The organism is Kribbella rubisoli (assembly GCF_004217145.1).
In the GTDB taxonomy this organism is placed as follows: domain Bacteria; phylum Actinomycetota; class Actinomycetes; order Propionibacteriales; family Kribbellaceae; genus Kribbella; species Kribbella rubisoli.
In genome coordinates, this window is record NZ_SHKR01000011.1 from 1 (window position 1) to 57,275 (window position 57,275).

The 57,275-nt window shown below is 68.7% G+C and carries 53 protein-coding genes (1 of these 53 running past the window's edge); 16 read left to right on the forward strand and 37 right to left on the reverse strand.

What is annotated here, in order from left to right; genetic code table 11:
- Positions 1-217 (forward strand): hypothetical protein (locus EV645_RS42510; RefSeq protein ID WP_206751440.1); only part of this gene is annotated, 217 nt, incomplete at its 5' end.
- A 386-nt stretch (positions 218-603) separates the two neighbouring features.
- Here the strand turns inward: EV645_RS42510 and tyrS are convergent.
- Positions 604-1,896: a tyrosine--tRNA ligase gene (tyrS, locus tag EV645_RS02595; protein ID WP_130439355.1), complete on the reverse strand. Its 1,293-nt coding sequence runs from the start codon at positions 1,894-1,896 to the stop codon at positions 604-606.
- A gap of 58 nt (positions 1,897-1,954) precedes the next feature.
- A complete protein-coding gene (locus EV645_RS02600; RefSeq protein WP_130439357.1) occupies positions 1,955-2,992 on the reverse strand; it encodes an App1 family protein in 1,038 nt (345 codons plus the stop codon).
- Between the two features lie 109 nt (positions 2,993-3,101).
- Between EV645_RS02600 and EV645_RS02605 the strand changes: the two genes are divergently transcribed.
- On the forward strand, positions 3,102-4,049 hold the full coding sequence (locus tag EV645_RS02605) for an LLM class flavin-dependent oxidoreductase (RefSeq protein ID WP_242000166.1): 948 nt from the start codon (positions 3,102-3,104) through the stop codon (positions 4,047-4,049).
- On the opposite strand, the gene EV645_RS02610 is transcribed toward EV645_RS02605, so the two are convergent.
- The 8 genes from EV645_RS02610 to argC form a co-directional block, all read right to left on the reverse strand.
- Complete coding sequence (locus EV645_RS02610) at positions 4,046-4,747, reverse strand: DNA-3-methyladenine glycosylase (protein WP_130439359.1); 702 nt, start codon at positions 4,745-4,747, stop codon at positions 4,046-4,048. The genes EV645_RS02605 and EV645_RS02610 overlap by 4 nt on opposite strands.
- 10 nt (positions 4,748-4,757) lie before the next feature.
- Positions 4,758-6,203 (reverse strand): argininosuccinate lyase, encoded by a 1,446-nt coding sequence (gene argH / locus EV645_RS02615; RefSeq protein WP_130439361.1) that lies wholly within the window; start codon positions 6,201-6,203, stop codon positions 4,758-4,760.
- Positions 6,204-6,309: 106 nt separating this feature from the next.
- A complete protein-coding gene (locus tag EV645_RS02620) occupies positions 6,310-6,825 on the reverse strand; it encodes an arginine repressor (RefSeq protein WP_130439363.1) in 516 nt (171 codons plus the stop codon).
- The gene (argF, locus tag EV645_RS02625; protein WP_130439365.1) at positions 6,822-7,757 is read right to left on the reverse strand and encodes an ornithine carbamoyltransferase; all 936 of its coding nucleotides are present in this window, start codon (positions 7,755-7,757) and stop codon (positions 6,822-6,824) included. The genes EV645_RS02620 and argF overlap by 4 nt, the downstream gene beginning before the upstream one ends.
- On the reverse strand, positions 7,757-8,956 hold the full coding sequence (locus tag EV645_RS02630; RefSeq protein WP_130439367.1) for an acetylornithine transaminase: 1,200 nt from the start codon (positions 8,954-8,956) through the stop codon (positions 7,757-7,759). Before EV645_RS02630 ends, argF begins: the two co-directional genes overlap by 1 nt.
- Entirely contained in the window at positions 8,953-9,831 is an 879-nt protein-coding gene (gene argB, locus EV645_RS02635) for an acetylglutamate kinase (protein WP_130439369.1), read from the reverse strand. Before argB ends, EV645_RS02630 begins: the two co-directional genes overlap by 4 nt.
- Before the next feature lie 115 nt (positions 9,832-9,946).
- The gene (gene argJ / locus EV645_RS02640; protein ID WP_130439371.1) at positions 9,947-11,149 is read right to left on the reverse strand and encodes a bifunctional glutamate N-acetyltransferase/amino-acid acetyltransferase ArgJ; all 1,203 of its coding nucleotides are present in this window, start codon (positions 11,147-11,149) and stop codon (positions 9,947-9,949) included.
- Positions 11,146-12,177: an N-acetyl-gamma-glutamyl-phosphate reductase gene (argC, locus tag EV645_RS02645; RefSeq protein WP_130439373.1), complete on the reverse strand. Its 1,032-nt coding sequence runs from the start codon at positions 12,175-12,177 to the stop codon at positions 11,146-11,148. The genes argJ and argC overlap by 4 nt, the downstream gene beginning before the upstream one ends.
- A 279-nt stretch (positions 12,178-12,456) precedes the next feature.
- Here argC and EV645_RS02650 point away from each other — a divergent pair, with 279 nt between their 5' ends.
- From EV645_RS02650 to EV645_RS02660, 3 genes are read left to right on the forward strand one after another with little or no spacing between them, the layout of a single operon-like run.
- Entirely contained in the window at positions 12,457-12,966 is a 510-nt protein-coding gene (locus EV645_RS02650) for a carboxymuconolactone decarboxylase family protein (protein ID WP_242000168.1), read from the forward strand.
- Positions 12,963-13,823, forward strand: coding sequence for an RNA polymerase sigma-70 factor (locus EV645_RS02655; protein ID WP_130439377.1), 861 nt, complete (start codon positions 12,963-12,965; stop codon positions 13,821-13,823). The genes EV645_RS02650 and EV645_RS02655 overlap by 4 nt, the downstream gene beginning before the upstream one ends.
- Positions 13,824-13,863: 40 nt before the next feature.
- Positions 13,864-14,382, forward strand: coding sequence for a GNAT family N-acetyltransferase (locus tag EV645_RS02660; RefSeq protein ID WP_130439379.1), 519 nt, complete (start codon positions 13,864-13,866; stop codon positions 14,380-14,382).
- Between the two features lie 90 nt (positions 14,383-14,472).
- On the opposite strand, the gene EV645_RS02665 is transcribed toward EV645_RS02660, so the two are convergent.
- The 9 genes from EV645_RS02665 to EV645_RS02705 form a co-directional block, all read right to left on the reverse strand.
- Complete coding sequence (locus EV645_RS02665) at positions 14,473-20,115, reverse strand: Ig-like domain-containing protein (RefSeq protein WP_242000169.1); 5,643 nt, start codon at positions 20,113-20,115, stop codon at positions 14,473-14,475.
- Between the two features lie 194 nt (positions 20,116-20,309).
- A complete protein-coding gene (locus EV645_RS02670; RefSeq protein ID WP_130439383.1) occupies positions 20,310-22,520 on the reverse strand; it encodes a hypothetical protein in 2,211 nt (736 codons plus the stop codon).
- A complete protein-coding gene (locus tag EV645_RS02675) occupies positions 22,517-23,545 on the reverse strand; it encodes a glycosyltransferase family 2 protein (protein ID WP_130439385.1) in 1,029 nt (342 codons plus the stop codon). Before EV645_RS02675 ends, EV645_RS02670 begins: the two co-directional genes overlap by 4 nt.
- Positions 23,546-23,591: 46 nt before the next feature.
- Positions 23,592-25,133: a gamma-glutamyltransferase gene (locus EV645_RS02680; RefSeq protein WP_130439387.1), complete on the reverse strand. Its 1,542-nt coding sequence runs from the start codon at positions 25,131-25,133 to the stop codon at positions 23,592-23,594.
- 4 nt (positions 25,134-25,137) lie between these two features.
- Positions 25,138-27,720 carry a phenylalanine--tRNA ligase subunit beta gene (locus EV645_RS02685; RefSeq protein ID WP_130439389.1) on the reverse strand — a complete coding sequence of 861 codons (2,583 nt, stop codon included), beginning with the start codon at positions 27,718-27,720 and terminating at the stop codon, positions 25,138-25,140.
- The gene (gene pheS, locus EV645_RS02690) at positions 27,720-28,829 is read right to left on the reverse strand and encodes a phenylalanine--tRNA ligase subunit alpha (RefSeq protein ID WP_130439391.1); all 1,110 of its coding nucleotides are present in this window, start codon (positions 28,827-28,829) and stop codon (positions 27,720-27,722) included. Before pheS ends, EV645_RS02685 begins: the two co-directional genes overlap by 1 nt.
- 527 nt (positions 28,830-29,356) lie before the next feature.
- Positions 29,357-29,950, reverse strand: a complete 594-nt coding sequence (locus tag EV645_RS02695) for a type IV toxin-antitoxin system AbiEi family antitoxin domain-containing protein (RefSeq protein ID WP_130439393.1) — start codon at positions 29,948-29,950, stop codon at positions 29,357-29,359.
- Between the two features lie 69 nt (positions 29,951-30,019).
- The gene (locus EV645_RS02700; protein WP_130439395.1) at positions 30,020-30,346 is read right to left on the reverse strand and encodes a hypothetical protein; all 327 of its coding nucleotides are present in this window, start codon (positions 30,344-30,346) and stop codon (positions 30,020-30,022) included.
- A gap of 25 nt (positions 30,347-30,371) precedes the next feature.
- On the reverse strand, positions 30,372-31,910 hold the full coding sequence (locus EV645_RS02705) for an MFS transporter (RefSeq protein ID WP_242000170.1): 1,539 nt from the start codon (positions 31,908-31,910) through the stop codon (positions 30,372-30,374).
- A gap of 55 nt (positions 31,911-31,965) precedes the next feature.
- Between EV645_RS02705 and EV645_RS02710 the strand changes: the two genes are divergently transcribed.
- On the forward strand, positions 31,966-32,670 hold the full coding sequence (locus EV645_RS02710; protein ID WP_130439399.1) for a TetR/AcrR family transcriptional regulator C-terminal domain-containing protein: 705 nt from the start codon (positions 31,966-31,968) through the stop codon (positions 32,668-32,670).
- Here EV645_RS02710 and EV645_RS02715 read toward each other — a convergent pair.
- The 6 genes from EV645_RS02715 to infC all read right to left on the reverse strand — a co-directional run bounded on the left by EV645_RS02715 (position 32,660) and on the right by infC (position 36,711).
- Complete coding sequence (locus tag EV645_RS02715; RefSeq protein ID WP_130439401.1) at positions 32,660-33,367, reverse strand: hypothetical protein; 708 nt, start codon at positions 33,365-33,367, stop codon at positions 32,660-32,662. The genes EV645_RS02710 and EV645_RS02715 overlap by 11 nt on opposite strands.
- Positions 33,368-33,548: 181 nt before the next feature.
- Positions 33,549-34,448 carry a CehA/McbA family metallohydrolase gene (locus tag EV645_RS02720; RefSeq protein WP_130439403.1) on the reverse strand — a complete coding sequence of 300 codons (900 nt, stop codon included), beginning with the start codon at positions 34,446-34,448 and terminating at the stop codon, positions 33,549-33,551.
- Positions 34,445-35,245 (reverse strand): TrmH family RNA methyltransferase, encoded by an 801-nt coding sequence (locus EV645_RS02725; RefSeq protein ID WP_130439405.1) that lies wholly within the window; start codon positions 35,243-35,245, stop codon positions 34,445-34,447. Before EV645_RS02725 ends, EV645_RS02720 begins: the two co-directional genes overlap by 4 nt.
- Before the next feature lie 19 nt (positions 35,246-35,264).
- Complete coding sequence (rplT, locus tag EV645_RS02730) at positions 35,265-35,657, reverse strand: 50S ribosomal protein L20 (RefSeq protein ID WP_130439407.1); 393 nt, start codon at positions 35,655-35,657, stop codon at positions 35,265-35,267.
- Positions 35,658-35,734: 77 nt separating this feature from the next.
- Positions 35,735-35,929, reverse strand: a complete 195-nt coding sequence (rpmI, locus tag EV645_RS02735; protein ID WP_130439409.1) for a 50S ribosomal protein L35 — start codon at positions 35,927-35,929, stop codon at positions 35,735-35,737.
- A 92-nt stretch (positions 35,930-36,021) separates the two neighbouring features.
- A complete protein-coding gene (infC, locus tag EV645_RS02740; RefSeq protein WP_130439411.1) occupies positions 36,022-36,711 on the reverse strand; it encodes a translation initiation factor IF-3 in 690 nt (229 codons plus the stop codon).
- Positions 36,712-37,034: 323 nt separating this feature from the next.
- Between infC and EV645_RS02745 the strand changes: the two genes are divergently transcribed.
- Positions 37,035-37,415, forward strand: coding sequence for a DUF1844 domain-containing protein (locus EV645_RS02745; protein WP_130439413.1), 381 nt, complete (start codon positions 37,035-37,037; stop codon positions 37,413-37,415).
- 36 nt (positions 37,416-37,451) lie between these two features.
- On the opposite strand, the gene EV645_RS02750 is transcribed toward EV645_RS02745, so the two are convergent.
- Together EV645_RS02750 and EV645_RS02755 are read right to left on the reverse strand one after the other, a co-directional pair.
- Positions 37,452-38,549 carry an FAD-dependent oxidoreductase gene (locus tag EV645_RS02750; RefSeq protein ID WP_130439415.1) on the reverse strand — a complete coding sequence of 366 codons (1,098 nt, stop codon included), beginning with the start codon at positions 38,547-38,549 and terminating at the stop codon, positions 37,452-37,454.
- The gene (locus tag EV645_RS02755; protein WP_130439417.1) at positions 38,546-39,223 is read right to left on the reverse strand and encodes a TetR/AcrR family transcriptional regulator; all 678 of its coding nucleotides are present in this window, start codon (positions 39,221-39,223) and stop codon (positions 38,546-38,548) included. Before EV645_RS02755 ends, EV645_RS02750 begins: the two co-directional genes overlap by 4 nt.
- Before the next feature lie 87 nt (positions 39,224-39,310).
- Here EV645_RS02755 and EV645_RS02760 point away from each other — a divergent pair, with 87 nt between their 5' ends.
- Together EV645_RS02760 and EV645_RS02765 are read left to right on the forward strand one after the other, a co-directional pair.
- Complete coding sequence (locus EV645_RS02760) at positions 39,311-40,189, forward strand: phosphotransferase enzyme family protein (protein ID WP_242000172.1); 879 nt, start codon at positions 39,311-39,313, stop codon at positions 40,187-40,189.
- 119 nt (positions 40,190-40,308) lie between these two features.
- Positions 40,309-40,671: a hypothetical protein gene (locus EV645_RS02765; RefSeq protein WP_130439419.1), complete on the forward strand. Its 363-nt coding sequence runs from the start codon at positions 40,309-40,311 to the stop codon at positions 40,669-40,671.
- Between the two features lie 53 nt (positions 40,672-40,724).
- On the opposite strand, the gene EV645_RS02770 is transcribed toward EV645_RS02765, so the two are convergent.
- The 4 genes from EV645_RS02770 to EV645_RS02785 all read right to left on the reverse strand — a co-directional run bounded on the left by EV645_RS02770 (position 40,725) and on the right by EV645_RS02785 (position 45,203).
- Complete coding sequence (locus EV645_RS02770) at positions 40,725-42,059, reverse strand: discoidin domain-containing protein (RefSeq protein ID WP_130439421.1); 1,335 nt, start codon at positions 42,057-42,059, stop codon at positions 40,725-40,727.
- A gap of 62 nt (positions 42,060-42,121) precedes the next feature.
- Complete coding sequence (locus tag EV645_RS02775) at positions 42,122-43,036, reverse strand: carbohydrate ABC transporter permease (protein WP_130439423.1); 915 nt, start codon at positions 43,034-43,036, stop codon at positions 42,122-42,124.
- Entirely contained in the window at positions 43,033-43,911 is an 879-nt protein-coding gene (locus tag EV645_RS02780; protein ID WP_130439425.1) for a carbohydrate ABC transporter permease, read from the reverse strand. Before EV645_RS02780 ends, EV645_RS02775 begins: the two co-directional genes overlap by 4 nt.
- Positions 43,911-45,203, reverse strand: coding sequence for an ABC transporter substrate-binding protein (locus EV645_RS02785; RefSeq protein ID WP_130439427.1), 1,293 nt, complete (start codon positions 45,201-45,203; stop codon positions 43,911-43,913). Before EV645_RS02785 ends, EV645_RS02780 begins: the two co-directional genes overlap by 1 nt.
- Positions 45,204-45,288: 85 nt before the next feature.
- Between EV645_RS02785 and EV645_RS02790 the strand changes: the two genes are divergently transcribed.
- Positions 45,289-46,305, forward strand: coding sequence for a LacI family DNA-binding transcriptional regulator (locus EV645_RS02790; protein ID WP_130439429.1), 1,017 nt, complete (start codon positions 45,289-45,291; stop codon positions 46,303-46,305).
- A gap of 435 nt (positions 46,306-46,740) precedes the next feature.
- Entirely contained in the window at positions 46,741-47,904 is a 1,164-nt protein-coding gene (locus EV645_RS02795; protein WP_130439431.1) for a glycoside hydrolase 5 family protein, read from the forward strand.
- Here the strand turns inward: EV645_RS02795 and EV645_RS02800 are convergent.
- Both EV645_RS02800 and EV645_RS02805 read right to left on the reverse strand, forming a co-directional pair.
- Positions 47,897-49,057, reverse strand: coding sequence for a serine hydrolase domain-containing protein (locus EV645_RS02800; RefSeq protein WP_157996994.1), 1,161 nt, complete (start codon positions 49,055-49,057; stop codon positions 47,897-47,899). The genes EV645_RS02795 and EV645_RS02800 overlap by 8 nt on opposite strands.
- Before the next feature lie 63 nt (positions 49,058-49,120).
- On the reverse strand, positions 49,121-49,834 hold the full coding sequence (locus EV645_RS02805; RefSeq protein ID WP_130439435.1) for a TetR/AcrR family transcriptional regulator: 714 nt from the start codon (positions 49,832-49,834) through the stop codon (positions 49,121-49,123).
- A gap of 152 nt (positions 49,835-49,986) precedes the next feature.
- Here EV645_RS02805 and EV645_RS02810 point away from each other — a divergent pair, with 152 nt between their 5' ends.
- The 3 genes from EV645_RS02810 to EV645_RS02820 are packed head-to-tail and all read left to right on the forward strand — an operon-like array spanning position 49,987 to position 53,631.
- On the forward strand, positions 49,987-50,412 hold the full coding sequence (locus EV645_RS02810; RefSeq protein WP_130439437.1) for a DUF1707 domain-containing protein: 426 nt from the start codon (positions 49,987-49,989) through the stop codon (positions 50,410-50,412).
- Positions 50,409-51,143, forward strand: a complete 735-nt coding sequence (locus EV645_RS02815) for an ABC transporter ATP-binding protein (protein ID WP_130439439.1) — start codon at positions 50,409-50,411, stop codon at positions 51,141-51,143. The genes EV645_RS02810 and EV645_RS02815 overlap by 4 nt, the downstream gene beginning before the upstream one ends.
- A 1-nt stretch (position 51,144) precedes the next feature.
- On the forward strand, positions 51,145-53,631 hold the full coding sequence (locus EV645_RS02820) for an ABC transporter permease (RefSeq protein ID WP_130439441.1): 2,487 nt from the start codon (positions 51,145-51,147) through the stop codon (positions 53,629-53,631).
- Between the two features lie 53 nt (positions 53,632-53,684).
- On the opposite strand, the gene EV645_RS02825 is transcribed toward EV645_RS02820, so the two are convergent.
- Positions 53,685-54,176 carry an SseB family protein gene (locus tag EV645_RS02825; RefSeq protein WP_130439443.1) on the reverse strand — a complete coding sequence of 164 codons (492 nt, stop codon included), beginning with the start codon at positions 54,174-54,176 and terminating at the stop codon, positions 53,685-53,687.
- Positions 54,177-54,459: 283 nt separating this feature from the next.
- On the opposite strand from EV645_RS02825, the gene EV645_RS02830 reads away from it, so the two are divergent.
- Complete coding sequence (locus EV645_RS02830; RefSeq protein WP_130439445.1) at positions 54,460-54,957, forward strand: hypothetical protein; 498 nt, start codon at positions 54,460-54,462, stop codon at positions 54,955-54,957.
- Complete coding sequence (locus EV645_RS02835; RefSeq protein ID WP_130439447.1) at positions 54,944-55,615, forward strand: uridine kinase family protein; 672 nt, start codon at positions 54,944-54,946, stop codon at positions 55,613-55,615. The genes EV645_RS02830 and EV645_RS02835 overlap by 14 nt, the downstream gene beginning before the upstream one ends.
- On the opposite strand, the gene EV645_RS02840 is transcribed toward EV645_RS02835, so the two are convergent.
- The 3 genes in view from EV645_RS02840 to EV645_RS02850 are tightly spaced (at most 5 nt apart) and all read right to left on the reverse strand, a layout consistent with a single transcriptional unit that may run on beyond the window.
- The gene (locus EV645_RS02840; protein ID WP_198681437.1) at positions 55,569-56,393 is read right to left on the reverse strand and encodes a class I SAM-dependent methyltransferase; all 825 of its coding nucleotides are present in this window, start codon (positions 56,391-56,393) and stop codon (positions 55,569-55,571) included. The genes EV645_RS02835 and EV645_RS02840 overlap by 47 nt on opposite strands.
- Complete coding sequence (locus EV645_RS02845) at positions 56,390-56,830, reverse strand: globin domain-containing protein (RefSeq protein WP_130439451.1); 441 nt, start codon at positions 56,828-56,830, stop codon at positions 56,390-56,392. The genes EV645_RS02840 and EV645_RS02845 overlap by 4 nt, the downstream gene beginning before the upstream one ends.
- Before the next feature lie 5 nt (positions 56,831-56,835).
- Positions 56,836-57,275, reverse strand: partial view of an RNA polymerase sigma factor gene (locus tag EV645_RS02850; protein WP_130439453.1) — the 3' portion only. 781 nt of this gene lie beyond the right edge of the window; 440 of the gene's 1,221 nt are visible here — the last part of the coding sequence; the start codon falls outside the window, past its right edge; it ends in the stop codon at positions 56,836-56,838.

The window sequence follows — 57,275 nt, forward strand, 5'->3', positions numbered from 1 at the left end:
GCCAGGATCAAACTCTCCGTTGAAAAATATAGACAAACCGGAAAAACCGGTGAGCCGACAATCGGAAAAGCGATCCTTTGAATCAGAAACAACCAATAACTGGCTTGTCATCCGTATAAATTTCAAAGGAATCCGAACACAGACAACAAACAACCCCACCAAAAACCCACAAAAGGATCCCCAGCAGAAATCATCCGAAGCCCATGCACGGGGTTAATGCATCTTTCGGCATTGACTTTCGGCACGCTGTTGAGTTCTCAAGAATCGGACGCACACCGCAGCATGACCTTTCGGCCAGGCTCCCGGGGCAACCTGCGTTACTTTACCGGATCAGATCCACCGAGTCAAGACCCGATTTTTCTGACCTTCCACCCGCATCCAAGCTACCGCCCCGGATCAGACAACCCGGTTCGGCTCAGCTAGCCTTGGGGGGTTCGGAGCGACCGGCCGCTTTCGCGTCCCGCGCCTCGCTCCAACAAGAAGAACATTACGTGGCTCCCAGGTGGCCGGTCAAATCGGTTCCCGGTGTGCTGAATCACAGGCCTGTAATTTGCCTTCGGCATCCCGGATGTGGGAGTGGAGCCCACCCCCGCACTCGAGCTCTCAGCCTTGGGCCGGCGACGCCAGAACCCCTGCAAATGAACGCTTCCCGCGCCGCAGCACCAGTACGCCGCCCGGCAGCAGGTCGTCCGTGCCAGGCACGTACTCCGCGTCCTTCACCTTCTCGTTGTTCAGGTACCCGCCGCCCTCGGCCACCGTCCGCCGTGCAGCCGACTTGCTGGCGACCAGGCCGGACTTCACCAGGAGGTCGCCGTACGTTGGCATTGGTTCGCCGGCGCCCAGCTCCACATGGGGTGCTTCTCGTAGTGCTGCGACCAGCGTGGAGCCGTCGAGCGACCCCAACTCCCCCTGGCCGAACAGCGCCTTCGAAGCCTCCTGCACGCGCCGGGTCTCCTCAGCGCCATGCACAAGCGTGGTCACGTCCTCCGCGAGAACGCGCTGGGCTTCGCGAGCCTGTGGACGTTCCGCGGTCGCCTGCTCCAACGCGGCGGTCTCCTCCGGCGTACGGAAGGTGTAGTACCGCACGAGCTGCATGACGTCTCGGTCGTCGCTGTTGAACCAGAACTGGTAGAAGGCGTACGGCGAAGTCAGCTCGCGGTCGAGCCACACTGTGCCCGACTCGGTCTTGCCGAACTTGGTCCCGTCGGCCTTGGTCACCAGTGGGGTGGCCAACGCATGCGCCTTCCCGCCCTCACTGCGGCGGATGAGCTCCACGCCGGCAGTCAGGTTCCCCCATTGGTCGCTGCCGCCGGTCTGCAGTGTGCAGTTGTGCCGGCGGTAGAGCTCCAAGTAGTCCAGCGACTGCAGCAGCACGTAGCTGAACTCCGTGTAGCTGATCCCCTGCTCCAGCCGCGCCTTCACCACCTCGCGGCCAAGCATCCGGTTCACAGGGAAGTGCTTCCCGATGTCGCGCAGGAAGTCGAGGGTGTTGAGGTCCTTGGTCCAGTCGTAGTTGTTGACGATCCGGGCCGGGTTCGGCAGCGACTCGTCGAAGTCGACGAACTTCTCCACCTGGGCGCGGACCTTCTCGACCCACTCCTGGACGACGTCCTTCGGGTTCAGCACCCGCTCCGACGTCTCCTTCGGATCACCGATCAACCCGGTGGCTCCGCCAACGAGCCCGATCGGGTTGTGACCGGCCAGCTGGAGTCGCCGCAGCGTCAGCAGCTGCAGCAGGTTCCCCATGTGCAGACTGGGCGCGGTGGGGTCGAAGCCGACATAAGAGGTGATCGGTCCCGCTGCCATCGAGGCCCGAAGGGCGTCCGGGTCAGTGGAGTGGGCAATCAAGCCACGGCTCTCCAGGTCATCCAATACCTGGGTGCGGCGTTCGGTCACTTCGTCTCCTCGAGTACGTCGGTCACCTCTAGTGTCCTGTACGCGGGCTGGACGACGCTCAGGTGGGTTCCGGACGGGTCAGCACGTCACGGAGCTGCGGACGGAGCGCATGTCCGTCCGGCCCCTGCACGGTGACCGCGGTCGGGCGGTGCGGGTCGTGGGCGCCCGGGTCCTGGTTCGGCACGGGCAGACCGTGTGACAGGACCTGCTCGGCCGGAGTCAGCTGGCGGATGCCGATGGCCAGGACATGATCCGGGTGCGACTGCGCGAAGTCGCCGTACAGCTGGGGGTCGTGCTGGCCGTCGTCGCCGATCAGCACCCAGCGCACATTGGGGAACTCGCGTGCCAGCCGGCGCAGTGCGGTCCGCTTGTGCTCCTGGCCGCTGCGGAACCAGCCTGTGTTCGTCGGCCCCCAGTCCGTCATCAGCAGCGGCCCCGGCGGGTACCCGTGCCGCGCGAAGAAGCGGGTGAGCGTCGGTGCGGTGTTCCACGCTCCCGTGGACAGGTAGAACATCGGCGCACCCGGATGGTCGGCCAGCAGTTCGTCGTACAGCCCTGCCATCCCTGGTACGACGCGGCGCGCCTGCTCGTCGCGGACGAACGTGTTCCACGCGGCGATCATCGGACGCGGCAGCATCGTGAGGATGACCGTGTCGTCGATGTCGCTGACCAGTCCGAACGTGGCGTCCGGGTCCGGTACGAAGATGCGCGCACGGGCCTGGCCCTCGCCGTGGACGCCGAGCATGATCTCGTGCCACCCCGCCGGCAGCACCTCGGGCACGGTGAGGTCGATGAACCCGCCGCGGTCGGTGACGGCGTCGTACGTCCGCCCGTTGATGGTGACCGACACCAGCACCTTGGTCGCCGGCGCCGTGACGAAAACCCGCCAGCCGCGCATCACCTGGTCCTCGTCGTACCGCGGCTGGTTGCGCGGGTCCCGGCCGAGCACGACGCGCGCCAGCACCCGGACGAACTCCGTGTTGCCGTAACCGACCTGCGGGATGATCCGCTCCTGCCAGCCACGACGCCGCAACACGGCCTGCACCCCAAGGTTGAACCAGTCCTCGAGACGGGACGCGTAGTGCGGACGGGCCATACCAGAAACCTACCCGGAGCATGGTCCCCTAGTCGTCCTCACTCGCGCGCGGCGAGAAGCTTTGACCCGCAGTTCACGAACTGTCGGCGGCGTCTCCTAGGTTCTCCTCATGACCGCTATCGGAATGTGCTTCCCGCGGACCTTCCCGGCCGCCCTGGTCACCGACGTGGCCCGGCGTCTCGACCGCGGCGGGGCGGACGAGCTGTGGATCATCGAGGACTGCTTCTTCACAGCCGGTCCGTCGCTGGTGTCGGCCGCGCTGACGTCGACCGAGCGGCTGACCGTCGGGCTCGGCATCGCGCCCGCGGTCGCGCGTACGGCGGCGGTCACCGCGATGGAGTTCGCGACCCTCGAGGCGCTCGGGCCGGGGAGGTTCCTGCCCGGGATCGGCCACGGCGTGCAGTCGTGGATGGCGCAGATGGGTGTCCGGCCGAAGTCGCCGCTGACAACTCTCGAGGAAGTCACCACGACGGTCTCCCGGTTGCTCGCCGGCGAAGAGGTCAGCTTCGAGGGCAAGGCGGTGTACCTGAAGGACGTGAAGCTGGACGCGCCGCCGGTCACGCCGCCGCCGATCCTGCTCGGGGTGATGGGTCCGAAGTCGATGGCGCTGGCGGGGCGGGTCGCGGGCGGCGTCGTGCTCGCGGAGCCGGCGACTCCGGCGTACGTGCGTCAGTCGGTGGAGTACGCCGGATCGCCTGCTGGGTTCGTGGTCGCGGTGTTCGCCGCGATGTGCGTGCGGGAGGACCGCAAGACGGCGTACGAGTGGACTGCGCCGTGGCTGGGATGGCGGATCGGCGACAACCACCCGGGCGTGACTGCGTTGCCGTTCTTCGCCGATATGAAGAAGCTGTTCGACGAGTCCGGCGTCGAGGGGCTGGTGGGGATGCCGGCGGACTGGTGGACGCAGATCGGTGCGATCGGGACGCTCGACGACGCCGCTGCGCATGTTGATGCGCTGGAGGCGGCCGGGGTACATCACATCGGGCTGTTCCCGGATCCGGAGGTGGAGCACGGGCTTCCGCAGCTGGACTACGTGCTGGAGCTGGCGAAGCGTTAGGCCCGGCGCTTCGGGACGTGCGGGCGGTACGGCGAGACCGTCGGGTCGCCCGGGATCCAGAAACGCCATGCGCGGTCGGCCGCCTCGCGGAGGCCGACGCGCGGACCGGTGGACGGCTCACCGTCGAAGCCGGGGCCGCGCAGGAGTTGGATCGGTGAGTCCTTGGCGAGCAGGTCGGTGCCGTTGCCTTCGCCTCTGATGCCGAGGGCAACACACAGGCGGGCCGGGCCGCGGGCGAGATCGCGGTCCGGGTCGGCCTTCGGGCGCTTGACCACCGGGCCTTGTCTGACACCGGCCTGCCTGACACCGGCCTGCCTGACGCCGGCTTGGTTGAAAGCGACCTTCTCGACGGCCGGCTGGCCGCGGCGGGCGCGGGCCAGTTCGACGCCTTCGATGATCTCGCCGGCGCGTAGGAGGACGGCCGACGGTTTGCCGGGCGGGCCGACGACGACGTTCATGCAGAAGTGCATTCCGTAGGTGAAGTACACGTACAGGAAGCCGGGCGGGCCGAACATGATCGCGTTGCGCGGGGTCTCGCCGCGGTAGGCGTGCGAGCCCGGGTCGTTCGGCCCGTCGTACGCCTCGACCTCGGTGAGGCGCGCGACGACCGTGCCCTCGTCGGTGGTGCTGCTCACCAGCATGCCAAGCAACTTCGGCGCCACTTCCAGCACAGGACCATCAAGCAGAGAGCGGCGCATGCCCAGCACCCTAAGCGAGACGCGTGCTCTGCTCTGCCGCGCGGGTGCGGAGTTCGGTTAGTTGGGCCTCTACCTGGGGTTGGGCTGTGCCGCCTCGGGTGTTGCGGGAGGCTAGGGAGCCGTTGACGGTGAGGACGGTGCGGACCTCAGGGGTCAGGTGGGGTGAGATGGCGGCCAGGTCGTCGTCAGACAGGTCCCACAGTTCGATGCCGCGCTTCTCGCAGGCCTGGACGCAGGCGCCGGCCAGCTCGTGGGCAACCCGGAACGGGACCTGCTGGCGGACCAGCCACTCGGCGATGTCGGTGGCCAGCGAGAAGCCCTGGGGTGCGAGTTCTTCCAGCCGCGCCGTGTTGAAGCGGAGCGTGCGGATCATCCCGGTGAACGCGGGCAGCAGGACCTCGAGGGTGTCGATCGAGTCGAAGACCGGCTCCTTGTCCTCCTGGAGGTCCCGGTTGTACGCGAGCGGCTGCGCCTTCAGCGTCGCCAGCAGACCGCTCAGGTTGCCGATCATTCGGCCGGCCTTGCCGCGGGCGAGTTCGGCGATGTCCGGGTTCTTCTTCTGCGGCATGATGCTCGACCCGGTCGAGAACGCGTCGTCCAGCTCGACGAAGCCGAACTCCTTCGTCGCCCAGATGATCACCTCTTCGGCCTGCCGGGAAAGGTCGATGCCGATCTGCGCGGTGACGAACGCGAACTCCGCCACGAAGTCCCGCGACGAGGTCCCGTCGATCGAGTTCGCCGACGAGTTCGTGAAGCCCAGCTCGTGAGCGACGAACACCGGGTCCAGCCCGAGCGAGCTCCCTGCCAACGCACCCGAGCCGTACGGCGAGTCCGCCGCGACCCGGGCGTCCCAGTCGGCCAGCCGATCCAGGTCCCGGATCAGCGGCCACGCGTGGGCGAGCAGGTGGTGGGACAGCAGTACCGGCTGCGCGTGCTGCAGATGCGTCCGACCCGGCATCGCAACGCCGAGGTGCTGCGCAGCCTGATCAGCCAGCGCGTTCACCTGCTCCAGCACGAGCCGACCGATGATCCGGCCGTGCTCACGCAGGTAGCTCTTGAACAGCGTCGCGACCTGGTCGTTCCGCGAGCGTCCGGCGCGCAGCCGGCCACCCAGTTCGGCGCCGAGCCGATCGAGCAGGCCGTGTTCGAGCGCGGTGTGCACGTCCTCGTCGTCGAGAGCCGGCAGGAAGCGCCCGGCCAGCACATCGTCGAGCAGCGCGTCGAGCCCGGCCAGCATCGCCGCAAGGTCCTCGTCGGTCAGCAGACCCGCGCGGTGCAGCACCTTGGCGTGCGCCTTCGACCCAGCGATGTCGTACGGCGCCAACCGCCAGTCGAAGTCCGTCGACTTGCTCAGCGCCGCCAGCGCATCCGCTGGTCCACCCGAGAACCGGGCCCCCCACAACGCCGAATCCCGAGCCGCACCCTCACCTGAACCCACAACAACATCCTCTCTCATTCAAACTCACACCTGCCCGCTGGCCGGTTATGTGACCGCTGGCCGGTTGTAACGCACCAGCGGTGAAACAACCCGCCAGCGGTCCTGCGGGACAGCGGGACGGCGGTTATTGCCGGGGTTCGGATCGGGCGGCCAGGGACAGGAAGCGGGCGGCGAGGGCCTCGCCGCCTACCGGGTTGCGGGATACGACCATCACGGTGTCGTCGCCGGCGATGGTGCCGAGCACGTCGTCCAGTCCCACGTGGTCGATCGCCGACGCGAAGTACTGGGCCGCACCCGGCGGGGTACGCAGGATCACCAGGTTGGCGCTGCCCTCCGCCGACACCAGCAGCTCGGACGCGACCCTGGCCAGACGCGCCTCGAAAGCGGCCGCCTCGCCCGCGCGCGGCGTTCGGTCACCGCCTTCACCCGGTACGGCGTACACGAGCTGGCCGGACGAGTCGCGGACCTTCACCGCACCGATCTCGACCAGGTCGCGCGACAGCGTCGCCTGCCCGACGACCAGTCCGGACGCAGCGAGCAGATCAGCCAGCTCGGTCTGCGACCGCACCGGCTGCCGACCGAGCAGGTCCACGATCCGTTGCTGACGCGCGGTCTTAGTAGTCGGTACGGCGATGCTCATTCCCCGAAACTCCTTGCCAACAGCCACGACAGCAGCGCCTTCTGCGCGTGCAGCCGGTTCTCGGCCTCGTCCCAGACGACCGATTGCGGGCCGTCGATCACGGCCGCGTCGATCTCCTTGCCACGGTACGCGGGCAGGCAGTGCAGCACGATCGCATCCGGCTTCGCCTTCGACAGCAGTTGCTCGGTCACGGCGTACGGCACGAACGGCGCCTCACGCGACGCGGCCTCGTCCTCCTGGCCCATCGATACCCAGGTGTCGGTGGCGAGCACATCCGCTCCGTCGGCCGCCGCGACCGCGTCCGCAGTCCACGCCACCGATCCCCCGGTCGACGCGGCGATCTCGGCGGCGCGTGCCAGGATCGCGGGATCCGGCTGGTACTCCGCCGGCGAGCCGACGACCACGTGCATGCCGGCGGTCGCCCCACCCAGCAGATACGAGTGCGCCATGTTGTTGGCACCGTCGCCCAGATAGACAAGCTTGAGCCCGGCCGCCGAGCCCTTGTGCAGCCGGACGGTCTGCAGGTCGGCGAGGATCTGGCACGGGTGGAACTCGTCGGTCAGCGCGTTGATGACCGGCACCGACGACGCCGCCGCCATCTCCTCGATGCGCGCTTGGCCGAACGTCCGCCAGACGATCGCCTCGACCTGCCGGTCCAGCACCTTGGCCGTGTCCGCGATCGGTTCGCCGCGGCCCAGCTGCGAGGTCTGCGCGTCGATGATCAGCGGTACGCCGCCGAGCTCGGAGATCCCGACCGCGAACGAGATCCGGGTCCGCGTCGAGGTCTTGTCGAAGATCACCGCGACCGTCTTCGGCCCGCTCAACGGCTTGTGCCCGTGCCGGTCCCCCGCGAGCTGCGCGGCCAGCGTCAGTACCTCGTCCTGCTCGACCGGCGACAGATCGTCGTCCCGCAGGAAATGCCGCACTGCCATCAGACCTCCACCTTGTCGAGCAGCCCGGGGAGGGCCGCGACGAAACTGTCCGCATCAGCCTTGCTCAGGATGTACGGCGGCGCCAGTCGCAACGCGTTCGGGATCGGATTGTTGATCACGAACCCGGCCTCGAGCGCCAGCGCCGCCACCTGGTCCGACACCGGCTCGGTCAACTCGATCGCCAGCAACATCCCGCGCCCGCGGACGCCCGCGATCATCGGGTGGTCGAGGGCAATGATCGACGACGCGAGGTGGTTGCCTACGGCATTCACCTGGGCGAGCAGGCCGTCCCGCTCGATCACGGTCAGCACCGCGAGGCCCGCGATCGACGCGACCGGGTTGCCGCCGAACGTCGTACCGTGGTTGCCCGGCTGCAGCAGGTCCGCGGCCGCGCCGAGACCGATGCAGGCGCCGATCGGGATTCCCGCGCCAAGGCCCTTCGCCACGGTCACGATGTCCGGCACGATGCCCTCCGGCTCGAAAGCGAACCACGTCCCGGTCCGACCGATCCCGGTCTGGATCTCGTCGAGCCACAACAACGCGCCGTGCTCGGAGGTGATGCTCCGCGCGGCCCGCAGGTAGCCGGCCGGCGGCACGACGACGCCGTTCTCGCCCTGGATCGGCTCCAGGATCACAGCCGCTGTCTGATCATCGACCGCCGCAGCCAGCGCTTCCGCGTCGCCGTACGGGACGAACTCCACGTCGCCGGGCAGCGGCGCGAATGCTTCGCGGTACGCCGGTTTCCACGTCAGGGCAAGCGCGCCCATCGACCGCCCGTGGAACGCACCGACGGTCGAGATGATCTTGGTCCGGCCGGTCCGCCGGGTCATCTTGAACGCGGCCTCGTTCGCCTCGGTGCCGGAGTTGGTGAAGAACACCTTGCCCGGGGCGTCGAATAGACCGAGCAGTTTCTCGGCCAGCGCGATCTGCGGCGCGGAGGCGAAGAAGTTCGAGACGTGGCCCAGGGTGGCGAGCTGCGAGGTCACCGCGGACACCACGAACGGGTGCGCGTGACCGAGGCAGTTCACCGCGAGGCCGCCGAGGAGATCGAGGTACTTGTTGCCGTCGGCGTCCCACAGGTACGCGCCCTCGCCGCGCACCAGCACCCGCTTCGGCGGCCCGAAGGTGTTCATCAGGGCACTCGAGTACCGAGCAGTGAGCGCGGCCTGTGAGCCGTCGACGGTGACGAGTTCGGTCATGAGGGAATCACCTGGGTTCCACTTCCGGCGTCGGTGAAGATCTCGAGGAGCAGCGAGTGCGGGACGCGGCCGTCGATCACGGTCGCACGGGACACGCCCGACTCGACCGCGCGCAGGCAGGCTTCCATCTTCGGCACCATGCCCGACGCCAGCGACGGCAGCAACTCGGCCAGCTCGGCCGCGTCGATCTGCGTGATGATCTCGTCGCTGTCCGGCCAGTTCCGGTAGAGCCCGGCGACATCGGTGAGTACGACGAGCTTCTCGGCGCCGAGCGCGACCGCGAGCGCGGCGGCCGCGGTGTCGGCGTTGACGTTGTGCGCCTGGCCGTCCTCGTCCGGCGCGATCGTCGACACCACCGGGATCCGGCCGGCGTCGATCAGGTCGACCACGGCTTCCGGACGTACTTCGACCACGTCGCCGACCAGCCCGATATCGACGTGCTCGCCGTCCACCAGCGCCGTACGACGCTCCGCGGTGAACAGGCCCGCGTCCTCGCCGGACATGCCGACCGCGAACGGACCGTGCGCGTTCAGCAGACCGACCAGCTCGCGGCCGACCTTGCCGACCAGGACCATGCCGACGACATCCATCGCCTCCGGCGTGGTGACCCGCAGCCCGCCGCGGAACTCGCTGTCGATGCCGAGCCGGCCGAGCATGTCGCTGATCTGCGGTCCGCCGCCGTGGACGACGACGACCCGCACCCCGGCGTACCGGAGGAAGACGATGTCGGATGCGAACGCCTGCTTGAGCTTGTCGTCGACCATGGCGTTCCCGCCGTACTTCACGACGACGGTCTTGCCGTGGAACTCCTTGAGCCAGGGCAGGGCTTCGGTCAGAACGGCGGCCTTCTCGACCGCGTCTGCATGGCTGTTCATGGGGCCTCCCGGCCTGGACTGAGGAGCGCAGGGAGCGCAGCGACTGGAGCGACGAGGGAAGGCCGGGAGTTACAGCCCCATGGACCGCCGAGCGGCAGCGAGGCAATCTGCACAGTCACGAGGAGTAGGCCGAGTTCTCTTCGACGTAGGCGTGGGACAGGTCGGTGGTCAGCACGGTCGCGGACGCCGGGCCGGCGTGCAGATCGATCAGTACGTCGATCTCCAGGCCGCTGAGGTCCGCCTCGGAGCGATCGACGCCCTTGCCACCGGCAACGCAGATGGCGGCGCCGTTCAGCGTGATGTCGAGCAACGACGGATCGAAGGCCGTGGGTGCGTTGCCGACCGCCATCGCGATCCGGCCCCAGTTCGGGTCGGAGGCGAAGAACGCGGTCTTGCAGAGATTGTCCTCGGCAACGATCTTGGCGGCGGCCAGTGCCTCCGCCTCGGTCGCCGCGCCCTGGACGGTGATGCTGACGTGCTTGGTCACACCCTCGGCGTCGGCCTGCAACTGCTTCACCAGGTCAGCAGCCAGCACGGTCAACGCCGCCTCGAAGGCCTCGGGCGTGACGTTCACGCCGGACGCGCCCGAGCTGAGCAGAAGCACCGTGTCGTTGGTCGACGTTCCCCCGTCGACGTCGAGCCGGTTGAAGGTCTTGGCGACCGCATTGCGCAGCGCGTGATCGAGGTGCGGCTGGTCGAGGACGGCGTCGGTGGTGAGCACGCTCAGCATCGTCGCCATGTTCGGCGCGCACATCCCGGCGCCCTTCGCGAACCCGCCGATGCTCCAGCCGTCCGGGTGCCGCAACACGCCCAGCTTCGGCACGTTGTCGGTCGTCATCACGGCGGTCGCTGCGGACAGGTCATGGCCAGTGGTCGCACCGAGGGCACCGACCGCGGTCTCGATGCCGGGGATCAGCTGATCCATCGGGAGACGTTCGCCGATCAGACCGGTCGAGCAGACGCCGATCTGCGCCGCGCCGACGCCGAGTATCTCGGCCAGCTTCTCCGCGGTCTTGTGGGTGTCCTGGAAACCCTCCGGGCCGGTGCACGCGTTCGCACCGCCGGAGTTCAGTACGACGGCCTTCAGCGCCCCGGCGGTCAGGACCTGCTGGGACCAGAGCACCGGCGCGGCCTTCACCTTGTTCGTGGTGAAGACGCCGGCCGCGACGTCGTACGGGCCGTCGTTCACGACGACGGTGAGGTCCGGCGCACCGGCGGGCTTGATCCCGGCGATCACCCCGGCCGCGCGGAAGCCGGCCGGCGCGGTGACCCCGGCGCTCCGATCGACTTGAGTGTCCGGGGTGACTGCAACGGTCACGGTGCGACTCCTACGAGGGGCAGGGCCAACGGCTCGTCGAGACCGAGGGCCAGGTTCATGCACTGCACGGCTCCGCCGGCGGTGCCCTTGGTGAGGTTGTCCATCGCGGCCACGATGACGGCGCGGCCGGTGCGCTGGTCGAGGGCTACTTGCAACTGCACGGTGTTCGCGCCGAGGGTGGCCTGCGTCTGCGGCCACTGTCCCTCGGGCAGCAGGTGGATGAACGGCTCGTTGCGGTAGGCATCTTCATAGGCCTGCCGGAGCGCGGCGAGGTCGGTGCCGTCGGCAATCGGTGCGCTGCAGGTGGCGAGGATGCCGCGGGCCATCGGGACGAGCACCGGTGTGAACGACACGCTCACCGGCTGATCGGCGTACGGCGTGAGGTTCTGCTCGATCTCCGGCGTGTGACGGTGGACGCCGCCGACGCCGTACGCCGACGCGGAGCCCATCACCTCCGCGCCGAGGAGATGCGCCTTCGGGGCCTTGCCCGCGCCCGACGTACCGCTGACGGCGACCACCACCAGCTGGGTGGGGTCGACGAGACCGTTCTGTACGGCGGGGAGCAGGGCGAGGGTGGAGACGGTGGGGTAACAACCCGGTACGGCGACCCGGTTCGAACCGCGGAGCTTGTCCCGTTGTCCGGGGAGCTCCGGGAGTCCGTACGGCCACGAGCCGGCGTGCTCGCCGCCGTAGAACTCGACCCACACCTCGGCCTCGGTCAGCCGGAAGTCCGCGCCGCAGTCGATCACGGTGACGTCCTCGCCGAGCTGGTCGGCGATTCCGGCGGACTGTCCGTGCGGCAGGGCCAGGAACACCACGTCGTGACCGGCGAGATTCTCCGCCGTGGTCTCGACCAGGATGCGCCCGGCCAGCGGCACGAGGTGTGGGTGGTGCACGCCGAGCGCCGTACCGGCGTTCCCTCCGGCGGTCAGGGCGCCGATCTCCACCTCTGGGTGGGTGCTCAGCAACCGGAGCAGCTCGCCGCCCGCGTACCCACTGGCCCCGGCCACCGCCACCTTCACGCTCATGTGAATGAGTATGCCATGAAGCGGATGAATATCCAACCGAGTTCACGTCGTGGATGAAAGAACCCGCCCCTCGCTCCGCTCGGGGCGGGGGGCGGGAGAGAGCCGATCTCCGCGGGGGGGAAGGGAGGGAGCCGGCCTCCGCAGGGTCGGGTTGGCGGCCTGTGACGCGGGTCATGTCACGTGGTGGGTGGTGGTGCGTGTCCTGGGGTTTGACGACGGACTCTGGAGGGTGAGATGGCGCGGATCGGGTTGGAGCATCGGCGGGGATGGGTTGTTCGGGTGGCGGAGTGGGGTAGCCGGCGGAAGTACGGGACGGTGCTGGAGCCGGGGCAGGCGGCGTTGCATAACCGGCGGGTGCTGGTGTCGATGCTGCTGCTGGAGGGGTCTGCGGCTCGGTGGAACAAGCTGGACCGGGGGCTGAAGGCGCTCGCGGTGATGGTGACGTCGGCGCGGATCGGGTGCAGCTGGTGCATGGACTTCGGCTACTGGGAGTTCCATCACCAGGGTGTCGACCAGGCGAAGCTGCGCGATGTGCCAGGGTGGCGGGACAGCGACGTCTACTCGGATCTGGAGCGCGCGGTGATGGACTACGCCGAGGCGATGACGGCGACCCCGCCGGAGGTCACCGACGAGCAGGTCGAGCGGTTACGCGCGGACCTCACCGACGAGCAACTGGTCGAGCTCACCTCGATCATCTCGCTGGAGAACTACCGCTCCCGCACGAACGCCGCCCTCGGGCTGACCAGCCAGGGCTTCAAGGAGACCTGCGAACTGAGGCCGGTCAAATGACCGAGGAGCAGTTGGCGAGCGAGTTCGCGGAGCATCGGTCCGTGCTGGTCGGCGCGGCGTACCGCGTCGTCGGCAGCGTGAGCGACGCCGAGGACGTGGTCCAGGAGGCGTGGCTGCGGTGGACCGGCGTCGACCACGACGAGGTGCGCGACACCCGCGCCTACCTGATCCGCATCACCACCCGCCTGGCCCTGAACCGGCTGCGCGAACAGAAGGCCCGACGCGAGCAGTACGTCGGCCCGTGGTTGCCTGAGCCGCTCGCGACGGACGACGATCCCGAGGCGGCGGTGGAGCTGGCGGACTCGGTCAGCATGGCGATGCTCGTCGTCCTCGAGACGCTGTCCCCGCTCGAGCGCGCCACGTTCGTACTGCGTGAGGTGTTCGACCTGCCGTACGACGAGATCGCGGACACGCTCGGGCGATCCGAGACCGCAGTACGGCAGCTCGCCCATCGCGCTCGCGAGCACGTCCACGCGCGGCAGCCGCGGCACCACGTCGACAAGGCACGCCACGACGAGGTGACGATGCGGTTCATGCAGGCGGCCGGGTCGGGCGACTTCGACCAGGTGGTCGCGCTGCTTGCGCCGGACGCCGTACTGATCAGCGACGGCGGCGGCAAGAAGAAGGCGGCGCTGCGGCCGATCCATGGTGCGGACAAGATCGCGCGCTGGCTGTTCGCGGTGATCGCGGAGAACCCGGGCTTCGAGATCCGGATGGGCACGCTGAACGGCGAGATCGCCTACATCGCGTACGACGGGGACGCGCCGGACACGGTCGCGTTCCTGAAGACCGAGGGCGGGCTGATCAACGAGCTGTACCTGATCCGGAACCCGGACAAGCTCGAGCACATCCACTGAGCCGTAGACTATCTGCAACTCAGTCGCAGATGGAGGTGCGGTGAAGTACCTGGTAATCGACTCGGACGAGGCGCTCGATCCGGGGTTGCGGGCGGACCTGCTGGACACCTGGGTCGCGGCCACGAACGCGGGCGGTGCGGTCGGGTACACGCCGCCCGCGCCGGTCGAGCAGATCGCCGAGAACCTGGACGGCGCGCTCGGCCGGGTCGCAGCGGGGCTGGATCTGCTCGGCGTGCTCCACACCGGTGAGCGGTACGCGGGGATGGGCCTGCTCGTGAGCCGCGGGAGTTGGCTGCAGGAGCACTGGCGCACGGTGCTGCGGGTGATGGTCCACCCGGAACACCAGGGCAACGGCGCCGGCCGCGTGCTGATGGAGGGGTTGCGCGGATCGGCGGTCGACCTGGGCCTCGAGCAACTCCAACTCACGATCCGCGACGGGCTCGGCCTGGAGAAGTTCTACGTTCCGCTCGGCTACCGCGTCGTCGGCACCCATCCGCGCGCCATCCGCCTCGCCCCGGACGACTACCGCGACGAGATCACGCTGGTGCAGGACCTGTAGCCGCGGATCCCCAGGCCATCACAATCGAGCGGTCTGCGCCGCTCACCGCGGCGGGTCACGCCGTCGGCGGGATTGTGATGGCCTGGGGATTCACCGTCGGGCCCGGGCGAGCGCGAGGAGGGTGCCGCCGAGGGCCACGAGAAGAGTGCCGAGCGTGAGGACGATCGCAGGTGGGCCGCCGGTTGGTGGGAGTTCGGCGCGGTTGACCGTGCGGACGTCCTCGGTGGGCTGGGCGCCGACGGTGACCTTGACCGGGGCGGTCGCCTCGCCGATCTGGTAGGTCGCCTTCGCGGTGCCGGTGAACGCAGCGGCCGGCTTGAGGGTGACGGTCCCGTCGCCCGCTACCGACCAGGTGCCCGCGCCGTCGGTGACGTGCTTCGCGCAGGTGCCGGTGGTTGTGCGGAGGCAGACCGAGCTCGGTGTGATCGTGCCGCTGTCGTTGAGGAGCGGGTTAACCGCGACCGGGTTGCCCGGCGTACCGGTCGCCGCATCGGGCACAGCCTTGGCGAGCAGCGGTCCGGCGACCGTCACGACGAGCAACGCAGTGTCGGACGTGCCGTTCACATCGGTCACGCGGTAGGCCAGCGATCGCGTCGTACCGACGAAGCCCTTGACCGGGGTGTAGGTGACGTCACCGTCTGCACCAACTGCAAAAGAGCCCTCGTGCGGCACGGTGACGGACTTCTTCTCCTTGCCGTCGGCCGGGTCGCGCAGTACGACGGAAGCCGGTCGGAGCGGTGCGGACGGGTCGCCGGGTTTGTCGTTGTCGAGGACCGGCACCACAACCGCAGTACCGAAGGCTGTGTCGACGTCGTCGTCAACGGCGACCGGACGCACCGGCGCGACTGTGACGGTGACTGTTGCCCGGGCCGAGTTCTGGTTCGTGTCCTTCACGTCGTACGCCGTCGGTCGCGCGCTGCCGGTGAACGTCGCCACCGGACGGAACACGATGTTGCCACTGGCAACGTCGTACGTACCCTGACCGGCGACCGTCACCTGGTCGACCAGCGCGCCACCAGGTCCGACCAGGAGCAGCGAGTCCGGGTCAAGCGTCGCGCCCGGACCCGGCTTGTCGTTCGCCAGCGGGTCGATCGTCACCGCGACATGCTGCCTGGTCCGCGCCACGTCCGGCACTGCGACCGGACGATCCTGCACCGTGACCGTCAACATGCCGGCGCCAGCCGTCCCGTTGCGGTCGGCAACCTGATAGCCGACGGGAACCGCCACGCCGGCGAACCCGTCCACGGGCGCGAACTGGATCGCCCCGGTCGGCTGCACGGTGAACGTTCCCTCCCTCGGCACAGCCAGCGTGGCCACCGGATCCCCGGTCGACGGATCAACCAGATGTACGCCGCCCAACGGCGCACTCACATCGCCCGGCTTGTCGTTCGCAAGCACGTCGACCGTCACCGGAGTCCCGTACGGCGTCGTCGCCGCGTCGTCCGCGATCACCGGCGTCACCGCCGCGACCGTCACCGTGACCGATGCACTCGCCTTGTTCCCAGTCGTGTCCGCGACCTGATAAGCGACCGACACGACCCCGCGGTACGCCGGCTCGGGATCGAACATGAGCTTCCCGGACACAACCGCAAACACACCCTGTCCCGGGATCACCACATTGCTATTCCACGAACCGCCGTACACCTGCAAGCTGGTCCGATCGAGCTGCGCACCCGTCCCCGGCTCGTCGTTCGCGAGCGGATCGACGGTGACCGTCACGTTCTGTTTGGTCTGTACAGCGTCCGCCACCGCCGACGGCCCCTTGCCGACGGTCAGCACCAGCAGACCTTCCGCGGTCGTCCCGTTGCCGTCGGCAATCCGGTACGTCGCCGGGGTCGTCACGCCCTGGAACCCCTTCGCCGGCGTGAACGTGATCGTCCCGTCGTCGCCGGCGCGGTAGCTCCCCTCGCCGGCCCGCGTCATGGTCTTGCCATACTGCCCGGCCGCATCCTTCAGCACGAGACTCGACGGGATCAGCGGCGCCGACGGATCGCCCGGATTGTCGTTCGCCAGCACGTTCACCGCGACCGCCTGCCCGTACGGCGTGATCGCCGAGTCTCCGACCGCGACCGGCCGGACCGGCGTCACGGTCATGCTCAACGTGGCGGTCGCGTAGTTGCCGTCCGAGTCCGCGACCCGGTAGCGAATCGCGAGCGCCTTGCCCTGGAACGCCGGCAGCGGATCAAACTCGATCGCGCCGCTCGGCTGCACGGCGTACGTCCCCTGCTTGGCAACCGTCAGCTTCTTCACGTATCCGCTCGCGTCGAGCAGACCGACCGAGCCACGGTCGAGCGTTGCGTCGGTGCCCGGGACGTCGTTGGACAGCACGTTCACCGTCACGGTCACGTTCTGCAGAGTCGACGCGGTGTCGGCGATGGCGACCGGCGGCTTGCCGACCGTGACAGTCAACCGAGCCGTCGCCTTGGTCCCGTTGCTGTCGGCAACCTGGTACGTCAGCGGCGTACCCGGACCGCGGAAGGTCGCCGCCGGATCGAACCGGACCACTCCCCCGGCCGCCGTGTACACACCCTCGTTCGGGATCCGCACCGATGCGTTCGGCAACCCATCGGCAGGGTTGACGAGGACCAGGCTGCCCGGCACCAGCGGCGCCGACGGGTCGCCCGGCTCGTCGTTCGCGAGGACCTTGACCGTGACGGTCTTCCCGTACGGCGTTCGCGCGGCGTCATCGGCGGCGACCGGCGTGACCGGGGCGATCGTGACCGTGATCGTCGATCGCGCGGTCTGACCGAACCAGTCCGAGATCCGATACGTCACCTTGGTCGCCGTCCCCGTGAATCCTGGCACCGGGTCGACAGCGACGGTGCCGTCGGGATTGACTTGGTAGTCGGCCTGTCCTGGGATCTTGACCAGCTTCTTCAGCGAACCATTTGCCGGATCCACGAGCGTGAGGCTTTGCGGATCGAGCCCGGACCCACGGCCGGCAGTGTCGTTGGCCAACGGATTCACGCGTAGCGGGAGGTTCTGCTTGCCGGTCGCCGTGTCGGGCGTGGCGGTCGGCGCGGGCGGCTCGGCAACCGTGACAGTCAGCGCTGCCGACGTCGTCGTACCGTTCACATCCGAGACGCGGTAGGTGACGGCCGTCGCCGCGCCGGTGAACTTCGGCATCGGGTCGACCACGACCTTGCCTTCCGGCGTGGTCGTGTACGTCGCCTGGCCGGCGATCACGACCGTTGCCTTCGGCTCCTTCGTCGTCGGGTCGATCAGCTGCACACTGCTCGGCACAAGCGGTACGGACGGGTCACCCGCGTCGTCGTTCGACAGCACCGGCACCGTCACGTTCGTGTCGTACGCCGTACTCGCGGTGTCATCGGACGCATCGGGCTGCACCTTCGTCACCCGCACGGTCAGCGTCGACTTCCCGACCGCATCGTTGCTGTCGGCAACCTGATAGGGAATCGCGGTCGCGGTGCCGTTGAAGGTCGGCAACGGCTCGAAGAGCACCTCACCGTCCGGCTTGACCGTGTACTTGCCCTGACCGGCGACCACCAGACTCGTCAACGGATCCCCGTCGGACAGCGCTAGCAGCCGAACGCTCGTCGGCTTCAACGCAGCTCGGGTCGGACCGGGCTTGTCGTTGTCGAGGACCGCGATCACCACCGCACGACCCTGCAGCGTGGTCATCGTGTCCGGGTTCGCCACCGGCGGGCCGGGCGCGTCGACGGACACAGTGAGTACGGCGCGTGCCGGCGTGCCGTTCTTGTCGAGCACCTGGTAGCTCAACGGCGTACCGACGCCTTTGAACCCGTGCACCGGCTGGAAGGTTACCTCGCCGGTGGCAGTCAGATAGGTGCCCTGCTGCGCGATCGTCACCTTGTCGACGAGCTGCCTGGTGACCGGGTCGACGAGCCGCAGCGTGCTCGGGACGAGAGGTGCGTCGGGCGAACCGGGCAGGTCGTTGTCTAGCACGGGTACGACGACATCGGTGTCGAACGCGGTCGAAATCGAGTCGCCGTTGGCGGTCGGTGTGACCGGCGTGACCGTCGCGGTGAGCGTCGACTCGGCCGTCTGGTCGGTGGTGTCGGCGACGCGGTAGCCGATCGATGTGCCGACGCCGATGAACTGCGGTTGCGGGACGAGGTCGACGCCGCCGTCGGGCTTCACGACGTACTCACCCTCGCCGGCGATCACCACCTTCTTCTTGAAGGTCGCGTCGGCCGGATCACGCAGTACGACGGAGCCGGGGTCGAGCTGCACGCCCGCCGCGGCGCGGTCGTTCGCCAACGGTTTGACGGACACACTCACGTTCTGAGGGGTGGTCGCGGTGTCGGGCACGGCCACCGGTCGATCCGGGAGCGACACCTTCAGGGTGAGCTCGGCGGTGGCGGTGATGCCGTTGCTGTCGGCAACGCGGTACGTGACCGGCTTGGCCGGACCGAAGAACCCTGGCACGGGCTCGACGCGGATCGTGCCCTCGGGCTTGGCGACGTACTTCGCCTGGCCGACCACGTTCACCATCTCGACGCACTTGCCGCCGTCGACCAAACAGAGGGACGCGGGTGCGAGCGGCGCCGACGGATCGCCCGGCTTGTCGTTGGCGAGCACCGGAACGACAACCGCAGTGTTGAAGGCGGTCGTCGCGGTGTCGTCGGTCAGCACCGGCGGAGGCGGCGGTGTGATCGCGAACGGGTAGTCCTCGACCTCACCGGAGTCAGCGGCCCCGGTCGGCTTCTCGACCTGCCCGTCGTTGTAGCCAACCCGCACACGCGCGTACGACGCCCCGGCCCTGGGCGCGATCTCCGACCACCTCAGCGTGACGGTCGTCTGCTTCGCGGCGAAGGGGACGCAGGCTCGCTCGCCCGGCTCGAACATCCCGTTGACGTTGAGGTCGATCCACCCGCACGCGCGACCGGCCTTCGACGTACCGGCGAGCTGAAGGTCGGCGGAGTACGTCGTCTGGTTGGTGCGAAGCGGCTTGAAGACGACACCGTCATCGGCCTGATCCGGTGTCGCCGGACCCGTCGTGCCGTTCGCGATGCCTGCGTTGTCCTCGGTGACATCCTTCCCGAGCTGTACGTCGCTGAGCACCGACCACGCGGCCCCGTACGACGCCGGCACGTCACCGAAATCCTCGGGCGCGGACGCGACGATCGAGAACGCATCACCGGAGGACGCATTGTTGATGGCCGGGAGCTTCGGGTGCTTTGTGAACTGCGCCGTCACGGCGAAGGTGAGCTTGTTGACGATGCCGTTCACGCGGACCGATCCGCACGCCGCGGTCGCGGAGGTATCGAGACCGGACGGGGACTTGGTGTTGACGCAGTTCGGACCGGCGTCGTGATCGGCGGCGCTGATCGTATCGCTCGTGACGGCAAGGTTGTTGCCCTGTCCAAGCTTCGTCAGGCTGAGGCCCGCAGTCGTCAGCTTGAGGATCGAGTGCAGCTCGGACTGGGCGATCGGCTTGCCGCTCTCGGTCCGGGTGACGGAGCCGCCGATGCCGCCGAGGTGCAGGACCGGGTTGCGGACGGGCTGGGAGAACGCGATCGTCACCGTGCCGCGATCGCTGCAGCCGCCGGTGGATGCGCAGTCGCCGGTGTTCACTACGACGTCCTGCGCCGGGACGTTCTTGCCGATCGCGGGCTGATAGGTGGTCGGCCCGATGCCGCGGAAACCCGCGGTGATCGGATCGCCGAGCTCGGTCTGCCCGCTCGCCGTGATCGTCTGGCGCAACCCCGAACCGGGCATCACCGCAGTGGCAGCTGAGGTGAACGGCATGGCCGGCACCTCATAGGCAGTTGCGGTGACAGTCCCCAGGCTCAACAGGCCGGTGGCAAGAAGAATGGCCCCCGGTCGGGTAGCCCGCATGTGTCCCGCCCTCCCGAGCAATCAGGGTGCCGAAGTGCATCGGCCGCGGGCGGGCGGACCTGCGTAGACGTAACGGTCTGCGCCGACACAATGTTACGGGAGGTTCACTCTCCGAGTTCGTAGATCAGGACCTTGCCGATGCTGTGTCGGCGTACGGCGAGCCGGTCGAGCGCGGGTGAGACCGGGCCGTTGCGCGTGTCGGCGTACAGCCAGCGGACGCCGTACTCGTTGCGCAGCTGTTGGAGTACTTCGGCGGTCGGTGCGGTGAGGGCCTGTTTGGTGAGCGCGACGCGGTCGGGCCAGGGCGACGGCTGCTCGGTGTAGCGGCGGCCGCCGTTGCCTTGTTTGGCCATCGCTTGGTTCGTGTACGCCCAGCCCTCGATCAGCGTGCGGCGACCGGCGATCCCGCTCACAAGGTACCCGCGCGCATCGCAGCCCGGCGCCGTCGTACCGGCTGGGCGACACCACGTGTTGGTCGCGACCACATCGGTCGGCACAGAGTTCTCGCCGAGCCACAGGGCTGCCTCGGCCTCATCCGGATAGACCCACCAGCGCGCGGCCCGATAGGTCGGCGCCTTCTCGGTGTCACCGCGTACGGCGCTCTGCAGGAAGGAGCTGATCGGTGCCGTCGACAACAGCACGAGTACGACGAACATGCCGCCGCCCGCCTGCCGGAAGAACAACCGCCACGCCGCGAGCAGCACGAGCGTGATGCCGAGTACGACGAGCAACATCCGCGTGCTCAACCACAGTTGCCGGCCGGTCGACGCGGCCGGCACACCGCGGGCCCAGACCAGCAGACCGGCGTACACGATCGAGAGCGCGAAGGCGGCGATCGCTATCGGGATCGGCCGACGCGCGGCGCGTGCGCTGGTTGCCGCGAACCATCCGGCGCCGGCCAGGCTGAACGGCGCGGCGGTGTAGACGAAGTACGACTCGCTGACCGATGGATGGTCGATCAGCAGGTAGCCGGCCCAGCCCGCGATCATCGCGCCGAGCAGGAACCACGCGACCGGATCCTTGCGACCGACCACGCCGAACCCGGCCCAGGACATCGCCTGCAGAGTCAGCAGTAGACCGAGCAGCAGGCTGAGCGTGCCGATCACATGTCCGTGCGCGAGCGCCGGGAGGATCAGACCGCCGTCACCGGGTTGTGTGGTGTCGCCGGTGGCCGCTGTGTAGACGGGCAGCGACTTCAGCACGGCCAGGAACTGCAGGCGCGATCCGCTGGTGCTTCCGGCCACCGTGAGGAAGGTCAGTGCACCGGCGACGAGCAGTACCGCCGCCGTGCCTACGAGGCGCCACGGCAGTCGTCTTGTGGTGACCAGCAAGTAGAGCGCGGCAAGGCCGACCGCGGCGACCAGCAAGGGCAGCACAGTGGGCTTTGACCCGCCGCCGACGACAGCGACCGGGATGATGAGCAACCAGAGCCATCTGGTGCCGCCCTTGAACAGCAGCTCGACCAGGAAGATCGCTACCGCGACACCGGCGACCATGCCGAACGTCTGCGACGGACTGAGCAGACTGACCGGTGGGGCGAGGTTCACGCTCGTGTCGACGAGCAGGAACAGTTGCGGCGCGGCCAGCGCGAGAGCCGCGAGTACGCCGGTCCACCAGGTGCGGCTGACGATGCGGGCCAGTGTCGCGCAGACGAGCAGTGACACGACCAGCCACGGCAGGACCCACAGCCGGAACAGCACGACCATCGGAGTCAGCCGGGTGGTGTCGACGGCGGCGGCCATATCGGCGTTCGCGAACCAGTGGTACTCGAGCCGCTCCCCCACCACCTGCGGGATCTCGGGCGGCACCGTCCGGGTCAGCTCGTTCACCATCGACAGGTGGTAGAGGAGGTCCGGGTAGTACGCCTCGCCGTGCGGCGGCATCGGGTGGTACGCCATCACGCCGAACGTGGCCGCGCCCATCATCACTGCCGCCGAGACGGCCAGTCCCCAGGTCCACGCTGTGGGCAACGGCTTCGGATCGGCGATGCGCCAGTAGCTGCGGCCGAAGATCGCGAAGCCGACCAGGATGAGCGCCGGCCAGACGATCAACCACTGTTGCCGGCCGAGCGCGGTGAAGATCGCCCAGCCGATCAGCTGCCAGGTCGCGCCGACGACCGAGCCGAGTCCGAGGTCCTCGGCCCAGTTACCGGTACTGCGCCAGGCCGCGCGGAGCAGGAGCGTTCCGGGCAGCGCGATCGCCAACGCGAAGTACGCGGCGTACTTGATGAGCGGACCCGGTCCGACATCGCCCAGCGAAACGAACCCGCCGGCCGCCACCAGGATCGGCAGCAGCCACGGAAGCGACCTCTTCATCTGTCAGACGGGGCCTTGTGCTGCTGCGGATTCTGCTGCGGCGGATCCTGGTGCTGCGGATTGTGGTGCAGGGGCTCCTGATGGCCGTGGTCGCCGAGGCTGTCGTAGCCGACGAGGAACTGCGGTCTGCGCTGACTCGATTGGAACAGGCGGGCGACGTACTCACCGAGCAGCCCGAGGCACAGCAACTGGATCGCGCCGATCACGCTGACCGCGAGCACGGTCGATGTCCAGCCGGGAATGCTCCGGCCGGTCAGCTTGATCACCAGCGCACCGACGACGAACAGCCCGGACATCGCGCCACCCAGCAGCCCCAGCCAAGTCGCCAGCCGCAGCGGCGCGGCCGAGAACGCGGTCACGCTGTCGAACGCGAGCCGCAGCATCTTCGAGAAGTTGTACTTCGTCGTGCCGGCGGCTCGCTCTGCCCGGACATATCGCACCTCGGCGCTCGGGAAGCCGAGCCACGGGATCACCAGGCGGAAGACCCGCCCGTCGTCCGGCAGCGCGTTCACCGCATCGACCACGCGTCGCGTCACCAACCGGAAGTCGGCCGCGTCGAACGGGATGTCCTTGCCGACCAGGCGGCACATCAGCCGGTAGTACAACCGGGCGCTGGTCCGCTTGGCCCATGAGTCGCTCGAGCGGTCGGAGCGTACGCCGTACACGACGTCGACGTCCTGCTCGTTGACTGCTTGGAGGAACTCCGCGATGACCTCCGGCGGATCCTGCAGGTCGGCGTCGATCGTGACGACGTACTGACCGCGGGCGCGACGGAAGCCGGCTGACTGCGCGGCCTGGTGACCGCTGTTGCGGAGCAGCCGGACCACTCGGAGCTGCGGCCAGTCCTCGGCGGCCGCGAGCAGCAGCGCCGCGGTCTTGTCCCGGCTGCCGTCGTCGACGACGAGCAGCTCGTAGGTGATCCCCAGGCCGTCGAGCAGCGGGTGCATCCGCTCGAAGAAGATCGGCAGCACCTCCTCCTCGTCGTACATCGGTACGACGACGGAGAGCTCAGGATGGTCCCGCATCGGGTCACCTTTCGGGTCTGAGGTGGCTGACCTTAACAGCGTGCGGTCAGGGAGAAATCGCGACCGCGCCGGTTCGGCGGGGGTCGCCGACGGCGAGCAGGCCGTCGGTCGGGTCCCAGAACGCGGCCGCGACGCCGCCGAAGTACATCGAATGAGGCGGCATCGGGCGGGTCGGGAGCGCGGTCGAGCCGGAGACCGGGAGGTCGTCCTCGTAGTCGACGACGACGTCCTCGCGGACGCGGACATGCAGGCGCGGGTGCTCGACGGCTTCGCGCAGCGACAGGCCGCCGTGGGTGTAGAGGGCGTAGACCTGGGCGAGCGCGGTCGGGATCCGGTCCGATCCGGGTGAGCTGATCGCGAGGACGGCGCCGTCGCTCTCGCGGCGGGCGACGCTCGGCGCCATGTTCGAGGTGAGACGGGTGCCCGGCGCGAGGCTGTGCGGGCCGCCGTGCAGGAGCTCCTGCTCGCCGAGGGCGTTGTTGAGCCAGATGCCGGTGCCCGGGGTGAGCACGCCGGAGCCGTAGCCGGACGAGACGGTGATCGCGCAGGCGTCGCCTTCGTCGTCGACCACCGAGACCGTTGCCGTGCTGGGTGAGGTCAGCGCGCGCAGATCGCCGGCCGCGGCCAGGTCGAGCAGCTTCTGGCCTTCGAGCCGCCGTACATCTTCTTCGTCGAGCTCCGCGAGCCGGCGGCCGAGGATGGCGTGCTGGACGTCGACCAGCCGCTCCAGCTCGGACTGGTTCCAGCTGCCGTCGGCCGGTACGCCCTCGAGCAGCGCGAGCATCGCGGCGGCCGCGACTCCACCGACGGCCGGCGGCGGGTTGGTCGCGAGGCGCCATCCGTTCTGCTTGACAACGAGAGCCGGACGGACGACGGCCTCGTACGCCGCGAGGTCCTCGGCGGTGAGGATGCCGTCGTTCGCGGCCATGTCGCGGATGAGGAGTTGCGCGAGCCGGCCGGTGTACATGGTCTCGGCACCCTCGCGGGCGATCAGCTCGAGGGCTTCGGCGAGCTCAGGGATCACGACCGTGCTGCCGGCCTTGATCACGTTGCCGTCCTCGTCGTGGACGACTCCGTGGCTGGGCTGGTGCCAGCCGAAGATGATCTCGTGGGTGAAGCCCAGGTAGTACGCCGACGTACGGCTCAGCGTGAAGCCGTTACGGGCGACGTCGATCGCCGGCTGGACGACCTCGCGCCACGCCGCCTTGCCGGCCCGGCGGTGGGCCAGGTCGAGCGCCTTCATCCCACCGGGCGTGGCGACGGAGCCGTGGCCGACGGTGGTCGTCGTACCGCCGCCGTAATCGGTGGTGATGTCCCAGACGCCCTGGCCGAATCGCTCGCTCGGCAGGCCGCGGCCGGGCATCTCCACCCAGCCGTCGATGGTGATCGCCTCACCACCCGCGACCTGCAACGTGACGAACCCGCCCGAGGCCGGCGAGACGACGCCGATCTCGTTCACCATCGTGACCAGGGTGGCCGCGATGGCAGCATCGACGGCGTTGCCACCCTCGGCAGCCACCCGCACCCCAGCCTCGGCCGCGGCGGCATTCGGCGCCGCTACCGCCACCCTGGGGTGATGGCCACTCATGACGTCAGCCGACCCGTTGGACGGCGTTGAAGCGGTCGACGGTCACTTGGACGGCTGCCTGCCGCGCGTCGGCGACCTCGTTCTCCTTCAGGGTCCGGTCCGGCGCCCGGAAGCGCAGCGCGAACGCGAGCGACTTCTTGCCTTCGCCGATCTGCTCGCCGGTGTACACGTCGAACAGCCGGACCGACTCCAGCAACTCACCCGCGCCCTCGGCCAGCGCGGCCTGCACGTCCGCCGCCGGCACGTCGGCCGCGACGATCAACGCCACATCCTCCTTGGCCACCGGGTACGACGAGAAGGGGTGCGCCGTGATCGATTCGGGGCCTGCCGCGATCAACGCTTCGAGATCAAGCTCGACCGCACTCGACCGGGTAGGCAGGCCGAATGCCTGGCAGACCTTCGGGTGCAGCTCGCCCGCATGCCCCACGACCTTGCCATCTGGACCGCCGATGGCGAACTGGGCGCAGCGGCCGGGGTGCCACGGCGCGAGCTCGACGTTCGTCACGACCGGCTCGACGCCGACCGCCGACGAGATCAGCCGGGCGATCTGCACCGCGTCGGCCCAGCCGGCCGGACGGCCCTTGCCCCACCAACCGGTCGGGGTCAGCAAACCGGTCAGCACGACGCCGACGTGCAGCGGCTGATCCGGGAGGGCGTCGTACAGCGACTGGATCTCGGCGTCGCTCGGGCGGTGCGCGACCGACGGGAGCGGCGCGGGCTTCGTCTCCGCCTTCGGGAGGAAGACGAGGCCGGTCTGGAAGATCGCGAGATCCGTTGCCCCGCGGCCGACATTGCGCTCGGCCGTGCGGAGAAGCGTCGCGAGCAGAGTGGTCTGCATCGACGGCTCTTCGTCGGAGATCGGGTTGACCAGCTTCACCGTCGTACGGCGTGGGTCGTCGGCGGGCAGCCCCATCGCGTCGAAGTCCGCCTCACCCGTGAACGGGTACGACACAACTTCCGTCAGCCCCGCACCAACCAGCGCGGTCGCCACCTTCCGCCGCCGCTTCTGCGAAACAGTCAGCCCCTGCCCACCCGGCGCCGCCGGCAACACCGACGGCACATTGTCGAACCCGAACAACCGAATGGCCTCTTCAGCAAAGTCGTTCGGGTCCCGAAGGTCAGGCCGCCACGACGGCGGAGTCACCGTCAGCAGGTCATCACCCTGCACGTTGGCCGCACCAACAGTCGTGGTCCCGACCTCGGCGAGCACCGGAGCGTGTACGCCGGCAGCCAGGGGAGCCGCAGTCGCATCCGCCGCAGCAGCCTCGACCGTGCAGCCCACCGACTCCAGATGACGAACAGTCTCGGTGAGAGTGATCGGCGCACCTGCTACCCGCGCCGCGTGGTCGGCTCGGAGGGTTACGGGGTCGGGGAGGGGGTGGGTGTCTACGACGGTTTCTTCGGGGAGGATCGTGCCGCCGGCGTACTCGCGGAGGAGATCGGCTACACGTTGGGCGGCGTACCTCGGGAGCAGCGGGTCGACCTCGCGCTCGAACCGGCGCGACGCCTCCGACGACAGCTTGTGCCGGCGGGACGCGCGTGCGATCACGATCGGGTCGAAGTGCGCGGCCTCGATGACCACGTCGGCGGTCGCCTCCGAGATCTCCGTGGACGCACCACCCATCACGCCGGCGACGCCGATCGCGCCGGAGTCGTCGGTGATCAGCAGGTCCTCGATGTCCAGCTCGCGGGTCTGGTCGTCGAGCGTCATCAGCTTCTCGCCCGCGTTCGCCCGCCGTACGACGATCTCGCCGGACAGCCGCGCCTTGTCGTAGGTGTGGATCGGCTGGCCGAGCTCGAGCATCACGTAGTTGGCGACGTCGACCCCGATCGAGATCGGCCGCATCCCGGACGCGAGCAACCGCTTCTGCATCCACCGCGGCGACAACGCCTTCGCGTCGATCCCGGTCACCGTCCGCGTGACGAACACGCTGCACGCCTCGGCATCGTCGACCCGCACCGGATAACCACCCGCGCCGGACCCGTCCAGCGCCAGCTCCGCAGGATCCTTCAGCGCAACGCCGTACGCCGTCGCGGCCTCGCGGGCGACGCCGCGGATCGACAGGCAGTACCCGCGATCCGGCGTCACCGCGATATCGAGCACGTCGTCCTTCAGCGCGAGCAACTCGATCGCGTCATCACCCGGCGTGGCCTCGCCCGGCTCGAGTACGACGATGCCGTGCGTGCCGTCGTCGCCGAGGCCGAGCTCCTGGCTCGAGCAGATCATCCCGTTGGAGACATGCCCGTACGTCTTCCGGGCCGAGATCGCGAACCCGCCGGGCAGCACCGCACCCGGCAGCACGACGACCACGAGATCGCCGACCGCGAAGTTGTTCGCACCGCAGACGACCCACTGCGGCTCGTCCTTGCCGATGTCGAGCGAGCACCAGCGGATCGTCTTGCCGTTCTTCTGCGGCTCGTCCTCGAACGTCAGCACCTTGCCGACCACGAGCGGACCGCTCAGGTCGGACTCCTCGACGGTCTCGACCTCGAGGCCGGCCCGGATCAGCTTCTCCCCGACGTCGCGGCCGGTCACCCCGGCCGGGACGTCGACGTACTCACGAAGCCATGACAGTGGGACCCGCATCAGATCTCCATCCCGAACTGGCGGCTGAACCGCACGTCACCCTCGACCATGTCCCGCATGTCCTCGACCCCGTTGCGGAACATCAGCGTCCGCTCCAGGCCCATGCCGAAGGCGAAACCGGAGTACCGATCGGTGTCGATGCCGTTGGCCTGCAGGACCCGCGGGTTCACCACGCCACAGCCGCCCCACTCGATCCAGCCCTCGCTGCCGCAGGTGCGGCACGGGCGGTCCGGGTTGCCGACGGACGCGCCGCGGCAGACGAAGCACTTCAGGTCGACCTCGGCCGACGGCTCGGTGAACGGGAAGAAGTTCGGCCGCAGGCGCGCCTCGAGGCCCTCGCCGAACATCGAGACGACGAAGTGGTCGAGCGTGCCCTTGAGGTGCGCGAGCGTGATGCCTTCGTCCACGACCAGGCCCTCGACCTGGTAGAAGACCGGCGTGTGGGTCGCGTCGAGCTCGTCGGTGCGGAACACCCGGCCCGGGCAGATCACGTAGATCGGGGGCTTGCGGCTCAGCATCGAGCGCGCCTGCACCGGCGAGGTGTGGGTGCGCAGGACCTTGCCGGAGCCGGCCGGCTCGACGAAGAACGTGTCCTGCATCTGCCGCGCCGGGTGGTCGGGCTGGAAGTTCAGCGCGTCGAAGTTGAGCCACTCGGCCTCGACCTCGGGCCCCTCGGCGACGTCCCAGCCGAGCGCGGTGAAGACATCCGCGACCTGCTCGGAGATCAGCGAGAGCGGGTGCCGCGCGCCGAGCTCGGGGGTGTGCCACGGCAGCGTCACGTCGACACGCTCGGTGGCCAGCATCTGCTCCTCGTGCTCGGCCTCGAGGACGGTCAGCCGGGACGCGAAGCCCTCGTTGATCGCCTTCCGGGCCGCGCCGATCCGCTGACCGGCCTCCTTGCGGGCCTGCGGCGGCAGCGCGCCGATCTCCCGGTTGGCCAGCACGATCGGCGACTTGTCGCCGAGGTGGGTGGACTTGGCTTCCTGCAGGGCAGCCAGATCGGCCGCCTCGGTAAACGCCGTCAGCGCCTCGTCGCGGGTCCGCTCCACCTCTTCGGCATGCAGCGGCGTCACTTCGACCGGGTCGTAATCAGTGTTGGGACCGGACATGGCTCGCTCTCAATTCGGAACTTCTGCGAATTGCAGTCTAGAAACCCAAACCCCAACACCGTGAATCGGCTGTCCACAACCCCGCACCCCACCCCCGAGCCTTACCCAGGTTGGGGAGGATTTTGCCCCCGATTCGGTACAAGATCCTCCCCAACCTTGCTGGACGGGAGGGGAGGGAGGGGGCAGGTGGGCGAGCAGGGGTGGGGGTGGCCGGGCCAGCCGTGGAGGTGGAGGGTGGCGGCTACCTGCGACGCCGCTTGGCACGGCCGGCTGACCATCTGGTAGCCGAAGCGCAGCGTCACCTTGCCGGTCGTCGCGGCGGCGTTGTCCCTGGCCATGTCACGCCAGCGACTGATCGGGTCCGCGTGGCCGGCGCGGCCGTCGAGCTCGACGATCACGCCGTACGGCGTGTACTCAGAGTCTCGGTAGACGACGGCTCCTCCGTCGGTGGCGCGGACCTGCCGTCGCGCCCGCGGTAGGCCGTGAGCGCGCTCGACGCGCCGAAGGTACGCCTGCTAGAGGAACGACTACACGCCTTCGGCCGCCTCCGCCAGGATCCGCCGGATGACCCGGCGGCCGGGCAGTGCCGGGAGCAGGTCCAGCTCGCCCAGCAATCGAACCGGTGTGGTCCGACGCTGACGACACGCATCGAACAGCACCGCGGCCCGCCGCGACACATCCTTCTCGGCGCCGGCGGCGATCAGCACCGCGACCTCCAAGCGAACCGCCGGCGGTTCGCGCGACGAGTGCATGAGGGAGGACAGGTCGCGGTGCCGGGAGATGACGACCCCGGACCTCCGGCCGACACGCCGCGAGTGCGGTACTGCGACATGGATGCGGTCGTCCCAGTCCCCTGCGATGCCGTACATGCGGAGCGCGGTCGCTCCGGTCAACGCCGCGCCCGGCCCACACGCCAGCAACGCTGCCCACATCCGGGTCTGCCAGGGCAGCGGTCCGGTGAAGTCGGCGTACACGCCTGGATGGACCCGCTGCAACTGCCGCGCCCGGCAATGTCCGTGCAACACCCGGTCGGTGATCCCGTGCGCTATCGCCTGCTCCCGGCTGAACGCTCCCGCCTGCCACCGACGTAGCTCCGCGAACGACTCGATGCTCTCCTCCACACCCAAGAAGATGCAGTCGTCGCACCCTCCCCGGACGGTCCGATCTTCCTGCTGTGGATGAGAGCCGACTCAGCCCAGCTTGTATCGGCCCCGGACGATGGTGCCGAGGACCACGAGCGCGGCCAGCAGGGCGCCGACGCCGACCGGGAGCAGGAAGATCGGGTACGCCGAAGGTCCCCCGGCACGGTCTTCCAGGATGAGGCAGGCCGCCGCGGTCACGACGTACCCGAGGGCGAGCATCGTCGAGACGACGCCGGCGGCCTGCGCCCATTTGAGGGTGAACCGGTGTGATCTGCGCCAGCCGATCGCGAAGGTCACGAGGGCCACCGGGATCAGCACGAGCGTGCAGGAGAGCATCAGATTCACGATCCCTTGTGCGTCGCTCCCCTGCAGCATGCGCACATCGTGTCAGTGCCCAGTGTCAGTGCACTGCGTCGTCCACCGGAGCCGGAGTGGAGTCCTTCGCCTTGGCCTCGGCGCGCGGGAGGAGCACCAGCGCGACCACGGCGCCCGCGATCGCGCCGCCGGCGCCGACGGTCATGGAGATCGACATCGCGTCGATGAAGGCGTGCTTGGCGGAGGCGAAGAAGTCCGGGCCGAGCGCGAGGGTGTCCGCGATCGACTTCCGGGCCGCTTCGGGCACCGAGTCCGGCAGCGCCGAGGAGTACGCCGCAGCAAGCACGCTGCCCAGTACGGCGACCGAGAGCGCCGCACCGGTCTGCTGCACGGTGTCGTTCATCGCCGAACCGACGCCGCGATGCTCTGCCGGAACGGCCTGCATCAACAGCGTGTACGCCGCCGGTCCGGCCAGGCCACCGCCGATGCCCATCACCAGCAGGCCGACGATCAACAGCCCGTACCCGCTCGAGTCGGACACCTGTGTCAGGATCCCGAAGCTGCCCGCGATGATCAGCAGCCCGAGGCTGATCAGCGTCCGGTCCGCGACCTTCTTGCCCAGCGCGGCTCCGAGTCCGTTGAACGCAGCCGCCGCAACGGCGTACGGAATCAACGCCAGCCCGGCCTTCAACGGGCTGTACCCGAGGACGAACTGCAGGTACTGCGTCAACGCCAGCAGCAGCCCGCCCGCGGTGAACGACAACAGCACGATCGAGAAGCTCGTACCGCTGAACCGGCGATCCCGGAACAGCGCGAGCGGCACCATCGGATGCTCACTGCGCTTCTCCCACAGCGCGAACGCGGTCAACGCGACCACTCCGACCGCGAGACCGCCGAGGACCCGCGCGGAGCCCCAACCGTCCGCCGGGATCGACACGATCGCCCAGACGATCGACGCCATCCCGACGATCGTCAGCACCGCGCCGACCGGGTCGACGTCACGCGCCGGGCCCTTCGACTCGGGGATCAGCGCCAGCGTCCCGATGATCGCGAGCGCGGCGATCGGGACGTTCAGCAGGAAGATCGAGCCCCACCAGAAGTGGTTCAGCAACACTCCGCCGACGGTCGGGCCGGCGACCACGCCGAGCATTGCGACCATCGACCAGCCGGCCATCGCCTTGCGCTGTTCCTCCGGCGGGAACACGGTGAACAGCAGCGACAGCGTGCTCGGCATCAGCAGCGATCCGCCGACGCCCATCAGGAAGCGGCAGGCGATCAACTGCCACGGATTGTCGGCCAGGGTCGCCAGCAGCGAGGCCGCACCGAAGACCACCAGGCCGAGAAGCAGCATCTTCCGCCGGCCGAACCGGTCGGACAGGCTTCCGGCGGTCAGCAGCAGTCCGGCGAACGCCAGGATGTAGGCGTCGATCACCCACTGGATGTCCGCGGGCGTCGCGCCCAGGTCGCGCATCAGCGACGGGATCGCCAGGTTGAGGACGGTGTTGTCGACGACCAGGACCATCAGGCTCAGGCACAGGATCAGCAGGATCCACCAGCGACGCGGGTGGCCGGTCGCGGCGGAAACCCCAGAAGATTCAGACGACTCGAACGGTGTACTAGTCACTCGCACACTGTACGACAACCTCGTACAGTGTGCGAGTGCTTTGTAGGATGGGCGCATGAGGGAAACGATCTGGACCCGGCAACGGTCGGCTGCACCCGCGCGCGAGACGCTCAGCCGCGAGCAGATCGTGAAGACCGCGATGGAGGTGCTCGACGGCGAGGGGGTCGCCGGGCTGAGCATGCGCAAGCTCGCCGCCCGGCTCGGGGCCGGCGCGACCAGCCTCTACTGGCACGTGCCGACCAAGGACGACCTCGTCGACCTGCTGATCGACCAGGTCTGGGGGGAGATCGACGTACCCGAGCCGGAGCTCGCCGGGTGGCGGAGCGGGGCGCTGCTGTTCGGGCACAGCCTGCGGTCCGCCGTACTGCGGCATCCGTGGCTGCCCGAGGTGATGTACACGCGGCCGAGCATCGGGCCGAATGCGATGGCGCTCGGCGAGCGCGGTCTGGTGCTGTTCGGAGCGGCCGGGTTCACCCCGCGCGAGGTCGACCTGGCGATGGGCAGCGTGATGTCGTACGTGCTCGGCACCGCCAGCGCCGAGGTCGCGACCCGCGAGATGGTCCGGAAGTCCGGCCGCTCCGAGGAGAGCTGGGTGAGCGAACTGCTCGAGCAGGCGCAGTCCGTCGCCACCGACTACCCGCGGATGCAGGAGTCGGTTCGCCGCCGTACGTCGGTGAACCTCGACTCCGAGCTCACCGGGAACTTCGTCTTCGGCCTGGATGCCCTGCTCGACGGTCTGCAGTCCCGCGTCATGAAGTAAGGCCGAACCAGGGTTCCTTGGCGAGTTCCTCGTCCAGCACCTTGCGATCGCCCTCGCCGGCGACGAGCTTCGTCAGCTCACGAGCTTTCTCCAACTCGGCGCGCGCGGCAGCGGTCTGGCCGGTCGCCGCGAGAGCCCGAGCCAGGGCCTCGCGGGCGAACGGCTCGTCCCAGTCGCTCATCTGCTCACGGTGCGTCTCGATGAGCTCGAGGCAGCGCCGCGCGTGCTGCAGTCCGACGTCGATCCGTCCGATCCGGAGCGCGACGCGTGCGATCAGGTGCTCACCGCGGGCGTGATTGGCCTCGTTGCCTGCCTCCAACCAGTGCAGGCAGGCGGCGTAAGCGCCGTACAGCAATCGCTCCTGGTCTCCCAACGGGCTCGTCTCGTCGATCTCTTCGAGCAGGTCCCAGGTCTCGTTGTTGAGCTCGACACCGAAGTACCGGTGCAGCTCGCGGCCTTCCACCAGCTCGGTGGCGACCTTCTCCATCAGCTCGGGCCAACTGGCCAGCCCGTGCTCACGGGCGATCGTCAGCTGCGCGTCCCGCAGTGTGAAGGCCGCCTCGTCGTACGACGGGTGGTGCTCGCGGGCCCGCTCGATCGCATCGGGCCTACCTTTGGCGACTGCCTTGCGGAGTTCCTTGGCCCGGGCACGCAACTGGCTGAGGCTGGCCTTCGCGGGCAGCGGTGTAGTCGACATCAACGGTCCTTCCAGAACAGCCCGCTCCGCTGAATCAGGCCGTCCCGAAGGGTTCACCGGCCGATGTCCATACTGCTTTCGTTCCAGGTGCACTCAGTGCTTGCCGCGGAGAAGAGGCGCCCTGGCGCGCGCTGCCCCAACGCTGACACGCGAGAGGACGCGTCGTCAACCAGGTCGCCGGCTAAGAGCTCGACGGCAGGTGGATCGGGTTGGTCCAGGCGCGGCCGCCGGCGGCGTCCTCGACGGTGATGCGGCAGTGGGTGCCGCGGAAGAGGGTCAGCGGGAGGGCGCACTCGGTGAGGTTGGTGCCTTGGGCAAGTTCTGCGCCGGGGTGGCCGCCGGTCAGGAGGATCTTGGTGGCGGGTGAGCAGCGGACGACGATCGCCTCGCCCTCGAGGTGTACGTCGTACAGCTCGGGGCCGGTGCTGGAGTAGAAATGGCCGGCCTTCAGGGCGGCGAGGAGTGCGTCCGGGTCGAGGGTTTCGGCGCGGACGTGGACCCAGGCTTGGCAGGGCGGCGGGTCCTGGGGTTGTAGGTGGGCGTCGTCGGCGGCGTACGTCGTCAGGCGGTGGCCGCGGTTCAGCAGGACGTCGGCGAGGTGCCAACTGTCGCCGCGGTTCTCGCGGTCGGAGAGTGCGTTGTAGATCTCGACCGAGTGGGCCGCGTCGAGGCTTTCCGCGTCGATCGCGGTCAGCAGCGAGGCCGACGGGTGGGCGATGCCCACGAATGCCCCGGCGGTCCGTGCTCGGCGTGCCAGCTCGGGACCGGTTTCGAAGTCGGAAGGTGGGGCGAAGTCCAGGGGCAGGCCGGCGGCGATGATGTGCCATTGCTGGCCGGCTTCCGTCCGCGGGGCGTGGAGTTCGGCACCGATCAGTGTGGTGAAGCCGTCTGTTCGCAGGTCCCGGGTGTCCGTCACCGGGTACCCGTACTCGGGCCGGAAGTGGTCGGTGATCGCGACGAAGTCGTACCCGGCGCTCCGGTAGACCTGCGCGGTCTCGGCGGGTGACAGGTAACCGTCGGAGAGGTTCGTGTGCGTGTGCAGGTTCCCGCGCCAGAACCGCTCCGGCAGATCGAAGGTCATCGGCGTTGCGCCCGGGCCGACGCGTACAGGCAGATGGCGGCGGCCGTTGCGAGGTTGAGCGACTCGGCTCGGCCGTAGATGGGGACCTTCACGGAGTGATCGACGACGGCGTTGATGCCGTCGGGCAGCCCGTGCGCCTCGTTGCCGAACAGCCACACGGTCGGCTTGGCGAGCGTCCCGTCGTCGATGCACGTGTCGAGGTCGGTAGCGCCGTACCCGTCGGCGGCGAGCACCTGCAGGCCCTGGCCACGCCACGACTCGACGGCCTCGACGATGTCGACGTCCGTGCTGATCGGCACGTGGAAGATGCTGCCGACGCTGGCCCGAACCGCCTTCGGGTTGTGCGGGTCGACGGACTCGGCCGACAGTACGACGGAATCGGCGCCGGCCGCGTCCGCCGTACGGATCAGGGTGCCGACGTTGCCGGGATCACGGACCTGTACGCCGGCCGCGATCAGCGTGCCGGCCGGGGCGAACGGCACGGTCACCAGTGAGCAGACGGCGACGACGCCCTGCGAGGTGACGGTTTCGCTCAACGCCTCGACGGCGGCACGGTTGACCTCGAACCACGGGACGCCGGCCGCCGCGGCCAGGTCATGGAGGTCACGATGACGGGCCGCGACCTCGGGTTCGGCGTACACCTCGACGACGAGCTCGCGGTGCTCGAGTGCCTCCCGGACGGCCTGCGGGCCCTCGACGAGGAACCGGCCGGCCTTACGCCGGAACGCACGAGTGGCGAGCCGCCGAGCCTGCTTGATACGCGCTGATTGCGCGGTCAGCAGACCGGGACTCGCCACTGTGGTGTAAGGGTGTTGCTCAGGCCGCGGCGTCGGTCTTCGGCGCGTTCACGTCCGCCGGCAGGGCGGCCTTGGCCACCTGCACGAGCGCGGAGAACGCCGCCGGGTCGTTGACAGCCAGGTCGGCCAGGATCTTGCGGTCGACCTCGACCTCGGCGAGCCGCAGGCCCTGGATGAAGCGGTTGTAGGTCAGGTCCTCGGCCCGGACCGCGGCGTTGATCCGCTGGATCCACAGCTTGCGGAAGTCGCCCTTGCGCGCCTTGCGGTCACGGTAGGCGTAGACGAGCGAGTGGGTGACCTGCTCCTTGGCCTTGCGGTACAGCCGCGAGCGCTGGCCGCGGTAGCCGCTGGCCTGCTCAAGTACGGTACGACGCTTCTTGTGGGCGTTGACTGCCCGCTTCACGCGTGCCATGAGGTGTTACTCCTTGTATTTCTGCGCCGGAGAGAGGTTGGCCCACTCGGCGGGGATGTTCGGGGGGTGGGTGATGCTCAGATGCCGAGAAGCTTCTTGGCCTTCTTCGCGAACGCGGGTGCAACCTCGACGGTGCCGCTCAGGCGCCGCTTGCGCTTGGACGTCTTCGCCTCGGCGAGGTGGCGGACACCGGTCTGCTCGCGGCGAACCTTGCCCGTCCCGGTGATCCGGACGCGCTTCTTCATCCCCGAGTGGGTCTTCATCTTCGGCATGGCTGTTGTGCTCCTGATTATCTTCGTTGACTCGAACTTCGGTGTGACCTGCTCCGGCCGCTGTGACTGACCTGGCCGCCGGAGCGTTCAGGTCACTCCGGGTCGAGGTTGTCGGCCGGACCCTTCGGCTTCTTCGTGACGCCGGCGGCGCGTTCTGCCTCGTGGGCCTGGGCCAGCTCGGCGCGCTCCGCACGCTCCGCCTGCTCATCGGCCTCCCGCTCGGCCTTACGCTGCGCCTTCTCGGCTTCCACGTCCACGCGCGCTTCGGACTTCTTCTTGTGCGGCCCGAGCACCATGATCATGTTCCGGCCGTCCTGGCGCGGCGAGGACTCGACGAAGCCGAGCTCGGTCACGTCTTCGGCCAGCCGCTGCAGCAACCGGAACCCGAGCTCGGGCCGGGACTGCTCACGTCCGCGGAACATGATGGTGATCTTGACCTTGTCCCCGGCCTTCAGGAACCGGACCACGTGACCCTTCTTGGTCTCGTAGTCGTGCGGGTCGATCTTCGGCCGCAGCTTCATCTCTTTGATGATGGTGTTGGTCTGGTTCCGGCGTGACTCGCGCGCCTTCTGCGCGGTCTCGTACTTGTACTTGCCGAAATCCATCAACTTGCAGACCGGAGGCCGGGCGGTTGCCGCGACCTCGACCAGGTCGAGATCGGCCTCCTGGGCCAGCCGCAGTGCGTCTTCGATCCGGACGATGCCAACCTGCTCACCGTTCGGTCCGACCAGTCGCACTTCGGGAACGCGGATGCGCTCGTTGACGCGCAAATCAGTGGTGATGGGTCCTCCTGGGTTGAACTAGTACTTGTGCCACCTCGTCATCGCCGGGAGCCCCCAGAAAACACGAAAGGCCCTCGTGCGATCACACGAAGGCCCAATTCCCAGATCGACGACGCCCCAACCCCTCCGGGTGGTACGCCGTACGATCGCTGTGATGCTCCGGATATCCTCCAGAATTTCTCAGCGTTGACCGGGACCCGCCGACTGTTCATCGACTGGGTGGGAGGTGGCCCTCCGCTTAGACCAGAACCGCCGGCAGCCCTTGAATATTCCACTCAGGGGTCACCAACAGACCTGGTCGGTCGCCGTGCAAGAGTAACAGCATGACCGACGCAGATGCCACTTCAGAGCCTGGCCCTCTTTCGACCGCTTCCCGCGACATCGCCGAGGTCCCCGCCGTCGAGATCATCTCGACCGCCGCACTCCACCTGATGAGTGCCGCGGCCGTCAACCTCGGCCTGGCCGCCGATCTCCCGGACCACAAGGACCTCGACGAGGCCCGCTCGCTGATCGATTCCCTCGCCGGCCTCCTCGACGCGGCCGCGCCCTCCCTCGGCCACCACCACGCCGCGCCGCTGAAGGACGGTCTCCGCTCACTCCAACTCGCCTTCCGCGAGGCCAGCAGCATCCAGGACGAGGCCGGACAAGGCCCTGGCGAGAAGTACACGGGCGCTGTCTTCCCGACCGCCTCGGGCCGCGGCTAGCCGGGTCTCCGGAACATAACTGTCGCCCAGCGCGAACTATGTTCCGGAAACCGCGGGTCGGCCCAGGCCGGCGAAGAAGTTGAGGATGCCGGCCGGGGCGTCGGGCGCGAAGGAGATCTCGAGGTTCGCCGCGGATTCGGCGGCGGACAGTTCGGCCCGGGGGAAGAGCGCTGATTCGTAGGCGGCAAGTGCTGCCTCGTCGGGCTGCGCGATGAGGGCGGCGGCCAACTCGGCACTGTCCTGCATGGCCAGGTTGGCACCTTCGCCGGCGAACGGCGACATCAGGTGCGCGGCGTCGCCGAGGAGCGTGACTCCCGGAACGCGACTCCAGCGGTGGTCGATCGGCAGAGCGTGGATCGCCCGCGGGGTCAGCTCGCCGTCGGCTTCGTGGACGAGGCGGAGGAAACGGTCGTCCCAGTCCACGAACTCGGCCAGGAGGGTCTCCCTGGTGATCTCACCGGCAGACCACTCCGCGTCCGTGCGTACGGCGGCGTACACGTGCAGGCGGTCGGGTTCGCGGTGCGCGAGGAAGCCGCGGCCGTCACCGAGGGCCATCATCATGCCGCCGCCGATCAACTCGGCGCTGTCCGGGTGCCGCGCCTCGGGGTCGAGCAGATTCAGCTCGGCGAACGAGAGCCCGAGGTACGCCGGCGTCGCATCCGAAACCAGTGGCCGGACCTTGGACCGGGCGCCGTCGGCGCCGACGAGTAGGTCTGGCGTGAAGGTCCTCCCGTCCGACAGGCGTACCTCGCGGGTGTCGGTCACCTCGACGACCTTCGAGCTCCAACGGATCATGCCGTCCGGGAGGCTGTCGAGTAGCAAGTTGCGCAGGTCGCGGCGATGGACCTCCGGCCGGCCGCCGCCCTCGTGGTCGTGCGACAGGCGCAGTTCGCCGTATTGGTCGTAGATCCTCATCGCCTCGCCGCCCGGCATCACCAGGCCCAGGAAGTCGTCGTACAGACCAGCAGCCTTGAGAGCTGCCTGGCCCGACTCCTCGTGGATGTCGAGCATGCCGCCCTGGGTGCGGGCGGTCGGTGAGGCTTCGGCTTCGTAGACAACGGCGTCGATGCCGTTGACGTGCAGGATGCGGGCCAGGGTCAAACCGCCGAGGCCGGCGCCGATGATCGCGATCATGCTCGTTCTCCTTCTGGACGTGGAGTGGCCAGCACTCCGTTGATCAGCACGCGGACGCCCCACGAGGTCCGATCCGGCCCAGCTCCGCTGAGCAGGTCCTCCCCCAGGGCCGCGATCCGCGGATGCGTCTCTGGCTTGACCGCCCGCAGCGCGGCGGCCACCGCGTCCCACGCTTCTGGGTCGTCGCCGCCCGCGTGCTCGGCGGCGGTCGAGGTGGCCAGCTGCAGCAGGAGGTCGAGCCCCCACGAGGCCTGCCGCGGCGGCACGTCGCCCTCGTCGAGCAGGGCGAGCACCGACTCCACCAGCCGCAGGTAGTTCGCCCCCGTCGGCCGTGCGGTCACGGCAGACTGCGCGAGGCTCGGGTACTCGAACAGGACCAGCGTGTACGACGCCAGCACCGCCTCGAGCCGCTCCCGCCAATCGCCGTCCGCGTCGACCGGCGACAGGTCCACCGCGCCGAGCAGCTCGTCGAGCACGGCAGCGTGCAGCTGGGCCGTGTTGCGGAAGTAGACGTACAGCGAGGCCGGCCCGGTGTCGAGCTCCTTGGCCAGTCGCCGCATCGTCACGCGATCGAGCCCCTCGGCCCGCATCACGTCGACCGCGGCCGCCACGATCCCCCGCCGCGTCAGCGGGTCCTTCGCCGGCCGCTCGCGCCTGCTCCTCGGTTCATCCATGATCCGAGCCTAACGAACATGTTCGTTACGAACAAGTTCGCCGAATCCGATGGTGCCGGACGATGCGCCCGAGTACGGTCGGCAACCGTGCCTGCTGACGAGATCCCTGGTGGCGAGATCCCCGCGCCGGTCGCCAAGCTCGACGCCGAGCAGTTGTTGCTGGAGGTGAACGAGCGGTCCGGGGCCGGCCTGACGTTCGTGGGCCGGGCCGCCGAGGGTCAGGTCGGCGCGGGGTTCGTGCGGTGGCCCGACGGGCGGGAAGGCGTCCTCACCCGCGGGTTCGGCTCGCTCGACGACCTCCGGCGTACGGCGCGAGTCCTCGACGCGGCGCGATCGGACGGCCTGCCGGTGCCGCAGTACCAACTGCTGACCGAAGTGACCGACGGGGTCGGCGTCGTCCAGGAGCGCCTGCCGGGGCGGCCGCCCGAGCTGATCGACCGCGCGCTGCTCGAAGCGATGATCGCGCTGACCGACCGCTTCACCGGACTGGCCGCCGACCTCCCGGTCCCGTCCATGTACCTGCTCGAGAGCGGCCCGGGCTTCTGCCTGCACGAGTCCCTCCAGCGGTACGACGCTCGCACCCGACGGCTGCTCGACTGGCTCCGCGAGGTCGGCCGCGACGAGCCGAGCGGGATGACCGGCGACGACCTGGTCCACCTCGACTTCCACACCGGCAACGTGCTGGTCGACGACCACGGCCAACTCACCGGCATCGTCGACTGGGACGGCATCGGCCGCGGCGACCGCCGCTTCGGCCTCGTCACGCTACGGTTCGACGCGGAGTCCCGGCTGCCCGCCGCGAACCTCGACTGGTTCGACAACCTCCTCGACACCACGCTCGCCCCCGCCGTACTCCGCCTGTACTGGGCCCACATGAGCCTCCGCCTCGTCGACTGGTCCATCCGCCACCACACCCCCACCGACACCACCCACTGGCTCGACTTCGCCGAGACCCGGATGCACTGATCGCAACCCGTTTCGGTGTAGACCGAAACCGTTCCAGAGCGGCCCATGGCGGGCTGGATCGCTCCTACCTTCGATGGTGAGGCCGCTGATCGGCGGCCACTACTCGGAGGGGATGACATATGCGCAAGATCGCGATGACTGCCGCCGGAATTGCTGCTGCTGTGATCGGTACGGGCGTGGCGCTCGCGCCGACCGCGAATGCGGCGACCACCGGCACGGCAACGGCCTGCCCGTCAGGCGCCGTCTGCCTGCGGGAGCCGAACGGCAGCATCCTGAGCAAGAACATCTGGTACAGCTACGGCGCGCACAACCTGTCGAACGTGACCGGCTCCAAGGTCGCGATCAACAGCCAGACCGGGGGTGCGGGCTTCCAGATCTGCACGGGCTACAACGGCACCGGTTGCGGCCCGATCTACCGCGAGACCGGCGAGTACCTCCCGCACGACTTCACGCCGATCAACTCGATCGTGCTCGTGCGCTAGTCGACCGACAGACCCGAGCGGCCCGGCGAAGACGCCGGGCCGCTCGGTGCTGCTCAGGCGAAGGCTTTGAGTTCGTAGATGCGGGCTGCCGGGTCGGTGCCCTGGGTGGGCGTGGTGATGTTGAGCCGCAGGTAGCGGGCCGTCACCCCGGACAAAGTGTGAGTGGTGACCGCCGCGGTGTTGGCGGTGACCGTGGCCCGGGTCGTCCAGGTGGAGCCGTTGCTGGAGGTCTGCAGCGTATAGGCGCGGGTGTTGTACGCCGCGGACTCGCCGCCGGCCGACGCATGCGAGATCTCCACCGAACCGACCGAGACGGCCGAACCCAGATCCACCTGGAGGAACTTCGAGGAAGCGAGCGAGCAGAACTTGTCGGAGTTCCCGCCCGCCACGCTGCCGTTCACAGCCTTGGCCGGCGTCTCGCTGCTGTTGCACGACGCGGATCCGCTGGCGGCCTTGTTCAGCGCTAGGTTGACCGGCCCCGTGCTGCCGGCCATCGCCGAGGTCATCTCACGAGCCCACTGCCACGGCGCCGCCGTACCGCCCGGGTCGGAGTTGAAGTACTCCCAGCCGTCCACGCCGCCGAAGGCCGGGTACTTCGCGACCAGCGAGCCCAGTGTGCTCTTCAAAGTTGCCAGCGGCACGTATCCGGAGCAGTTGGCCGAGTTCGTGACCACGCCGGCGACGACCTTGGACGCCGCGAAGACGCCGCGGTTGATGATGGCGTCGTACCCGGTGGTATTGGCCATCGAGCCCCACCCGCAGTAGAACTGCGCGTTGTAGAAGTCGATCTTCGAGCCCTTGTCCCGTTCGAGCGTCTCGTAGTTGAACCCGGACAGGTTGCCGCCGCCGCTCAGCGCGGGCGCGACCGGCGCCAGCGTGATGATGAAGCCGGTGCCGAAGTCCGTGGTCAACTGGTCGACCAGCCGGTTGATCCCGGCCTGCGACATGTTCTCCTCGACGTCCAGGTCGAGACCGTCGAGCCCGTACGTCGTGACGAGGTTCTTCAGCCGCGGATAGTACGTGTCGAACTGGGTGTCGAGCCGCTGGAACGATCCCTGGGCGGCACCACCCACGAAGGCAGACACCTTGACCCCGGCGGCCTGCATCGCGTGCAGGTCCGCCCACATCTGGGTGAACTTCGCCGACTCCGGCGGATCGTCGTTCAGGTGTACGGCGTTCTCGTCGAGGTGGATCGCGCCGACCAGCACGTTCGTCACGCCGGTGTTGTTGTCGGTGAGCGCCTTCGGCGACACGTAGACGCCGTTCACGTACTGCGTCTGGTAGTACACGACGACGCGCTTGCTGTCGGCCGTCGTACTCGCGTGGGCCGGGGTGGCCCCCAGAGCCGCGGCCAGTACAGCGGCCACGGCGATTGCCTTACGCAACATTGCAACACACTCCTTCGAACCAAGTACTGCATGGGCGGTTACAGCTGGATCGAAGCAACGGTTCAGCCCTTGACGGCGCCCTCCTCGACACCCTTGAAGAAGAACCGCTGCAGCGTCGCGAACACGATCACGATCGGGATGAACGCGATCATCGTGCCGGCGGCGATCAGGCGGGGGTTGTTGCTGAAGGTCCCGGACAGGTACTGCAGGCCGACGGTCAGCGTGTACTTGTTCGGGTCGGTGAGCACGATCAGCGGCCAGAGGAAGTCGTCCCACGCGCCGATGAACGCGAAGATCGCGATCACGCTGATCGTCCCGCGGACCGACGGCAGACCGACGTACACGAATCGTTGCCACGCGTTCGCGCCGTCGACGATCGCGGCCTGGTCGACCTCGAGCGGAAGGGCGCGGAACGCGTTGTACATCAGCAGGACGTTGAGCGCGCCGATCATGCCGGGCAGTGCGACGCCGAACAGCGTGTTCGCCAGTCCGAACTCCCGAACCGTCACGTACTGCGAGATGATCGTGACCTCGCCCGGCAGCACCAGCGTCGCCAGGAACAGCCCGAGCACGATCTTGCGGCCCCGGAACTGCAGCCGCGAGATCGCGAACCCGGCCAGTGACGCGCCGATCACGTTGCCGCCGACAACCAGTACGGCGACCACCAGCGAGTTCCGCGCGTAGTCCCAGACCGGGATGGTGTCGGTGACCTCCTTGTAGTGGTCGAACGTCGGCTGGGCCGGCAGCAGCCGCGGGATCCGGGTGTAGATGTCTTCCCCGGATCCCTTCAGCGAGGTCGACAACTGCCACAGGAACGGCCCGATCGTGATCAGCAGCACGAACGCCAGCAACACGTAACGCACGACCTTCTCGCGCGGCGACACCGTGTTGAAGCCGAAAGAACCACGCCGGCGAGCAGGTGGCTTGCCAGGCGCCTCGACGACGGCCGGCCGGGCTGGATCGGTGACAACACTCATGCTTCGGCTCCTCGACGGTTCAGGCGAGCCAGGACGAGCATCGGTACGACGGTGACGAAGAACAGCACGATCGACAACGCCGACGCGTACCCGAGGTTGCCCTCGAAACCCTGGCTGTACTGCTGGATCAGCATCACGACCGAGTTGTCGCGCCCACCCGGACCGCCCTTGCCGCCGCTCAGGATGAACAGCTCGGAGAACACCCGCAGCGCCGACACCGAGATCAGGATCGAGATCAGGATCATCGTCCCGCGGACGCCGGGGATCGTGATGTGCACGAACCGCCGGAACGGCCCGGCGCCGTCGACCGCGGCCGCCTCGTGCAGCTCACGCCCGACGTTCCCGAGGGCGGCCAGGTAGATGATCATGTAGTACCCGAGGCCCTTCCAGATCGTCAGACTGATTGCACTCAGCAACAACAGCCACTGGTCGGACAGGAACGGCAACGGCCCGGAGATGAACCCGAGCTTCTCGGCCATCCCGTTGACCAGACCGCGGTCGTCGAGGATCCATTGCCAGATCAGCGCCACCACGACCGCGGACGCCACCACGGGCGTGTAGAACGCAGTACGGAAGAACGTGATCCCGGGCAGCTTCTTCTCGACCAGTACGGCGAGCAGCAGCGGCAGGACCGTGAGGAACGGCAGGCAGACCACCATGTAGATGACGCTGTTGAGCAGGGCCCACCGCAACTGCTCGTCGTGCAGCAGGGCCTCGAAGTTCTTCAGCCCGACGAAGTGGCCGCCGCCGATCGGCCTGGCGTTCGTGAACGACAGGATGACGGTGTTGATCGACGGCCACAGGTTGAAGACGAGCAACCACGCGAGTGCTGGGATCACCAGCACCCACGGGGTGAACCACCGGTGATAACGCATTACTGGGTAAGGAGCTGGTTGGCCTTCGCCACCGCCGCGTCGAGGGCTGCCTGCGACGTGATCTTGCCGGAGATCGCCAGCGAGATCTGCTGCCCGATGAAGTCGTTGGTCGCGCCGCTGATCACCGGCGGCTGCAGGTTCTTCGCCTTGGCCAGCGACTGGAACGCGAGCACCTTGGCGTCGCTTTCCGGCGTACCGTCGGACTTCGAGAAGTACGGGTCCTGGGCCGAGGCCTTGGTGGACGGGAAGATGTTCACGATCTTCGCGAACGCGGCCTGGTTCTCGGCGTTGGTGACGAACCGCGCGAGCGCGATCGCCGCGGCCTGGTTCTTGGTCTTCGCCGATACCGACAGACCCTGCACGTACAGCGGCGGGGTGTCGAGCGCGGGCGACGGGACGACCTTGCCCTTCAGCGAGGGGTTGTCCTTCTGGAAGTCCTGGATCGCGTTGCCGCCGCCGGTGGTCCACGCGACCTTGCCCTGGGTGAAGAGCTTGGAGTTGCCCAGGTACTCGTTGGTCAGGATGTCGCGCGGCATGTAGCCGGCCTTGTACGCGTCGCGGTACTTGTCCAGCAGCGCGGCGGCCTCAGGGGTGTTGAAGGTGAACGTCTTGCCGTCGTCGGACAGGATCTTGACGCCGGCGTTGGTGAAGTCGCCGATGCCCGGCAGGCGGCTCATCAGGTATTCCTTGCCGCCGGTCTTGTCGTGCATCGTCTTCGCGGCCGCGAGCAGCTCGTCGAAGGTCTTCGGCGGGTTCTTCACGTCCAGCCCGGCCGCGGCGAACTTCGTCGCGTTCCAGTAGTCGATATCGGTGTTCAGGTACCACGGGTAGCCGAAGGTGCCGCTCATCCCCTGGTACTCGTAGGCCTGCACGCCGCCCTCGACGTACTCGTCCTTGATCTTCGGGTCGGCGGCCGCGACGTCGAGCAGCATGTTCTGCTTGGCCAGGCTGAGCGCGAAGTCCGGCGGCAGGTTGGTGACGTCGGGCAGCTGGCCGGCCGACGCCTGGCTCAGCACCTTCTTGTCGTAGCCGTCGCCGGGCTGGTCGAGCCAGGTCACGTGCGTGCCCGGGTACTTCGCTTCGAAGGCCTTGATCACGCCTTCGACGTACGACGTGAACTTCGGCTTGAGCGCCCACGTCTGGAAGCTGACCTCACCGGTCACCTGGGCGTTCGCGTCGACGGTCGGCTTGGCGCCACCGCTGCCGGAGTCCTCGGATCCGAGGCCGCAACCTGCCAGAGTGAGAGCGGAGGCGGCAAGGGCGGCCACCAGCGCCAGACGGCGTCTACGCATGGAATCTCCTGGGTTTGATAAACCGGTATAGCTCCTGCACTATCGAGGATCGTAGAATCCGCTGTCAAGGGTGAGGGAGGAACCAGTGGCCAGACCGACGATCGCGGATATTGCGACCCAGGCGGGGGTGTCCAAGGGTGCGGTGTCGTTCGCGCTGAACGGGCGGCCCGGTGTCAGCGACGCGACCCGCGAGCGGATTCTGAAGATCGCCGAGCAGATGAGCTGGCGGCCGCACAGCGCGGCGCGGGCGCTCGGGGCATCGCGGGTGGACTCGGTCGGCATGGTGATCGCGCGGCCGGCCCGGACGCTGGGGGTCGAGCCGTTCTTCGCGCATCTGCTGTCCGGCGTACAGTCCGGCCTGTCCGCGGAGTCGATCTCGCTGCAGCTGCTGATCGTCGAGGACACCGCGGCCGAGATCGAGGTGTACCGGCGCTGGGCCTCGGAGCACCGCGTCGACGGCGTCATCCTGGTCGACCTGACGGTCAAGGACCCGCGGGTCGACGAGCTGAAGGCGCTGGAGCTGCCCGCCGTCGTGATCGGCGGCCGAGGCGGGAAGGGCGCGCTCGCGTCGGTCTGGGCGGACGACCGCGACGCGATGCTCTCGATCGTGGAGTACCTGGCCGCGCTCGGACATCGCCGGATCGCCCACGTCGCCGGTACGCCGATCTTCCAGCACACACAGCGCCGCATCCGGGCTCTCCGCGACGCGGCCCCGCGTCTGGGGCTGGTGGACGCCCCGTCGTTGACCACGGACTTCAGCGACGCGGAGGGCGCCGCGATCACGCGCAAGCTACTGTCCCAGTCGGAGCGGCCGACCGCGATCGTCTACGACAGCGACGTGATGGCGGTCGCCGGGCTCGGCGTCGCGATGGAGATGGGCGTGTCGGTCCCCGGCGACCTGTCGATCGTCGCGTTCGACGACTCGATCCTCACCCAGCTCATGCACCCGGCGCTGACGGCCCTGTCCCGGGACACCTTCGAGTTCGGCCGACAGGCCGCGGAGGTGCTCCTCGAGACCATCGCCGACCCCGGTGCCGTCATCAACCGCCGCACCGCCGACCCGGTCCTCACAGTCCGCGAGTCCACCGCTCCCCCCACCTAACCCACCCCGCCCCGCCCACACCCCGCCCCGCCCACACCCCGCCCCGCCCACGCCCCGCCGCCCCGCGCAGGCGCCCCACCTGCCCCCGGCCCCGCCCGCCCACGCGCCCCACCTGCCCCCCGCTCCGCCCGCCCACGCGCCCCACCTGCCCCCCGCTCCGCCCGCCCACGCGCCCCACCTGCCCCCCGCTCCGCCCGCCCACGCGCGGCCTGGCCCACCCCCGCCCCACGCGCCGACTCACACGAGGGGATATCCGCTCTTGTTGCCCGTTCTCGCCTCTTCATACGACGGGAGAACGGGCAACTCGACGGGATAACCCCCGTACGTGCGGGATAACCTCCGTACGTGCGGGGTGGGACCAGCTCGGCGAGCCGGTCCCGGCGCTGGGGCGCGCGCAGTTGCTCTCGTGGCCTAAACCGATTTAGCATCCTCGGCATGCCTTCGGTTCCCCGGTTCGGTGCCAACTACGTCCCCTCCAGCGGCTGGTTCTACAGCTGGCTGGACTACGACGGCGCCGCAGTACGCCGGGACTTCGCCGACCTGGCCGCGATCGGGCTGGACCACGTACGCGTCTTCCCGGTCTGGCCGTGGATCCAGCCGAACCGGGCGATCATCCGCCGGCGCGCGATCGCCGACCTGCTCGACACGATCGACGCCGCCGCGGAGCACGGGCTGAGCGTCGCGGTCGACCTGATCCAGGGGCACCTGTCCAGCTTCGACTTCCTCCCGTCGTGGGTGCTGACCTGGCACAAGAGCAGCCTGTTCGAGGATCCGACGGTCCGCGACGGCCTCACGGCGTACGTCGGCGCCGTGGCGCGCGCGGTCGCGACGAAGCCGAACGTCTTCGCGATCACGCTCGGGAACGAGGTCAACAACCTCTGGCCGGACAGCTCGACCACTCCGGCCGCATCGACCGCCTGGGCGCAGGATCTGCTGACCACGCTCAAGAAGGCGGCGCCGGAGGTGCTCGCTCTGCACTCCGTGTTCGACGACGCCTGGTACAAGGCCGACCACCCGTTCCACCCCGTTGATGCCGTGGAGCTGGGTGACCTGAGCACTGTCCACTCGTGGGTTTTCAACGGGGTCTCACGAGTGGACGGTCCCCTCGGGCCGGCCACGCTCACCCACGCCGACTACCTGGTCGAGCTGGCTCACGCCACGGCGCTCGACCCGGCGCGGCCCGTCTGGCTGCAGGAGATCGGCGTACCCGGGCCTGATATCCCCACGGACCTGCAGGCCGAGTTCACCCGCCGTACCGTCGAGACCGTGCTGCCGAACCCGGCTCTGTACGGCGTGACGTGGTGGTCGTCGCACGATATCGACCGGAGCCTGCTCGACTTCCCGGACCGCGAGTACGACCTGGGCCTGTTCACCGTCGACCACGAACGCAAGCCCGCCGCACAGGCGCTTGCGGACCTGATCGCCGACGTGCGGGCGAACGGCGTACCGTCCGGGCCGACCGCGACCACCCTGACCGCTCCCGTCAACCTCCGCACCGAGCCTGCGCGGCGGCCGGAAGTTGCCCCCGGCAGCGAATTCCACCTGCGCTGGGTCGAGGCCCGCGCGGCCGGCCCGGTGAGGATCGTCCTGCCTAGCTAGTGAGCACCTGCCGCAGTTCCTGGTTGACGTTGGCTCCGGGAGTCGGGTCGTAGTTGCCCAGGTGTACGGCGGTCCAGCCGCGGCTCGGGTACCACTCGGCGCTTGTGCTCACGCCCGGCGCGCCGCCGAGGTGTCCGGTGATCAGCGCGCCGTTGATGATGGCGCTGTCCGCGCCGTACCCGACGAAGTTGATGACCTCCGGCAGTCCGGGTTTCGCAGGCAGCGTCGGCATCGCGAACTTCGGGGTGACGAACACATCGCGCCAGGCCGGGCTCAGCAGCGTGCCGTCGTTCAGGGCCTTCACGAAGCGCACCAGGTCGGGCGCGGTCGCGAATGCGTTGCCGGCCGGGCTGCCGATGACGCCGAACATGTTCCCGTCGAGTGCGTCGTACCGCTTGCCTGATTCGTCGGTGGGATACGGATGCGCGAAGCGGCGGTCGGTCCGCCACTGGGACAGCAGGGTGAAGTCGGCCGAGGTCATGCCGGCCGGGCGGAAGACGTGCTTGCGGATGTAGTCGTAGTACGACTCTCCGGAGATCTTCTCGACGATGCTGCCGAGGACGTGGAAGCCGGAGTTGCTGTACTTGCTCGCGGTGCCCGGCGCGAAGGCGAGCGACTCGGTGCGGATGAAGCGCAGGGTGCCGTCCATCATCTGGCGGGGCGTCGTCCAGGTGGACGATTCCTCGAAGTACCCCGCGAGCTGCATGTAGTCGCCCAGACCTGACGTATGGGTGAGGAGGTTGTGGATCGTGACCTTGTCCGCGACCTCGGCCTGGAATCCGCTGAGGTATTTCCCGATCGTGTCGACCAGACTCAGCGAGCCACGCTGGGCGAGCTGGGCGATGGCGGTCGCGGTGAACATCTTCGTCACCGAAGCCAGGCAGTACCTCGTGTCCGCCCGGTTGCGGACGCCGTTCTTCTTGTCTGCAAAGCCGATCGAGCGCGACAGCACGGTGCGACCGTCGCGGATCACCAGCACCGTGCCGGAGAAGCGGTCCTCGGCCGCGAGTTGGTCGAGGTACTTGTCGAGCTCGCCGCGGGGAGTCCCCGTGTCAGCCGCAGCGGGAAGAGCCCAGCTGCCTCCTCCTACTACCGCCGGCGCGACGGCCAGGCCGGTCCGCCCCAGGAACGAACGCCTGCTGTGGATTGCCAAGGGAGTTCTCCTCACGTGATCGATGACCACTGAGATCCAACTCGCCTGGCTGTTTCCCCGGCGTTACCGCTTGGCGATGAGTACGTCGATCCCGTCGAGGATGCGCGCCAACCCGAAGTCGAGGTCGTCGTCCAGGCCGTCCTCGTACTCCTGGTTGAGGTACACCGACGTGAGCGTCGGGTAGCCGCCTTCGATCAGCCGCGGCACCAGGAACCGCCCGACCTGCTCCGCCTGCACCGGTGCGTCAGCGCTTGAGCCGAGCTGCCGAGCCAGGGACGCGTAGTTCCGCACATATCCGCTGAGCAGCAGCAGACAGCCGAGGTTGTCGTGCTGGCTGAGCCCGGTCTCGGACAGCGCCGTGAGCATCGCCTCCACCCAGCGCAACTGGTTCGGCGTCACCGGGGCGCCGCGGATCGGCACGTCGAGCAGCCACGGTCGCTCGGCGTACAGCTTGACCTGGGCGTTCACCCAGGCGATCGCTGCGGGGCGCCAGCCGGACGGCAGCTCGGGGGGCAGGCCGACCGCCTTGTCGTTCACCAGCACGATCAGCTCTTCTTTGGACCGGACGTAGCGGTACATCGCATTCGTGGTGACGCCGAGGTGCGCCGCGATCCGCTGCAGCGAGATCGCCTCGAACCCGTCCCGGTCGCCGAACTCGATGCCGGTCGCCACGATCTGCTCGATCGACAGCGCCGGTTTCGGCCCGCGCCGCTGCACCGGCAGCACACCCCAGGACAGGGCGAGCCCCGGCGGCAGCTCCCCGCGGTCCTCGGTCATGTCTCCCATCCTGACGTACGACGGCAGCCGAGCGAGCCGATCGCAGCGAAGAGGGGTGCTAGCACCACCTCGGAACGGGTCCTGAGCACCGGGCGGTCGAAACTGTTCAACCCATACGCTTTTTCACATCGACCTCCTGAAAGGAACGCACCATGTACACGCTGCTCGAACCCCTCCTGACGCCCGACCAGATCAAGCTGACCGACGCCGACCGCCGCGCCGCGGTCGCCAAGCTCGACAGCGCCGTACGGCAGGCCATCCTCACTCCGTCGCAGGCAAGCGACCGGCAGCTGCAGTTGCTGACGGCGCAGACCCGCGGCGAGCTCCGCAGGATCATGACGGGCGTTGCTGACGCGGCGCCGCCCCGTGGGCTGACCACTGCGCTGCGGGCATTCACCGGCGTGTGGCTGGTGACCTGTGTGGTGCAGTTCGTGATCTGGGTGGCGCTGGCGATGTTCGGCCACTTCGACGGACCGTGGTGGCTTTGGTCGGATCTCGGCCTCGGCGCGGTCGTCGCGATCCTCTGGTGGACGAACGAGTCCTACCACCGCAAGTCCGACGTACTGGTCGCGCCGTGACTGTCCAGCTGACCGACGTACGCAAGGTGTACGGCACCGGGCCAGGCGCTGTCGAGGCGCTGGCCGGTGTCACCTACGGCTTCGAGGCCGGGACGTTCACCGCGGTGATGGGCCCGTCCGGCTCCGGCAAGAGCACGCTGTTGCATTGTGCGGCTGGGCTCGACGTACCGACCTCTGGTGATGTCTCGCTGGTCGGGAGGTCGTTGCGCGGTCTGGATGAGACTGCGCTGACGGAGCTGCGGCGCGAGTCGGTTGCGTTCGTCTTCCAGTCGTTCAATCTGATGCCGGCGCTCACCGTGCGGCAGAACGTCGTACTGCCGCTGACGCTGGCCGGGAAGTCGCCGGACGACGCGTGGGTGACCGAGGTCATCCGGCGGGTCGGGCTCGATGCGCGGATGAAGCATCGGCCGAGTGAGTTGTCCGGCGGTCAGCAGCAGCGAGTCGCGATTGCGCGGGCGCTGGCCGGACGTACTGCGGTCACGTTCGCGGATGAGCCGACCGGGGCGCTCGACACGACCACTGCGCTCGAGGTGCTGACGTTGCTTCGCGATCAGTCCCGCGAACTCGGTCAGACGACCGTGATGGTCACCCACGATCCGGTCGCGGCGTCGTACGCCGATCGCGTGGTCTTCCTCGTCGACGGCCGGATCGTCACCGAAACCGCCAACCCCACCGCCGAGACCGTCGCCGCGGAACTCGCCCAGCTGAGCCTCTCACCCAGGGAGAACTGACATGTTCCGCCTCGCCGCCACCACCCTGCGCTACCGCACCGCCGCGTTCCTCGCGATCTTCGTCGCAGTCCTCCTGGGTGGCGCCCTCCTAGCCGCCGCCGGCGGCCTCCTAGAAACCGCCCTTCGCCTCAACGCCCCACCCCAACGCCTCGCGGCCGCGCCGATCATCGTGGCCGGCGACCCGGCGTACCACCCACCCAACGGCAGCGGCTCCGCCCCCTTCCCCGAACGCCACCGAGTAGACGCCGCGCTGGTCGCCAAGCTCGCCGGTACGCCGGGAGTCGCAAAGGCAATCGCCGACCGGTCGTTCCCAGCCAGCGTGACGACGGCTGCTGGTGCGCAGGATCCCGAAGGCGGCCATACCAAACCGTTTGGTATGGAGCTGGCGGGTCACGGTTGGTCGTCGGCGGCGTTGACGCCCTATGAGCTGACCGCCGGAAGTGCTCCGCGTGCCGGGCAGGTTGTGCTGGACCGGCGGTTGGTTGGGGCGGCTGTGGTTGGGGATCGCTTGAGTGTGGTTGCTGGTGGTGAGCCGCGGGGGTTTTTGCTGGCGGGGATTGCTTTGGCCCAGCGGCAGGTTGATGTGCCGGGGGTGTTCTTCGCGGACGCGGACGTGCCTACTGGGGTGGATGCGATCGGCGTGTTTCCGGCGGACGGTACGTCGGCGCGGGACTTGGCCAAGCGGCTTGAATTGCCGCAAGGGGTGAAGGCGTACACGGGGGACGACCGCGGTGTCGCGGAGTTTCAAGGGATTGCTACGAGTCTGCCTTTGATCATCATGTCCGGCGTCTTCGGTGGGATGGTGGCTGTGGTGATGGCGCTCGTGGTGTCGGCGACGATCGGGTTGTCGGTGCGGCAGCGTCGTCGTGAGCTGGCGTTGCTGCGGGCGAGCGGTGCCACACCGCGGCAGGTCGGCAAGATGGTGATCGCCGAGACCATGGTGGTCGGCGTACTCGGGCTCATCCTCGGTCTCCTCTGTGGTCGCCTCGCCGGCAACTGGATCTTCGGCCTGCTCGCCGACGGCGGGATCGTGCCTCCTCAGCTCAGGTACGACCAGGGCCCGCTCCCCTTCGCCGGCGCAGCCGTCCTCACGTTCGCAGTACTGCGCATCACCGTCGGATTCGCCGCCGGCCGCGCGGCCCGGATCCGCCCGATCCAGGCCCTCGCGGAGGCCGCCGTACCGAACGTCGCCCTCAGCCGCATCCGCGTGATCATCGGCCTGATCTTCGCCGGCGCCACGGTGGCGATCGCGCTGTCCACCCCATTCATGGGTCCGACCAACGCTGCCGCGATCGGCGGGCCGGCAGGCCTGACCGGTTCGATCGCAGTCGCAATCCTGGCCCCGCTCGTGATCCAGCGAGCCCTCGTCCCTCGCATCACCCGATTCGTCGAGAAGCGGGGTACGAGCGGAGTCCTCGCCGTCATCAACCTCCGCGTCCGGGCAGTGCAGTTCGGCGGGATCCTGATCCCGATCACGATCGCCACAGCGATTGCCGTAGGCAACATCTACTCCCAGACCACCCAGCAGAAGGCGGCGGTCGAAGCATTCACCAGCAACCTGGCCGGCGACGTCGTCATCACCGGCGGCATCCCCGCCTCCCTCACCAAGGCCGCCGGCAAACTCCCCGGCGTCGCCGCATCGTCCGAACTCGTCCGCAGCAAAGGCTGGATCGAGGAGCCGTACGACGCCTCCCACACCAGCGACGCCTGGCCCCTCCTCGGCCTGAGCGGCCCGATCTACAAGGACAAAGTCACCAAGGGCTCTCTCAACGACCTGACCGGCAACACCATCGCCTTGCCTCCAGGTACGGCGAAGAAGCTCAAGGTCGACGTCGGCTCCGAGATCGGACTGCGCCTGGGCGACGACGCACTGGTCAAGGTCAAGGTGGTCGCCCTCGCCGAGGGCCCGTCCGGCTACCAATCCCTCCTGCTCCCGGCGCAACTCCTGGCCGCCCACACCACAACCGGCCTGCCGAGCCAACTGGTCCTGAAGACCACCGACAAGCTCCACCTCGACCTGTCGAAATGGCCCGGTACGACGATCGGCGGCCGCGAACTGCTCGCCGAAGGACTGGACACAGGTCTCGGCGTCGACGCTTGGATCGGATACCTACTAGCCGCGATCGCAGTCGCCTATACCGCAATTGCGTCGGTCAACACGATCGCAGTCGCCGTACTCGACCGACGCCGCGAGTTCGGCCTTCAGCGCCTGACCGGATCGACCCGCCGCGAGGTCTCGCGCATGCTCGGCCTCGAGGGTCTGCTCATCGCAGCGCTCGGGCTGGTCAGCGGGCTGATCACGGCGGCGTTCACCGTCCTGCCGATCGCGATGGCAACCCGAGGCTGGCCGATCCCGTCCGGTCCGGCGTGGGTCCTGGTCGCGTGGATCGCGGTCGTCCTCCTGCTGGTACTCCCGACCACAGCGATCACCGGTCGCATCGCAATGCGCGCCAAGCCGATGGACGCGCTCAGCTCACCCGTCGGCTGATCCGCTTTCCGGAGAGAATCCGGCGCTCCGCGGCTGTTTCCTTCCGGAAAGGCTCAGCGGCCCGGCTCGATCCATCCGTAGCCGCCGTCTTCCAGGCGGATGACCTGGAGGCCGGCGGCCAATCGGCGTACGTCGTCGGTCTCGATCACGCCCGCGGCCGGGCCGGCGATGTCCAGCACGATCGCCGCCGCGCCTTCCTGGATCGCCGCGGTCGCGACCAGTTGCGCCTGGGCCGGCATCGGTCGCGCGTCCGGGCTCCACCGGGCCAGGCTCTCGGTGCCGGTGAACGCGAGCAGCGCGTTCCGCCCGTCCTGTCCCTGGAGCAGCGCGACGGCCATGTCCGAGGTCTTGTCGTGCGACAGCCCGTTCTCGTCGTACTCGACCTCGCCGAGCATCGCCACCACTGGCACCAGCAGCCGCGCCCTGGTCAACGCAGCCAGCACCGCGCCGTCGTCACCCTGCGCAAGCGCGGTCGCGAGCGCGGGATCCGCCGTACCGTCGTCGTTGTCGAACCCGGTGAAGGCCAGCCGCCGCTCTGGTTGCATGCCTGCATTCTCGCCGGACCCGGACCGCCACCACTCACCAACCCCACCCGCACCGGGCCCGCCACGCTCACCGGGCCGGGCTGCGGGCCCTGGGCGGGAGGTTGATGAGCGGTGGGGGTGCGGATCTCCAGGCCATCACAATCGCGCCGACTGGGTGGTCGCCGCGCTCACGCTCGGGCGCGGGCGCCGATTGTGATGGCCTGGGGATCCGGAGCGCGGTTTCAGGGGTACGTCAGGGCACTTCCCCCCTTGGTTCCGGCGGGGACTGTGCGAGCCTGGGTATGTGCCTGATTTCAACGATTTGACGCTGCTGCCGTTCTGCGTAGGCCTCACGCTGCTCGGTCTGATCGGCTCGTGGTTCGCCTGGCGGCGACGCGGGGTGGCGGCCGGCACTCGCGGCGTGGCCTGGTCACTGCTACCGGTCTCGCTGTACCTGACCGGTCTGCTGGAGCTGGTCTGGGACGTGGTCCGCTCGACGGTGAGCTGGATCACGCACCTGATCTTCTCGCCGACCGTCTGGTCCGGAGTCGCGCTGTTCGGCGTCTCGGTGGTGCTCTACGTCGTCTCGGGTGTGGCCCGGGGCCGCAGCGGGAACCAGAAGGCACAGAAGGCCGAGAAGAAACCCGCCTCGCCCGCGGGAGAGCTGACCGCGACGGGCCCGGCGCCCGCCTCGGCCACCACCGCCAAAGCTGCCAAGCCGTCAAAGGGGAAGGCGAAGCAGCAGGAATCGTCGGAGTTCGACGAGATCGAGGACATTCTGAAGCGCCATGGAATCAACTGACAAAGCCGCTGACCACGGCTCGCCCCTGACCATCGACTCGCTGCTCGACAACGTCCAGGCCGGCTCGCCTCAACTGGGCCGGACCCGGCTGATCGGCATCGACGGCCCCGCCGGATCCGGCAAGACCACCGTCGCCGCCCACCTCCAGGCCCGGGCCGAGGCCCGCGACCTGAACACGTACGTCATCCACATGGACGACCTGTACGACGGCTGGACCGGAGCCGAGCGGGGATTCGGCCTGCTCCGCGACCACGTGCTGCAACGGCTGGCCGACGGGCGCGAGGGACGCTACCGCCGGTACGACTGGTACGTCGGCGCGTACGCCGAGCTGCACGTCGTACCGAACACTGTGGACCTGCTCATCGTCGAAGGTGTCACCGCTTGCGACCGGGACGCGGCGCACTGGCAGTCGCTGCGACTCTGGGTCGAGACGTCGAACGAGGTCCGCCTGGAGCGCGGCATCGAACGCGACGGCGAGGCCCTCCGCGACCACTGGCTCGAATGGATGCGCTGGGAGCGCGACCATTTCGCCGAGCAGGCCACTCGTTCGCGCGCCCACGTGATCGTCGACGGAAACCCGACCATCCCGTTCGACCCCGCAGTGGAGCTCGTCACGAAGTCGGTGGCGCTTCCCCCGCACGACTCAGCGGCTTCGTAGCGCTGATCAAGCGAGCCCACGGCTCGTGCCGCCACTCCCCCGCCGGCGCGGCCGCGAGGTACCGGGCTCGCAGTTCCGCGATGTAGTCGTCCCCCCGCGCCAAGGCCGTTGCCCGCAACGGACCGGCGTGATTGGCCGCATCAAAGTACGCCGCCGCACTGGGATGCACCATCTGAAACGACACCAGCTCGTCCCGCTCGATCACAGCACCATCGAGGGCCGGGACCAGCGCGTCCTCCCACGAGCGGTCGCGCCGCCCGTCCATCACCTCGTCCAGCAGCGCGAACGGACCGGCCTCCTCGGCGAACTCGGGCCAGTAGACGACACAGAGCCGCCCGCCCGGCAGAAGTGCGTCGTACCAGGACCGGATCGCGGCGGCCGGATCAGGCAACTGCTGCAGTCCGAACACGGAGACGACCGCCGCCGCAGACCAGCCCGGATCAAGCGTCGCGGCATCCCCCTGAACCACCTCCACAAGCGACCGCCCGCCGGCACCAAGGTCGGCCCCGGCAAGGTCGGCGGCGCGGCGGGTGGCTAGGCGGACCATCTCGGCTGATAGGTCGAGGCCGACGATCCGCCGGTCGGGGAACCGTGGGGCGAGCAGCTCGAGCTCGGGGAAGGTTCCGCAGCAGGGCACCAGGACCATACCAAACGGTATGGTATGCAGGGCGTCGACGGCGGCCTGGACCCACGGGGCGAAGCGTGGGACGAAGTACTCGTCGTAGCCCTCGGCCGCCTCGTCCCAGCTGCGGGCGAGCCGCGACAGGCGGTCCGTCACGTCTGCAAACCGTCCCAGGACCAGCGCGGGATCGTCAGGTCGTCGGCGATGTCGGCGGTGTTGTGGCGGTACATCGTGGTGAATGTCGCCCAGGCGAAGTAGTCGTGCAGCACCTGCCGGAGCCTCGGATCGGTCAGCCCGGCGTCGGTCATCGCCTCGTCGAAGCGCTCGATCGCCAACCGGTTCATCTCGTCGTGCTCGCCGTTCCCGCTGTGCCGCCGCTCGACGTACGCCTCGTCGCCGTACACCCCTGTGTAACCCTCCGGCCCGCCCAGCGCCTCAGCCCAGTACGCCGCGAGCCTCTCGATGTGATCGGGCTCGACCTCGCCGTGGAACGCGTGACTGACGACCTCGTCGGCCATCACCCGCTCGTGCCACGCCTGCGCCAGCCGCAACATGCCTTCGGACCCACCCGCCGCTTCGTAAACGGTCTCCATGGCGCTCAAGTCTGCTCCATCGACGCAAGCCGGTCACGTGCGTGCGCCCGCTCCGGCTCGGACCCGGCCAGTCGGAGGGCACTCTCGTACGCCGCGGTTGCCTCAGGCAAGCGTCCCAGACGGTGGAGCAGATCGGCGCGGGCCAGGGCGAACGGGTGGTAGTCGCGCAGCCGTGGTTCGTCGGCCAGCTCGTCGAGGAGCGCGAGACCGGCCTCGGCGCCGTCGCGCATCGCGATCGCGGCGGCCCGGTTGAGCGCGACCACCGGCGAGGGATCGAGCTCAAGCAGCACGTCGTACAGCTCGACGATCTGCGCCCAATCGGTCTTCGCGAAGTCGGCCGCCTCGTCGTGGAGCGCGGCGATCGCGGCCTGCACGGCGTACGGTCCGGCCCCGCCGGTGAGCGCGGTGACAACCAGCCCGCGGCCCTCGGCGATCAGCTCGTGGT

Bases quoted from the DNA above. Each gene is read 5' to 3' on its own strand.
- EV645_RS02805 (WP_130439435.1), bottom strand. From the start codon at position 49,834: ATGACCGAGGACCGCGGGGAGCTGCCGCCGGGGCTCGCCCTGTCCTGG.
- EV645_RS02785 (WP_130439427.1), bottom strand. From the start codon at position 45,203: ATGCGTAGACGCCGTCTGGCGCTGGTGGCCGCCCTTGCCGCCTCCGCT.
- EV645_RS02605 (WP_242000166.1), top strand. From the start codon at position 3,102: ATGACCGCTATCGGAATGTGCTTCCCGCGGACCTTCCCGGCCGCCCTG.
- EV645_RS02655 (WP_130439377.1), top strand. From the start codon at position 12,963: ATGACCGAGGAGCAGTTGGCGAGCGAGTTCGCGGAGCATCGGTCCGTG.
- pheS (WP_130439391.1), bottom strand. From the start codon at position 28,829: ATGTCCGGTCCCAACACTGATTACGACCCGGTCGAAGTGACGCCGCTG.
- EV645_RS02665 (WP_242000169.1), bottom strand. From the start codon at position 20,115: ATGCCGTTCACCTCAGCTGCCACTGCGGTGATGCCCGGTTCGGGGTTG.
- EV645_RS02745 (WP_130439413.1), top strand. From the start codon at position 37,035: ATGACCGACGCAGATGCCACTTCAGAGCCTGGCCCTCTTTCGACCGCT.
- EV645_RS02675 (WP_130439385.1), bottom strand. From the start codon at position 23,545: ATGCGGGACCATCCTGAGCTCTCCGTCGTCGTACCGATGTACGACGAG.
- EV645_RS02810 (WP_130439437.1), top strand. From the start codon at position 49,987: ATGTACACGCTGCTCGAACCCCTCCTGACGCCCGACCAGATCAAGCTG.
- EV645_RS02630 (WP_130439367.1), bottom strand. From the start codon at position 8,956: ATGACCGAACTCGTCACCGTCGACGGCTCACAGGCCGCGCTCACTGCT.
- EV645_RS02765 (WP_130439419.1), top strand. From the start codon at position 40,309: ATGCGCAAGATCGCGATGACTGCCGCCGGAATTGCTGCTGCTGTGATC.
- argF (WP_130439365.1), bottom strand. From the start codon at position 7,757: ATGGCAGTGCGGCATTTCCTGCGGGACGACGATCTGTCGCCGGTCGAG.
- EV645_RS02845 (WP_130439451.1), bottom strand. From the start codon at position 56,830: ATGGAGACCGTTTACGAAGCGGCGGGTGGGTCCGAAGGCATGTTGCGG.
- EV645_RS02700 (WP_130439395.1), bottom strand. From the start codon at position 30,346: ATGCTGCAGGGGAGCGACGCACAAGGGATCGTGAATCTGATGCTCTCC.
- EV645_RS02715 (WP_130439401.1), bottom strand. From the start codon at position 33,367: ATGTCGACTACACCGCTGCCCGCGAAGGCCAGCCTCAGCCAGTTGCGT.
- EV645_RS02795 (WP_130439431.1), top strand. From the start codon at position 46,741: ATGCCTTCGGTTCCCCGGTTCGGTGCCAACTACGTCCCCTCCAGCGGC.
- EV645_RS02610 (WP_130439359.1), bottom strand. From the start codon at position 4,747: ATGCGCCGCTCTCTGCTTGATGGTCCTGTGCTGGAAGTGGCGCCGAAG.
- argH (WP_130439361.1), bottom strand. From the start codon at position 6,203: ATGAGAGAGGATGTTGTTGTGGGTTCAGGTGAGGGTGCGGCTCGGGAT.
- EV645_RS02750 (WP_130439415.1), bottom strand. From the start codon at position 38,549: ATGATCGCGATCATCGGCGCCGGCCTCGGCGGTTTGACCCTGGCCCGC.
- EV645_RS02775 (WP_130439423.1), bottom strand. From the start codon at position 43,036: ATGAGTGTTGTCACCGATCCAGCCCGGCCGGCCGTCGTCGAGGCGCCT.
- EV645_RS02825 (WP_130439443.1), bottom strand. From the start codon at position 54,176: ATGCAACCAGAGCGGCGGCTGGCCTTCACCGGGTTCGACAACGACGAC.
- EV645_RS02835 (WP_130439447.1), top strand. From the start codon at position 54,944: ATGGAATCAACTGACAAAGCCGCTGACCACGGCTCGCCCCTGACCATC.
- argC (WP_130439373.1), bottom strand. From the start codon at position 12,177: ATGAGCGTGAAGGTGGCGGTGGCCGGGGCCAGTGGGTACGCGGGCGGC.
- EV645_RS02710 (WP_130439399.1), top strand. From the start codon at position 31,966: ATGAGGGAAACGATCTGGACCCGGCAACGGTCGGCTGCACCCGCGCGC.
- EV645_RS02820 (WP_130439441.1), top strand. From the start codon at position 51,145: ATGTTCCGCCTCGCCGCCACCACCCTGCGCTACCGCACCGCCGCGTTC.
- rplT (WP_130439407.1), bottom strand. From the start codon at position 35,657: ATGGCACGCGTGAAGCGGGCAGTCAACGCCCACAAGAAGCGTCGTACC.
- EV645_RS02720 (WP_130439403.1), bottom strand. From the start codon at position 34,448: ATGACCTTCGATCTGCCGGAGCGGTTCTGGCGCGGGAACCTGCACACG.
- EV645_RS02600 (WP_130439357.1), bottom strand. From the start codon at position 2,992: ATGGCCCGTCCGCACTACGCGTCCCGTCTCGAGGACTGGTTCAACCTT.
- rpmI (WP_130439409.1), bottom strand. From the start codon at position 35,929: ATGCCGAAGATGAAGACCCACTCGGGGATGAAGAAGCGCGTCCGGATC.
- EV645_RS02770 (WP_130439421.1), bottom strand. From the start codon at position 42,059: ATGTTGCGTAAGGCAATCGCCGTGGCCGCTGTACTGGCCGCGGCTCTG.
- EV645_RS02670 (WP_130439383.1), bottom strand. From the start codon at position 22,520: ATGAAGAGGTCGCTTCCGTGGCTGCTGCCGATCCTGGTGGCGGCCGGC.
- argB (WP_130439369.1), bottom strand. From the start codon at position 9,831: ATGAACAGCCATGCAGACGCGGTCGAGAAGGCCGCCGTTCTGACCGAA.
- EV645_RS02680 (WP_130439387.1), bottom strand. From the start codon at position 25,133: ATGAGTGGCCATCACCCCAGGGTGGCGGTAGCGGCGCCGAATGCCGCC.
- EV645_RS02685 (WP_130439389.1), bottom strand. From the start codon at position 27,720: ATGCGGGTCCCACTGTCATGGCTTCGTGAGTACGTCGACGTCCCGGCC.
- EV645_RS02620 (WP_130439363.1), bottom strand. From the start codon at position 6,825: ATGAGCATCGCCGTACCGACTACTAAGACCGCGCGTCAGCAACGGATC.
- EV645_RS02780 (WP_130439425.1), bottom strand. From the start codon at position 43,911: ATGCGTTATCACCGGTGGTTCACCCCGTGGGTGCTGGTGATCCCAGCA.
- EV645_RS02755 (WP_130439417.1), bottom strand. From the start codon at position 39,223: ATGGATGAACCGAGGAGCAGGCGCGAGCGGCCGGCGAAGGACCCGCTG.